This window comes from Chryseobacterium arthrosphaerae, from assembly GCF_001684965.1.
GTDB classification, from domain to species: Bacteria; Bacteroidota; Bacteroidia; order Flavobacteriales; family Weeksellaceae; genus Chryseobacterium; species Chryseobacterium arthrosphaerae.
This window is the reverse complement of record NZ_MAYG01000012.1, coordinates 632,006-689,676: the sequence shown is the minus strand read 5'-3', so window position 1 is coordinate 689,676 and position 57,671 is coordinate 632,006. Positions and strand designations below refer to the sequence as shown.

The following is a 57,671-nucleotide window of genomic DNA, read 5'->3' as shown; positions in this document are numbered from 1 at the left end:
CTTTTGGGGTGGTTTTTGTATATAGGGAAAACCATCCCGTCAAATCATAGATTTACCAACACTCTGACGGAGGGGAATGCTACTACCAATTGCAGAGACTTGTTCTAATAAAAGTTTGGTATTACATTTAGAAATCACCGGGATTTTACGGTTTAAGGTTTGGGTAAATATTTTTAATTTTGAAAAAAAAAATTCATGAAAAAGATTTTCAGTTTACTTATTCTTTGCATCAGTATTTTATCTTTTGCACAATCGCAGGTACCCTTCACAGGAAAAAGAGATTTTAATATAGAAACCGGAGAGGAAGGTTCGGGAGCCCCCGCTTATTATCTGGACGTTAAAAAGAACGGGGACGTACAGTTTGGATTCATCCAGGTAGATCCGGAAACCGGGAAGGAGAAAAAAGAGGTCATCAATGCCGGAAAGTACAATCCAAAGGTGATGAAGGTTCATTTCAAAACCTACAATGAAACATTTTACGTAAAATTTGACAAAAAGAATATTTACCTTACCGATGCGCAGGGAAATATAAAAAAAACGGATGGCTGCTGCCCGGATATGAACCAGAAGAACTGTGACTGCAAGAGTATTTTATATCAATGAAAATACTAAGATTTCTATTCATCCTGCTCCTCATTGCTTCATGCAGCAGTAAAGAGAAACATCCTTATACATTTTATTACTGGAAAACCAATCTGAAACTTGACCCGGAAGAAAAAAGGGTTCTTGACAAAGCACCGGTGCCCTTTCTCTATACAAGATTTTTCGATGTTGATAAGATCGATGGAAAATTTCAACCTGTAGCTGTGATTACGAAAGATGCCAGTTTTCAGACCAGCAAACAAATCGTACCGACTGTTTTCATTACCAACCCTGCTCTTTTGGGGATTAGCCCGGATGAGATTACATTTCTCGCAGAAAGTATTCATCATTTAGTGCAAAAGAAAGCGGAAGAATATCATTTAAAGATCAATAATGAAATTCAGATCGACTGTGACTGGACGGCAGGTACCCGCGAGGATTATTTTAAATTTCTAAAGGAGCTGAAAAGGGTTTCCGGAAAAGAGATCACCTGTACCCTGCGCCTTCATCAGGTAAAGGATAAAAAAAACACAGGGATTCCTCCTGTAGAAAAAGTATACCTTATGTGCTATTCTACTTCCTCACCGCTGGAAAAATCAGATAAGAATTCTATTCTGGACGTCAGCACCCTCAGGAGCTATCTTTCAAAGCTGGAAGATTATCCTGTAAAAAAGATTGAAGTTGCACTTCCTGTTTATTCATGGGGAATTGTCACCAATCATCTGGAAAAGCACAGACTTATCAATGCCTTGTCTGAAAAGGACCTTGACAATCCCAATTTTAAAAGGATTTCACCTTCCGAAGTTGAAATTCTGAAGGACGGGTTTTATTTCGGAAATTATATGAACAAAGGATTTACAATTAAGGTGGAGGAAATTTCAGAAGAACAGCTTGAAGAGGTTATCAGCTTCCTGCAGAAAAAAATCCCACACTTTAATATTATTTATTATCAATTAGATAGTAAATTTGTGTCAGATCGAAAATTTTAAATCTCCTGCAGATGAAGACAGACCTTTCATTCTTATTTACGGAAATGTCTGCCCGATATTGTAATAATAAACGACTATAAAACTAAAAACACTACAAACCCTATGAAAAAGTATATTCTTTCACTTGCGGTTGTATCCCTTTTCTATACACAGTCAGATGCCTGTGCCTGGTCAGATCCTGATTATGAATATTTCAACCTTTTTACCCAGAGTATTATCCGGGATAAGTCTTATCTCCCTTTCCTGCACAATTATTCTTCAAGGTTCTACAGCGGATATAATGCATCCCTGATTCCTGATGACAATATTGAGACCTGGAAGAGGTTCTTTAACAATCAGCTGAGCTATCCGGAAACGCAAAATCTGGTGTACAAACTGAGCATGAATGATCTCAATGCGTTAAAGAACGGCACTCCCACCCACCCGCTTTTACAAAAGCTCGGTACCGGGTTTTATCAGAAATACAAGGAAGGAGTTGATTATCTGATTGAGGCCAAATATCTGGAACCTTATATGAGCATCAATTATGTGGAAAGTGAAAATTCATTTTACTATGACAGAAGCAATAACAGTAAGAATGCTACTGCTCTGGATTACAATAAAACTATTGCAGCTTTAACCTCCTTATATCATGCAGCCAGAAATCCTGAGATCAAGCAGCGTTACGGATATCAGCTGGTACGTCTGAACCACTATACAAGAAATTACGATGCTGCCCTCCAGGCGTTCAAAACCTATATAGAACCTATCAAACTGAAAGGTGCGGTTTACTTCATGGCACTGGATCAGCTGGCCGGAGCCCAGAGAGGGCTGGAAAAGAACAGTGATGCCAACTGGAACTTCTTCCAGGTATTCATGAACAGCAAAGACCGTAAGGAATCTGCTTTTATTTCCATGAAGCTCTCTGATACTGCTTCCTTCAGCAATATTATGAAAAGAGCAGGCACGAATGAGGAGAAAAATATGGCTTACTTCCTTTTAGGCTATGAGGATTTCAATAATCCTATTCCTATTATGGAAAAGATGTATGACATCAATCCGGATTCCGAAATTCTGAAGGTATTGGCGGTAAGAAGCATCAACGAACTGGAAAGAAGTTACCTTCCGACCTATTATTATACTGATGCCGCTTCCGGAAAAATATCTGTCCAGAGAGGAAAAGCAGACACCAAGGATTCAGCAGATCCGCAAAAAGACAAAGCCGGCCAGGAGGTGAAGGAAGAAAAGGTTTCTTTCTGGCAGAAAATCGTAAGGTTCTTCAAAAATCTTTTCGGAGGCTCCAAGTCTGATCAATCCGGCAGTAAAGCAAAGGCTGACCAGAGTGATGATGAATTATTCAGCAATCCGGACCGGATTCCTTTCTATACAAGAACGGGATATTATTATGATGAAAAGACAAAGGACTATCTGGATGACCTTGAAAAATTCACAGAGAAGACAAAGGAAAAATCCAAAGATGAATACTGGCAGATTGCAGACGCCTATCTCAAGTTCCTGAAAAAAGACTATAAAGGAAGTTCTGAAATCCTGAATGACATTAAAACCACCAACCCGGAATACCAGGAAGAGATCAAAAGGATGAAAGTGCTGAACGACATTGTTTCCCAGCCCAAAATAGATGCTGCCTACGAAGATCACTTAATGAAAGATTATGCTGAATATTTTGTGGAGAAAAAGGTAGAAAAAGACACCGCCAATGTCAATGAGTATGATTATTATGGTGATGCTCCTTCTACTGCCGACTTCCTTAAAGATGTTCTTGCCAACCGATACTTCCTTCAGGGAGAAGACGGAAAGTCATTCCTGATGAATAATAAGCTTTCTGACCTTCAGTATAACCCTAACTCCAGCTTGGTAAAGAGTGTGGAAGACTTCTACAGAAAAACCAACAAAACCCAGTTTGAACAGCAGATCATTGCTAAAAACATGGACAGTGTTGGAAATATTGATGCCTTCTTTAACACGATCTATGGTGACAGGGCCATGAGACTTGCCAACTTCGAAAAGGCTAAATCCTATTACGAAAAAGCACAGCAGTTCGCAGGAATTCCGAGAGTGAATTACGACTGGTCTGAAAAAGAGGGTCAGACCATTACTCCAAAGCAATATGCACCTGCCGAATATGACGGCTATGATAATATTTCCAGCCTTGTTTTCGGACATAATGTATGGGAAAGCTTCGGAAGTCCGGAAACGGAAAGTATGAAAGCCGAAAGCTATACAGATTTCCCTTTCATCAAAGACAATATGAATAAACTGACATTGTGTGATGCATTGATTCAGCTTAAAAAGATCGGAAACGGAAATGATGAAAAAGCAGCGAAAGCCAATCAACTGATCGGAAATCTGCTTTATAATACATCTATTCTGGGATATTACCGCCAGCTGTTTGTAATGGATATCGATAACAGCAACGGAGGAAAATACAATTTCTGGAATACGGACCGTACTAATCCTTATAAGTATTATTATAAAAACTTCCTGGATACTTCTTATATTGAACCTGATAATTTTGATCTGGCCATAGGCTATTATCAAAAAGCGCTTAAACTTTCCAACAATAAGGAAGAAAAGGCAAGAATCCTGTTTCAGATGGCAAGTGCCGAGCAAGGTAAATATTACCAGTATGAAGCGAAGGCTCCGAAAGATTTTGATTATTCTGATCCGAAGTGGTCTGAAAAAGAAGATGCCCGCCAGAAAGAAATGGATAATCTTAAAAATCAGAAATACAGAACGTATTTTGCACAGCTGAAAGCCCAGTATTCAGATACTGAGACTACAAAAGACCTGATGGGAAGCTGTTCTTATTTCAGTTATTTTATGAAAAAATATTGATCCATAAGGTTTGTATCGCAACTACAGAAAACTTTTCTCAAAAAGGAAGGTTTTTTTACGAAAAAGGTTGAATTTTGAACCAAAAAATTCAAAATACTAATCCATGAAATCAATAAACACTGTAGAAAAAGGTAACAAACCCCATCAGCAAGCGAAAAAGCAGACTGCTCATCATTCGGATCTTAGTAAAGAAGCATGGTATAAAAAACTCAAAGAAAGCTTATTAAGAACCGGCAATATCAATCATCCTGAGACTAAAAAGATTGAAAAAGACAATATAAGGATATTAAGTATTGATCAGATGCGCCAATATAACGATCTGAAATCGAGAACATTTCTCCCAAATGGTTCACTTAAAAAAAGAACATGTGGTACGTGTGGAAGAAAAGAATCCGATGACCAAAAGAGTTATAGACTTAAATATCAAGGAATCGCTTCAGCAGCTGATATACTTTCTCAAGGGAGACTTTCTCGTGAACAATCAGATAAAGAAGTTGATCCATATTCGCTATTTTATCAATGGGTATATGGAAAAGGTAAAGCCGTTAGAAATTTTGATGAAAATTCTAAAATGGGAAAACAATTCTTACGAATTGATGAAATACACGATGGAATCGAAAAGCTTGTGGACAGTTATATAGATAAAGGTACCAGAACCAGGGATGTCAGCCGAAATAATCCTGAAAAATTTAATACAGGATATCAGTGGCTAGATCATAAAACATATATGGCTGATGCTTTAAGCACCATTGTTTCTAATCCAACAAGTACCTTTCATGGAAGTTTTAATGCAACGGCAAGCATTACAAAAGTGGATCTTGGCAATCTTGTAGATACTTATACCGTGAAAGTAATTTGTACAGATATGATGGGTGCAACATCAGGCACCAGAAATCCTCCGGTTAAAGGTAAATATTCCGGTAAAGCTACTATTCCAAACAACTATTACGGTCCCAATGGATATATGAGAACAATACAAGTCAATTATAATTTGAAAATCAAGATACGTAGGGCTGCTATCTCAAGACAAGTATCTAATTTATTCAACTAAAATATAATAACAATAAATAATATGAAAAATAATACGTTTGTAAAGTTTGTATTAATACTACTATTTTCTATCGGTTTATTCAGCTGTAACTATTATAGTGAAAAAGATGCAAAAAAATATTTACCCGGTAAATACTTATATACATTTCCATCGGGAGAGGCTTCAATACTAAAAATTAATTCAGACTTTACATTCAACAATAAAGTTTATTCTACAGATAAAAAACAGGTGTTATATGAAACGAATGGAACCATTGAAGTAGATGGAAGACATATTACATTTAATAATTTTTTGTTGTTTACTGATCACGATGAATCGGAGATGATATTCTCAAAACCTCTTGTAGGTGATTCACCAAACGGTTACTGGGAAAAACCCAAAAATGATAAAGATGTTTTAGAAATTGTATATAACGTATATAATTTCATATTCAAAAAAATAGAATAATGAGCAACACCTTTTTGCTGCACAAAGTTTCTAAGATTGAACAGATAAAATAACCACCCGATCCGGATTTTTTTGATCGTTCCAAAAATATCAATACATTTACAAATACAGTAAAAGGTATTCTCAACTCTGGAAAAACACTTTATTGCAACTACAGGAATCATCCCCTCAAAAACGAGGAATTCTCCTAAAAAAAGGCGAATTTTGAATCTTAAAAACTAATAAAATATGAAATCAATAAATCCTGTAGAAAACAGTAAACCTCACCAGCAAACGCAGCGGCCAACGGCTCATCATTCAAACTCAAGTACGGAACTAATGCTTAAAAAGCTTCAGGAAAGCCTGGCAAGAACCGGCAATATTAATCATCCTGAGACCAGAGAAGTTGAAAAAAGCTTTATGTCGACTTTGAACATTGATCAGATGCGTACCTATCTGGATATGAAATCGGGAAGGTATATGGCGCAGGCTATTACAAATGATAACTGGCCATATCCAATTTACATAAGAGCATTTGCCCCGTTTAAAGATTTTGGAATGGGCTTTGCCGGAGATGGAGAAAAAAGAGGCTATACAACTTCATTGAGCGCTACTTCCAGATTAAGTCAGAGCTATATAATGGATCCTTCCACTCATAAATATTCCAATTTAGTAACAAAATCAGATCCGTCACATCATCCTTGGTTTGGAACAAAAACAGCTGATGATGATAAAGGCAGTATTTCTGATTTCGTCTATAAGGTTAATAAAGATGGCAGTAACACAATATCGTGGACTTCAACAATGGCAGGTCATAATCCGCTGATACCAAAATCACCCAATATAGATGTCAAAACTAAATTTTCATTAACGGAAAATACGAAAACGGGAACTTTGGATATTATGGCACAGCAATTCGGAGACAGATTTCCAGCAGCTGAAACATTCATCCAGGATACCAAAGGAAACGCACTGTTTATTGGGGTGAGTCCATATGATGGTAACCCTTATACAAGTTTACCGGGAAATAATGACAGACCTATGATGACGGCTAATTTTACTGTCACTATTGATAAAAATGGAGTATTCACCGGTATAAAAATGGGTAACACTATATTCAGTATACAAGAATGGAATAAAATGATGCAAAGCACTCCTCTGAATTATGATGATAGGGATAAGTCAGAAAAAGGAGGCTCATTTGGCGGAAGAGGAGCAGGAAGACGTTGGTAATAACAATTTAATTTTATGAAAAATATAAAAACCTTAGTATTATTAATTGTATATATGTTAATAATAAGCTCATGTACAAAGCAAAAACCTGAGCCTGAAATATACCTGATCCCTCATGGCTATAGAGGAAAAGTTAATATAATTTTTAATCAGTTAAAAGGGCAGGAAATGATTTATGAAGGAAATAAAATAGTATATAAAGTCCCTGAAAATGGGATACTTTTAGTAAAAGCCAAACCTCAATACGGCTTTATAAAACATGAATATTATTTTGTTGACGCATCAGGTAAGAGAACCCCAATTAATATACTCTTTGATAATCATACAAACACCAAAGAGACAGGGATATATAGAGATGGTACCGTTGGAAGCTATGGCAATAGTGAACAAAACTTAAAGTTCCAGGAATTCTACGTAACTGATAAACAATCTTTAGATAAATATTTTTCCGTTCAATATAATAACGATTTTTCTAAAGCTATTAAACAAATTACAGGAACTCAGTTTTAAATTTTTCACATTTGCCCGAAATTATCCCCTAGCCGTACTGACAGGGAAAAACTCCCTTGTAGGATTACAGAAAAACTTTTCTTCGTCTAGCAATATTTTCTGGAGCAGATACAAAAGTTGGGAAAACTATTGTTTGTAATGATGGAATTGAATTAACGCAAAGTTTTATCACCTTATCTTATATTCCTGAGGGTGCAAAGAATGTAATCAGTGAAATTGATTTTTATGAAGTGCATATAGCCATGCTCTTCCTTCAACGGCGAAGCCGTTCATTCTTTGCTCCCATAAAGATCAAACATTCAAATGATCTTTCTTTGCGTTTTTTTAATAGCTTATTTATTCAACAAAAAATAGTGTACATTTTGTAAAGATCCTCAGTTTTTGAACCTGGTCCTATTTCTCTTTAAATTGTTTTTTAATGCGAAAGTTGCAATAAATTGCAGAACATACAATCTGCGTTCGTTCGGGTTGCTTATATTTCCATGTGTAAAATCTCCTTTATTGCTGTTTTTTCTGCAACCATTCCTCATGCTTTCTCTTAAAAAATTCATATTTATAATCCTGGTTTCTCTGCGCAGCATCTATGGAGTGCGAGGTATGAATGTCTGAATCTTTTTTGGCAAGTTCTGACAGCCTTTCATAATAATGATGAAGCTGATCCAGCTCTTCTTCTGTAAGGTCTTCTATATCTACGATCCTGTTGCTTGCTTTCTCATGGGCTGCAATAATCTCGTTAAGCTTTATCTGTATCGCTTTTGAATCTTTATTCTGTGCTTTCTGAATAAGAAAAACCATCAGAAAGGTAATGATAGTGGTACCTGTATTGATCACCAGCTGCCAGACTTCTGAATAATCAAAAAAAGGCCCTGTTATTGCCCAGACAATAACAATAGCCATTGCTCCTAAAAAAGCCGAAGGACTACCGGTAAATTTTACGGCCCAGTTTGAAAATTTTTCAAAAAAATTATGATTCTTATGCTCCATATTATAAGTGGTTTGGAGAATAAATGTATAAAATTAACCTGAACCGGGAGTAAAGAATAGTAAAAATGAGGTATGAAAAACGGAAAACCAATCTTTTTACTTCGTTTTTCTGAACCTGTGCCACCAGATCAGAAATCCTGTAACCGGCAAAGAGCATCCGATAAGGGAGACCAGAAAGTATAGAATAATACTTGGCAGCCCCATAATTTCTCCGGTATGCAGAGGTTTTGCCAGAGAGGTGAACTGTTTATTCAAAGGTTTCGCAGAAAACAATTCTTTGGTCTTGAAGGCTCCTGTTTTATCAAAAGTAACTTCATCAGGCAACATCATGCCCAACAGATTATGCGTATTGGTCTTTATTACCACGTACCTCGGATTATCTTTATTGGGAAGCTCTATACTTGTGACAGCAGTATAAGGCAGGTGCCGGTCGGAGCTTTTCAAAATCCGGTCAATAGAAGCGGAAGCCGCATCTTTCAGATTTTTCTTCTCATCCTGTTTCTCAAGCATATCTTCAAGAAGTCCGCCGAAAGCATCATCTGCACTGTCTGTCTCTTTTGAAATATTGCTTATGGAAGATCCTCCCAGACTTACAATCAGTGCATTTTTTACCCATGGATAAGTCACGTACAGTCCTGTCACTGCAATAAAGAACAGCATCAGGAAAGTATAAAAGCCAAGTGTGTTATGAAGATCATGATTGACACGCTGGAATTTTGCTTTCCACATGACCGTCAGCCCCTGCTTTAAAAACTTCAGTTTCTTAGGCAGCCATAGAATGAGCCCGGAGATCAGGAGAACACAGAAAATCAGCACTGAAGCTCCCACAATCTGACGGCCGGCATTTCCCATCATAAGGTTTCTGTGCAGATCAAGAACCGCTTCAAAGAATCTGCCTGAACTGACTTCCGGCTGTCCCAGGATTTCTCCCGTATACTGGTTATAATAGGCACTTTTGTCCAGCTGATTTTCACGGTATCCGATGACATAGCTTTTCCCTTTGTCATCAGGAATCAGTAAGGAAGTAAGCTCTTTATTCTGCTTCAACAGTTCGGCCTGGATCAGATCCGGACTTTTTACTTTATCTGATACAGGAGTAATGTAAATTTTATCCCTGTTACTTAAATCGGTGATCTGGTTTTTAAAAGCATACAGACAACCGGTGAGACACATGATAAAAACAATAATGCTTGACAAAAGGCCCAGCCACAGATGCAAAAGCCACATCAGGTATTTGGTAACCGGTTCGTTTTTTCTTCTCTTCCTGTAAAGACTTTTAAATAATGTTTTCATCCGGGTCTTAATGACAAAAACATTAAGACCTTTGACGATCTTAATGTTCTTTAAATTAAAATTAATATGAATGTTTAAAGTTATTTTCTTCCTTTGAACTGTACATCCTTCACAATTTCTTCGAATTTTGTATAGTGCTCAGGGGTCAATGCTTTCTGAATAGCCGCTTTTCTCTGGGCATCAAATTTTTCCCAGTATTCTTTAGCAAGATCATTGTTCCCGTGGTATACATCATGGGCATCATTGAAAGCTTTTTCGAAAGCGTCATTAGCAGCGTTCACCACTTTGAATTCTTCTTCTGAAAGCTGTGCTTCTGCTTTTATTTTTTCTAAAAGGGCATTATCATATCTGGGTCTCTTTCTGGAATTTTCATCCACAAACTTGTTGAATCTTTCCATTTGAGGGCCATCCAGCACTTTTGCCATTTCAATAGCCTGCTGTGTTCTCAGCTCTTCTCCTTTAATTCCCAATGCAACACGGTCCATATTCCCACCCTGGGCTTTTGCTGCCTGGTAATTCTGTTCCTGCAGGTCCTGATACTTTTTCGTGATTTCATCGAAGCTCTTCACCTGATCCGGGGTAAGCTGTACTTCAGTTTTGAACTGATTATAATCGATTCCTTTTTTCTTTTCTCCTGAACATGACATGGCAACTGCTCCCAGAGCTAATGCAAAAAATACTGTTTTTACTCTTTTCATTATTGATGATTTGTTGATTAGAATTTATAGTTCACCTGTACGGCAAAGTTTCTTGGCTGAATCTGATCGATGTACCCACCTCTGAAATAAGAGCTGTATCCTACACTATCAAAAATATTATTAAAGAATACTCTTATTCCCATTCCGTTTTTCAGAGCATAGCCTACCTGAGCATCTACTGTAGTATATTCCGGCATGTCGAAAGGTTTATCTCCTGGCTTCACACTGTTCAGGTGACCTGCTGTAAATGTTTTTTGAGTCCATTCATCAACTGGTCTTTTTCCCACATAATAAATTCCTGCACCTACATCAAGTCCTGATAAAGTACCTTGATTGAATTTATAATTCAGCCATCCGTTTGCAGTATGCTTAGGAGCATTCATAGGTGCTGAGCCATTCATATAAGCTGGGCTGTCCTGATACTGAGCATCCAGATAAGCCCATCCTGACATCACCTGAAGATTAGGAAGGATTCTTCCGATCAATTCTACTTCCACTCCTTTTCTTCTAAGATTTCCTGCAAGACCATACATTGTTTGTTTGTTGATCACAACAGGGTTATAGTTTTCATCAAGAATCGTGAAAGAAAGGTGATCTGTTTTAATATCAAATACTGTTACATTAAATCTCAGGCGCTCATTGAACCAGTCTGATTTAATACCTGCCTCCCATTGTTTTGTCATTGACGGACCTACTCTACCTCCGTCTAAAAGGAAGTTGTTAGAAGATCTTAAAGAGGTTGTTGTTGTATATGATCCAAACACATTCACATTTGGAAGTGGAGAAACAATTAATCCGAAATTAGGATTCCATGTATCTACAGATTCGTTGGCAGAACCATTTAATCTGCTGTAACGAACTCCTAAATGTGCCTTCACATATTTCCCGATTGTCATTACATCCTGAGCCATTGCCCCGATACTTGGAGTTAAAACCGCATTTGATCTTCCAAGGTTTTTATAAATAACATTCACAGGAAGCTGATTAGGAATACTTCCGTTTACTACGTCAAAAATATCCAATGGATTAGCAGCGTAGGTTGTATTTCCAATTTTTGTAGCACGAGCAGTAATTAAATTTCCAGGGGCAATTGAATTTTTATAAGCTTCGTAAGTTGTAGAGGAAGTTTCTGTTTCTCTCCAGTCAAATCCAACCTGGAAAGTATGATTAATAAATCCTGTCTTTATCTGCTCTCCTATGAAGTCTAACTGTAGTACTTTATTGATATCTTCACCCTGCGATTTTCCTATGGTACGCTGTCTGATATTATAGTTGGTTTCCCCTGCTGGTAATGATACAGATGAAGCTTCAGAATCAGTATTGCTTACTGAATTAACGAAAGCTGCTCTTACTTTTAATTTATCGGTAAGGTTACGAACGATTGTCGTAGCAAAGTTGAAAGTTTCTGTTTTTGAATAATCAGATGTATATCCTAGAAATTTTCCTTTTGGCATGTGATATAATGCTTCAACAGTTCCCGGAGCAAGATTGATGGTTCCTCTGTCCGGTGTTCTTTTATCATGAAGATAATCCATTTCCACATTGATTAATGTCTTATTATCCGGGCGGAAAGCTACAGACGGATTTACATAAATTCTTTCTCCCTGTACATGGCTTCTGAATGAATTGTTATTTTGGTATGCTCCGTTGAATCTCACAGCTACTTTCCCCTGAGAATCTAATACTCTCTGGAAGTCTACGGTGGGTCTGTAAAAATCCCAGCTTCCATAACGGAATCCTACATTAGTCTGATCAATAAACTGTGGTCTTTTCGTTACAACATTAATAACTCCTCCTGCAGATCCCAAACCATTTCCGATTCCCTGACCGATTGCAGCAGATCCTTTGATCACCTGAATACTTTCTACACCCTGCATATCTGTAATCATCCCCGCAGTACGGAAATCTGAATCCAGTTGAACACCATTTTTCAATACGGGAACTCCACGATATCCTCTGATGGACATACTTTCGTTTCCGCCACCATAACTTGAAAATAAGGTTACCCCCGGAACATTTTTGGCAACATCAGTGACTGTAAGTGCTCCTAACTCTTCGATCGCTTTATGGGAGATTATTGAAATACTTTGAATCTGATCTCTGGTTTTCAAAGGCAATCTTGTAATGGCATCAAGCCCTTGCGGTTGTTTCTTTTTCTCACCAAATAGTTCTACTTCTTCAATTTTCTTGTGTTTTACTGAATCATTCACTTTCTGCGCATTGGCAAGAACCCCACCCAATAATAGCAGAGAAAAGGATACTACTTTATTCATCTGATAATTTTTTACAAAAATATTATTTTTATTAATTCTAAATAAATTATAAGGTCTGATATATCTCACTTTTCCCACATTTAATCACAAAAAATCCCTCTTCGGAAAAAAGAGGGATACTATCTGTACGTTGTTTGAATTCTATCTTAGATTCAAAGGATACTTTACGGCTTTATCAATTTCGATAGGATTGTTTTCTCTGAGCATCATTTTTCTTCTTTCATCAGACATTCCTTTTAACTGGTCCAGGCTTTTTATCTGTACACCCAAAACATAATAGGTGTTGTCAGGATTGGTATTTGATTTAAATGCTTCTGCAACATCATGCAGAGGGTCATTGTAGAGCTCCAGCTGTTTTTTGGCAATAGTCTTTTCATTCACAGCAAGAGGCTTCTTTCCACCAAAACTATCCAGGAATGGCGTTGCATAGGTCTTGGGAAACTTCATGCTTTTAGCCAGTTTAAAAATATAATTCTGGTGTGTATCTTCAATTTCAAAGATAAGCCCGGGAAGACCGCGGAATTTATAAGGTCCTTCGCTTAAACTGATGTCTTTACAAAACCAGGCGATCCATTGCCTGCCTCCAAAATCGGTTGTGGCTTTCTGCAGATTATACTGTCCGTCAACTTTTGTATCACTGTGCAGTTTCCAGTTCATCTTATCCGTTGATTTCAAAGAAAAAAAATCATTTATCAAAATCAATGAGGTATTTTCAAAAGAATTTCTCTTCCTTATAATAGCGGGAAGGTCATCATCCCATCTTGATCTCCTCTGACCACGGACAATATTCAAAGAATCAGTCTGAGCATAAGAGTAAGGATAAAACCTGACATCATCAGGATTGACGTCCAGGATCATATTGGCTTTGGTAAAATCCTGAGCTAATGAGTCTTTTTTGTATTGAAGAAGATATACAAAGCGATGGGTTTGTGCACTCAACAGTAAAGGAAATAATAAGAGTATGAGTTTTTTCATGGTATAAGTTTGAGCTAAAAATATCAATAATATTTGGATCCATCTAAACAGGCATCCATCATTTTGAAAATAAAAACAAAAAATCCGTCCCTGAAAAGGAACGGATTGTATAATCATTGCAAAGTATGCAGTTATCACACTTTAATTTCAACGTCTACACCTGAAGGAAGTTCTAATTTCATTAGAGCATCAACAGTCTTAGAAGAAGAAGAGTAGATATCCATCAGTCTCTTGTGAGCTGATAACTGGAACTGCTCTCTTGCTTTCTTGTTTACGTGCGGAGATCTCAACACTGTGAAGATTCTCTTATTCGTTGGTAATGGAATAGGACCGTTTACAACAGCACCAGTAGCCTTTACCGTTTTTACGATTTTCTCAGCAGACTTGTCTACCAAGTTGTAATCGTAAGATTTTAGTTTTATTCTGATTCTTTGTGACATTTCTTTAATTTAAAAATTAACCTTTTGCTTTAGCTATGATTTCTTCAGCAACGTTTTGTGGAGTAGCCTGGTACTTCTCTAATTCCATAGAAGAAGTAGCTCTTCCTGATGAAAGTGTTCTTAGAGTAGTTACATATCCAAACATTTCAGAAAGTGGAACAGAACCTTTGATTACAACAGCTCCGTTTTTCTCTTCCTGACCACTGATAGTACCTCTTCTCTTGTTAAGGTCACCAATGATGTTACCCATATATTCTTCCGGAGTTACAACTTCCAGTTTCATAATAGGCTCCATAATTACCGGCTTAGCAGCACGTCCCGCTTCTTTAAATCCTAACTTAGCAGCCATTTCGAAAGAAAGGGCATCAGAATCCACCGCGTGGAAAGATCCATCTTTAAGAACCACTTTAATACCTTCAACTTCGAAACCAGCCAATGGACCGTTCTTCATTGCAGCTTTAAATCCTTTTTCAATAGCAGGAACGAATTCTCTAGGAACGTTACCACCTTTGATCTCATTGATGAATTCTAAACCAACTTTACCTTCGTCTGCAGGTCCTAGTTCAAATACAATGTCAGCAAATTTACCTTTACCACCAGATTGTTTTTTGTAAACTTCTCTGTGCTGGGCAACTTTTGTTAAGTTTTCTTTGTACTCTACCTGAGGTTGTCCTTGGTTTACTTCAACCTTGAATTCTCTCTTCATACGGTCAACAATGATATCTAAGTGAAGCTCACCCATACCAGAGATGATCGTTTGTCCAGAAGCCTCGTCAGTTCTAACAGTAAACGTTGGATCTTCTTCAGCCAATTTAGCTAGAGCGTTACCCATTTTATCCTGGTCAGCTTTAGTTTTAGGCTCAACAGCGATACCAATTACCGGATCAGGGAAAACCATAGATTCAAGAATGATCGGGTTTTTCTCATCACACATCGTATCACCGGTTTTGATAGACTTGAATCCTACCGCTGCACCAATATCACCAGCTTCAATATATTCTACCGGGTTTTGCTTGTTAGCGTGCATCTGATAGATTCTGGAGATTCTTTCTTTATCTCCTGAACGGGTGTTCAAGATGTAAGAACCTGCATCCAGTCTTCCAGAGTAAGCTCTGAAGAATGCCAATCTTCCCACGAACGGGTCAGTAGCAATCTTAAATGCCAGAGCTGCGAAAGGCTCATCTACAGATGGCTTTCTTGTAATTTCAGCGTCTGTTCTTGGATCAGTACCTTTGATATCATCTTTATCCAATGGAGAAGGAAGGTATTTACATACTGCATCCAACATAAACTGTACTCCTTTATTCTTGAATGAAGAACCACAAGTCATTGGGATAATAGATAAATCGATAGTAGCAGCTCTCAATGCAGCATTGATTTCTTCTTCTGTAATTGAATCCGGATCTTCAAAGAATTTCTCCATCAAAGTTTCGTCATATTCAGAAACAGCTTCTACTAATTTTTCTCTATATTCAAGAACTTCATCTTTCATGTCTTCAGGAATTGGAACTACCTCGAAAGTAGCACCCTGTCCAGCTTCATCCCAGATGATCGCTCTGTTTTTAATTAAGTCTACAACACCTTTGAAATCTTCTTCAGCACCGATTGGTAAAACGATTGGAACTGCGTTAGATCCTAACATTTCTTTAACCTGGTTTACCACGTTAAGGAAGTCAGCACCCTGTCTGTCCATTTTGTTTACGAATCCCATTCTAGCAACTTTGTAGTTGTCAGCAAGTCTCCAGTTTGTTTCAGACTGAGGCTCTACTCCATCTACTGCTGAGAATAAGAATACCAATCCATCCAATACTCTTAAAGATCTGTTTACCTCTACAGTGAAGTCAACGTGTCCCGGTGTATCGATGATGTTGAAGTGGTAAGGTTTAGTATCTGCAACAGGTTTTCCTTGATCCGTTGGGAAGTTCCAAGAACAAGTAGTTGCAGCGGAAGTAATAGTAATACCTCTTTCTGCTTCCTGCTCCATCCAGTCCATTGTAGAAGCACCATCGTGAACCTCTCCAATTTTGTGGTTTACCCCTGTATAGAATAAAATCCTTTCTGTAGTGGTAGTCTTACCCGCATCAATGTGAGCAGCAATACCAATATTTCTTGTAAATTTAAGATCTCTACCCATTTCAGATTAGAATTTAAAGTGTGAAAACGCTTTGTTAGCTTCCGCCATTTTGTGAGTATCAGTTTTCTTTTTGAAAGCTGCACCTTCTTCTCTTGAAGCAGCTACAACTTCATTAGCTAATTTCAAAGCCATAGACTTATCATTTCTCTTTTTAGAGTAGCTAATTAACCATTTCATTGCCATAGAAATTTTTCTGTCAGCTCTGATTGGCATAGGGATCTGGAAGTTAGCTCCACCTACTCTTCTAGAACGTACTTCTACGTGAGGCATAACGTTTGTTAGTGCATCTTTCCAGATTTCAAGGGCTGTCTTTTCAGTTTCTCCTTTTTTAGTTTCTACGATATCTAATGCATCATAGAAAATTTTGAATGCGATAGACTTCTTACCGTCTAGCATTAAGTTGTTTACGAATCTCGTTACCAATTGATCATTAAACTTCGGATCTGGTAACAACGGTCTTTTTTTCGCTTTTGTCTTTCTCATTGCTTCTGTACCTTATTTAATGATTATTTTTTCTTTCCTTTTGCAGGAGCTGCAGCAGCTTGTCCTGGTTTAGGTCTCTTAGCTCCGTACTTAGATCTTCTCTGAGTTCTTCCATTTACACCAGCGGTGTCTAATGCACCTCTTACGATGTGGTAACGTACTCCCGGTAGGTCTTTCACCCTTCCGCCTCTAACCAATACTATCGAGTGCTCTTGAAGATTATGTCCTTCGCCCGGGATATAGGCGTTAACTTCTTTACCGTTAGAAAGTCTTACCCTTGCTACTTTTCTAAGTGCAGAGTTAGGTTTCTTAGGTGTAGTAGTATATACTCTCGTACATACTCCACGTCTTTGTGGACAAGAATCAAGGGCAGCCGATTTGCTCTTCTTGGCAAGCGTGGCTCTTCCTTTTCTTACTAATTGTTGAATAGTAGGCATTTAATTGCTTTTTATTTTAGGCTGCAAAAATAGTAATATTTTTTTAATTGACAAGCAGTTATGAAATTTTATTTTATAAGAATATTTCTTCATTTATTTCCAAAACAACCGAAAACCTGCATCACTTTTATGTTGTTGAATCATTTTAAGCAAGGGATCAGAATCAAAAATTTAAAGTTCAATGAAAAGACATCCTATATTATCTTCTTTCATATATTGGCAGGAATTCCTGAAAGTTCAGCTATTGGACCTGCAATATCAATTTGTTTATACCTTACGGGCAAAGCTAAAAAAAGACAACCAGGGATTGATTAACAAATTGTTATCTATCCCTTAAGAATTCAATAAGATGGAATAAGCTATTTTTTATAAAAGTTCTTTTACAGTCATTTAATCTATAACAGTCACCATTACATTTTTATTCCATTTGAAATTTTTCACGTTTTGTTTTAAAGAATTACAGATCCCGGGATCTATAGCATAAATAAACAGATGTTTCTTTCCCAATACAGCACTGCGTCCTTTAATCTTCAATTCGGCAACTTTTTTCCAGTTTTCCGGAACATGGCCGTCCAGCCATTCTTCATAAGCAATCGCCAGCTGGTATCCATTTTCGGGCAAATAACCGGTTAAAAAAGTTTCAATTTCATCGTCTGTTTCATTTTTCCGCATTCTGAAAGGAACTATTTCCTGTGAACCCAGTCCCACAAAGTCAAACAGATGGATCTTTGTAAAGTAACAGATCGCACCAATATCATTCGCAACCACTTTAGACTGTTGATAATATTTTTTCAGAAACCTCGCCGACTGTATCTGCTGTTCGTAGATATTCCTGCTCCCGATCACGATTAAAAAGCTGACAATTCCAATCTTTAAAGCTAATGCAGCGAATGAAGAAAGAGTAAGCCCGGCCAATAACCTGTTTTGTTTCAACCCCAGGTCAATATTTTTAAATCCCGGAACCAGCACCATTGCAAAACCCGTCAGGATATAAGCCTCATACCTGTAAAAATTGGTAAGCTGACTAAAAATACTGTGCATCAATAAAGTGATGATCCATGCAATAAGAAGAAAGTTTCTGGTAATCAACTCCTGAAAACCTAATTTCCGTCTGATATCCTTCGCAATCATATACACTGAAATCAACAGCGGAAATAAAGCTGCATTATAAAAATAAGGGTTGTATACAATTTTAAACAAAAAGATATCCAGGATCTGTTGAAAGTAATTCCCTGAAAAATCAAACCTCAACCCTTTTATCAATACAGAATTAGGAAACAAATAACCGGTATGCTGATAGGTAAAATAACCAAATACTAAAATCGGAACAAATCCGAAAACCAGGATCTGAACAGCAAGTTTTACTTTTTTGAGCAATAACGCAACGACACTCAGTCCCAGAAAATAAAACATACTTTCAAACCTTATCAGACCGAGTATGGCAAGGGATAAACAAAACCATCCGGCATGATAAGAATTTTTCCACTCTGATTTCAGCCATTTTTCAAATGAAAAAATATTAATCACAATCATCATTACCTGCAGCACATGTTCCACTCCTGAGAAAAGCAGAAGATGAACCGATGTAAAAAGCAGTGTAAAAATACTTGCAGCTATTCTTTTGTTCTTATGATAGTACTGACCATAATATGCATTCAGAAAATAAATAATGAATAGTACACACAAAATTAAAAATCAGGGGAATGAGCTCATTATTTCCGGATATATAGATAAGACCACTCAGAAGAAAAGTAAAAGCAGGCGATGAAGATGATGATGAAAACATATATTCTGTTACTCCCCACACCCCATGCTGTGCAAAATTCCTGGCGATAGCGAGATGAATATAGGCATCATCCAGTATGTAGGTAAAATAGTTTTCGGTTTCTGAAAGCATAAGAAGCATATAGACCAGACACATCCCGAAAAATATGGCCGCCGTTGTTATAAAGCTCTTGATCATCTGCAATATTAAACAAATTTATCTAAATTATTTTCAAAAAATTCCCCATAGTTAGCATCTATTGATATTCGTGGCAGTTCGGCACGATATTTCGTAAATTTGAGATAGAAAAAAAATAAACTAAAAAATAAATATATACATATGAAAAACGCTAGTATTATCGGTCTTAAAGATGCCGACTGCAAAAAGATTTCTGAAAAACTAAATGTCCTGTTAGCCAACTATTCTATATTCTATCAGAACACCCGCGGTTCCCACTGGAACATCAAGGGGGATCAGTTTTTCACTCTTCACCCGAAGTTTGAAGAATTATACAATAGCCTTGTATTAAAGATTGATGAGATTGCAGAAAGAATTCTGACATTGGGAGCTACCCCTGCCCATAACTATTCTGATTATCTGAAAGTAGCTACTATTAAAGAAAGTAAAGAAGTAACTGACGGAACCAAAAGTGTTGAACAGATCCTAAGCTCGTTTAAAGTGGTGATAGATCTGCAGAGAGAGCTTCTTGACATTACAGACCAGGCAGGAGACGAAGGTACAAATTCTCAGATGAGCGATTATATTACCGAACAGGAGAAAGAAGTCTGGATGTACAATTCTTATCTTGGAAAGTAAGCTTATCAACAGCTTTAAGATATTTCAAAAAAATCGCCTTACATTTAGGCGATTTTATTTTTTATTTTTATATTTGCGTTAAAATTACACATATTATGAACGACGTAAGACTGAACTCCATACTAGATAACGATTTTTATAAAATAACCATGCAGAATGCAGTGGTGAAATTATTCCCAAGTTCTATTGTAAAATATGAATTTATCAACAGGGGAAAACACCACTTTCCGGAAGGATTTGATGCAGCATTAAGAGAAGCTGTCAATAAAATGGCAGAACTCAAACTTACCAAGGATGAGAAAAAGTTCATGGCTAAAACCTGCCCTTATATAGACCTGCCTTATCTTGATTTTCTGGAAGGCTATCATTATGATCCTTCTGAAGTAAAGATCCATCAGGAAGGAGGTGATCTGTCTGTAGTGGTTGAAGGGCTCTGGTACAGAACCATTCTTTGGGAAGTTCCGTTGCTGGCCCTGATCAGTGAACTCCATTATGAAATGAATCATATGGAAAGGGATTCCAATGAGGTTGTCATGAACAAGACCATCGAAAAGGCAGATTCATTAGGAAGACTTGGAGTAACCTTTGCAGAGTTCGGAACCAGAAGAAGACATTCCTATAAAGTACAGAATCTGGTGATGGAAGCTCTGACACAGAAAAAAGATTCTACTTTCATCGGAAGTTCAAACGTTCATTTTGCTATGAAATACGGAGTAAAACCTATCGGAACACATGCCCACGAATGGTTTATGTTCCACGCTGCCGAATATGGATTCAAGATGGCGAACGAACTGGCTTTAGAGCATTGGGTAGATGTGTACAGAGGAGATCTTGGAGTAGCGCTTTCAGATACTTATACTACGGATGTTTTCTTCCAGCAGTTCGACAAAAAATTTGCCAAGCTTTTTGACGGTGTACGTCACGATAGCGGAGATGCACTGGAATTTGCCGACAAAACAATTGCTCACTATCAGAAGAACGGCATCAATCCGATGTTTAAATATATTATTTTCTCCGATGCGCTGAATCTTGAAAAAGTAGAAGAGATCACCAACTACTGCAGAGGCAAAATAGGCATATCTTTCGGAATAGGAACCAATCTTACAAATGATGTAGGTTTAAAACCAATGAATATTGTGATGAAACTTATTGGTGTACAGGCTCCCAATAAAGAATGGATCCCTACTGTAAAACTTTCTGACGAACATGGTAAATATACCGGTGATCCTAAGATGATTGAACTGGCTAAAGAGTTTTTAAGAATAAAAGATTAATCTCATGAAAGCAAAAATAGTATTGGCAATTCCCTGCCTGATGGCAAGCTTGTCTTTCGCACAGCAGAAAACGGAGAAACCGAAATTCAATCAGGAGCTGGCTACTTCCCTGGGAGCAGATCAATATGGAATGAAAGCCTATACTATTGTCATGCTTACCACAGGCTCTGCCAAAATTGAGGATAACGCAAAAAAGGCAGAAGTAATGAAAGGACACATGGCCAATATCGGCAAACTGGCAGATGAAGGAAAGATCGTTGTAGCCGGACCGTTCTTAGAAAAGAATAAAGAAAACTACCGGGGTATGTTTATTTTCAATACCCGGTCTAAAGAGGAGGCTGAGCAGTGGGTAAAAACAGATCCTGCAGTTCAGGCCGGAATTTTCAGCTATGAAATTTTCCCATGGTATGGTTCCGCAGCTTTGCCTTTGTACCTTAAGCATCATGATGAAGTGGCCAAAGAAAATCATTAAACATAATAAGAAATCCCTCATTTGAGGGATTTTTTTATTAATCAATACAGATGTACGGTTTTCTTGGCGGATAACAGCAATAAGGGTTGCTGCAGAATGTGTATCCTGCCGGGCAGAGTCCATCTACCGGTGCTTCACAGGCTAATGCCGCCCCTCCTAAAACAGTTTTTAACTCTTTTCTGTTTAAGTTTTTTAAATTCTTCATGATTAATTTAGTTTAATTTGACTCCTACTCTTGAAGATTTTCGGATTCCTCTTTACTATATCTCTTTATATGGAAATAAATATACAATTTATTTTTCAATCAGCTAAATTTCAATATATTACTTATTAAAAAATTTAAATTTAAAATTATATTTCTTTTTATAATGAATTAAATTAGTTACTTTAGCATATAAGTAATTCAACTTACCTTATTCATTGTAAGCAAGTTAACTAATACCATAATTAAAAATTAATCTCATGAAAAAAATGAATTTTACAAAACTTTCAAGAACTGAAATGAAAGATGTATTTGGAGGAACTCTCTATCCGGCAGAATGTCCCGGGGGATGCCATGGTGAAGGCATGATCAGATGTCCTGACGGCACCACTACCATGACTAATTTTATATGCATGGGAGGAACCTGTCAACCTGCAGCAATGTGCAAACCCCTGATTCTTGAGCCTATTGGCCCTATTGACCTGGAACCGCTGATTCCATAAACTCATTCTTTTAAGAAAAAAGATACTAAAGCCTTCTCCTGCGAGACGGCTTTTTTATCTTCATGACCGTCAAGGTACTCAAAGGAATTCAACAGAAAAAAAGGCCGGGATCTTCCTCACGGATCCCGGCCAGATAATGAACAAAATAAAAGAAACTATAGGGTTTCCTTATGCTTTTTACGATAGGCATAATGGAAAATAATTGGTAATACCGTAAAAGATAACAACATACAAATAATCAGTCCCCCTACGATCATAATGGCTAAAGGTTTCTGAATTTCCGATCCCATTCCGTTTGACATTGCTGCAGGAAGAAGCCCCATAGATCCCATCAGCGCAATCATGACAACCGGACGGATCCTGCTTTGAACTCCCTGGGCAATAGATTCTTTAAGAGACATTCTGTTCTGGAGATTTTCTTTCATTACTCCTATCAGAACAATACCGTCAATGGTTGCCACCCCGAAAAGGATAATAAATCCTATCCCGGCTGAGATTCCGAAAATGGTTCCCGTAAACCAAAGGGATAAAAATCCTCCGATGAATGCAAAAGCCAGTGTAATGGATGAAATCAGTGTGTCTTTCATATTTCCGAAGTTGAAATACAGCAGCATCAGAATTAAAACTAAGGAGATTGGTACTACCATTGCCAGCTGTTTTGCGGCCCTTTCCTTACTTTCAAATTCTCCGGCCCAGGTCATCTTATGATTTTTCGGAAGCTTTACTTCTTTATCTACTTTTGCTTTTGCCTCCTGAATAGTGCTTCCCAGGTCACGGCCTTCAATATTAAATCCTACACCAATATATCTGCTGTTTCCTTCACGGTAAATAAATGACGGCCCCGTGTGGTAATCTATGGTGGCGATTTCTTTCAGTGGCACCTTTTTATTATCCTGAGTCGGGATGAGAATATTTCCCATCTTTTCCGGGGTGTCACGGTATTGTTTTTCGAATCTGAGCATCACATCAAACATTCTTTCCTCTTCGTAAAATTTGGTAGCAGCCTGCCCGCCGATTGTCATTTCAATAACAGCCTGTGCATCAGCAGTTGAAACCCCATACTTGGCCATTTTAGAATCATGAAGCTGGATTCTCAATTCCGGAAGTCCAATATTTTTGAATACATTCACGTCTGCAATTCCCGGGACGGTTCTGATAGAATTCGCAACCTGATTGGCATAGTTTTCAAGCTCAAACAAATCATTTCCGAAGATCTTAATAACTAACGGAGCCTTTACACCGGCAACATATTCTTCCACATTATCCTGTATCGGCTGGCTGAATCCAAAATTGATTCCCGGATATTTTTCAAGGGAGATCCTCATTTCTTCGAGAAGTTCTTCTTTGGATATTTTTTTCTTCCATTCTTTTTCCGGCTTCAGCTGGATATTGAATTCTATATTAAAAAATCCGGTGGGATCTGTTCCGTCATTGGGGCGACCGGTCTGCGTCATTACAAACTTCACTTCATCATATTTCATTAAGATCTCCTTCATTTCCCTGGTAAGCCTCACCGACTCGTCAAGATTTACACTGTTCGGAAGTGTAGCCCTTACATAGATCGCCCCTTCATTCAGCTTAGGCAAAAACTCTGATCCGTAATTGGAAAATCTCCATCCACAAACAGCCAGCAGCGCAACAAAACCAATGATAAATCCTTTTTTATGACGGTCACTGAATTCATAAATCCTATAGATATTCACCCTGAAGAATCTTGAAATAAAGTTTTCTTTCTCTTCTATATTTTTAGTCAGTAAAAGCTTACACATTGCCGGAACATAGGTGAGACTCAAAATCAATGATCCCAGTAATGCATATCCTAATGTAAATGCCAGCGGAGAGAACATCTTCCCTTCAACTTTCTGGAATGAGAAGATCGGCATCAAGGCAACAATAAGGATCAATAATGCGAAGAAAATGTAGCCCGCCACACTTCCGGCACTTTTTTTAATGATTCCCAGTTTGGATATTTTGTTAAATCTCCGCAATCCGATCTTTTTGGCTTTATGTTCAAGGGCGACAAATACATGTTCTACAATTACGAGTGTTCCTTCCAGCAATAAGCCGAAATCAAGGGCACCCATAGAGATCAGATTGGCCGGAAGCCCCTGAATTTTAAGCATAATAATTGCAAAAAGGAAAGCCAGAGGAATCACCGATGCTACAATGAAAGTCGTTCTCCAGTTATAGAGAAAGATAAATACAATAACAGAAACCAGGATCACCCCTTCTATCAGGTTCTTGGAAACTGTATTAACGGTTGTATTCACCAATTCCGTACGGTCTATGATCGGAACAATCTGAACATCGCCCGGCAGTTCTCCTCCGTTCAGCTGCTCAATCCTGTCTTTCAGCCTTGCAATCACTTCACTCGGGTTTTCACCACGAAGCATGATCACAATGCCTTCCACCACATCATTTTCCTTATTGTATCCAACCTGTCCCAATCTTGGTTTGGCAGAGACTTTTACTTCAGCCACATGTTTTACCAGAATAGGAGTAGAACCTTTTACCTCAATCTGAATATTCTCAATATCTTCTTTTTTCTCTAAAAGACCAATCCCCCGCACTACATAAGCCTGATCACCTTTTGCCACTACATCACCACCTACATTGATATTACTCTTCGAAACCGCTTCATACACATCCAGGGGAGAAAGGTCATAATTGTGTAATTCCGTCGGGTTAATTTTTATTTCATATGTTTTTTCTTCACCTCCGAAGCTTACCACATCTGCTACTCCGGGAACCGCCAGAAGTTCTCTTTCAACAACCCAATCCTGTATGGCAGTTACTTCTTTTATCGGTAATTTGCTTTTAATAATGTACCGGTAGATCTCACCGGTAGCCCCGGACGGAGGTTCTATACTGTATTCTGCCCCATTCGGAAGATTCACATTTCCGAGTTTATTGGAGGCGTACTGCTGTGCATAAAAATCATCAACATGATCATCAAAAATCACCGTAACCACAGATAACCCGAATAAGGAAATGGATCGTACCGATGTTTTGTTCGGAATGGCATTCATTTCTTTGGAAATCGGCAGGGTCACAAATTTTTCAATTTCCTCAGCACTTCTCCCGGGCCATTGGGTAATGACCCTTACCCTGGTATTGGTAACATCCGGAAAGGCTTCAATGGGGGTATGGATATAGGAATAGATTCCTCCCGCCAGCAAAAGGAAGGTTCCCAAAAGAACGATCAATGAGTTTTTCAGAGAGAAGGAAACTATATTCTGTACAAATTTTCGCATTACTTCCTGGAGTTATTTAATTGATTTTTCAGGTTTTCATAGATCAGCAGTCCGTTAGAAGCAATTACATTTTCACCTTGTCTCAGGTTTCCTTCCACATAAATATACTGGCTGTTGGATGCGATCTCCGTTACCGGTCTTATCTCCAGCTCACAGTCTTTTTTATACACCACTACATAACTCTGATTATTGTCAAAGATCAAAGCTTTGGCAGGAATAGCCAGTGCACTTTTATTCTGGGAATTAACCGGTAAGACAACATCTGCTGACATTCCGGGTCTAAGTTTCATCCCATTATTATCCATAATAATTTTAGCTTTAAGCACTCTTTCATTCTCATTAAATACCTGTGATATGGTATTGATCTTTCCTGCAAAACTATCATCGGGATACGCCAGGGTCTTCACCACCACGGGCTGGTCTACATAAACGTGTCTCATATTGGTAGCATACACATTGGCCATCACCCATACTTTGTCCAGATTGGAAATGGTAAAAAGCTGATCCCCGCCTGCAGTAACAGGCATTCCTTTGGAAATATTCTTTGAAATAACATACCCGTCCGCTGGTGCCTTGATCTGGATGGTGCTGCCTCCCGCCGAATACAGCTGCATATTTTTCTGTGTTTTGGAAATATTCGACTGTAAAATGGACACTTCTGCTCTTGCTTCCTGAAGATCTTTCTGAGAAGCAATATCATCTTTATACATTGCTTCTACAGAGGACAGCTTTCTTTTGGCTACCGCCAGCTGGGCCTGCAAAGTCTGGGTATCATCCTGCATTTCGTTCACAGCAGTACTTTTTACACTGGCCAGCGTCTGCCCTTTTTTCACATAATCTCCTAAAGAGAAATAAGTATCTGTAACCACCCCATCCACAAGACTTACAAAGGGTACGGTTTTATCTGAATTACTTTCCACTTCACCGGTAAGTGTAATGCTCTCCTCTATGGGAAGCATCTCTGCTGCTACCAGTTTGATATCTTTCTTAAGTTCTTTGCTGATGCAATAACCTTTATCTGCCTCTTCATTTTCTTTTTTTCCGGCACAACCTGTAAAGGCTACCAGAGCAGACAGATAAATTGCTGCAATGTATCGGGTCGTATTTTTGTTCATATCTTATAAGTCTTGTCCTACAACATACTGCAGGTTTTCATAGTATTGATTAAGTTCTTTTTTGGTATCCAGAATGATCATTTTATTGCCTATATAGGTATCGAGGAAATCCATATATTCAAGCATGCTGATATTTCTTAACCTGAAATTTTTCTCATGGCTGATCAACAGTCCGTCTAATGTAGATTCGTAGTTTTCATCTATTTCTGCCGAGACCTCCTGCGTTCTGATATAGTTTCTGAAAACCGAAACAATTTCATTTTCAGATTTCAGCATATTTTTGCGGGTTTCAATCTTAGTTTTTTCGATCTCAAGTTTAGCTTCCTGGATATTGCCTTTATTGCGGTCGAAAATGGGAAGATCGAATGACACTCCAAGGCCAATGAAATCCTTCATGATATTTCCACCCCGGTCGTATCCCAGGGAAACAGCCAGATCGGGAGTTTTCATTGCATTCTGGATCTCAAGATTTTTAGCGGCATGCTTTTCTTTATTTTTTAAGATCAGGATATCCGGACGGTTTTCTTTCGCTTTTTCCATCCATTGTGTCAATTCCACTTCTGACAGCTGTTTTTCAGGCATCGTGAATGAGTCTGAAATAACGAGATAAGATTGGGACGGAATCATCATTAGAGCTTTGAGTTCTACCTGCTGCTCTTCAATTTCCTGTTGTAATGAAACCAGCTTTTTCTTAAATTCAATTTCCTGAGCTTTTAATCGGACATATTCTGCTTTGCTGATATTACCCAGGTTTAACTGATTGTTGTAGGATTTAGTCAGTTTCTCAATAGAAGAAATCTGTCCCTGATAGATTTTCTGCTGTTCCTGATTGTACAGGATCTCCGTCATTGTATTTCGTAAAGTTTTTTTGAGTTCTCTAAGTACTTCCTGCAATTCATATTTTTCTCCTTCTACTTCTATTTTTTGCAGCTCAATGTTCTTCCTTCTTTTACCCGCAGTCTGAATCACCTGTTCTATCTCTGCCGAAATCTGGGTATTCTTCCCCCAGTTTCCTATAAGTGCAGGCTGCTCTTCAATATCATAGGTTCTCCACAGATTGACTTCGCTGATACTTAACTTGGGATTGGGCCAGTATTTTGCCTGAACAGCACGGGCCTCTGCCTGTGAAATCTCAAGTTTCTGGGCAATCATATCCAGGTTCCTGGTAAGAAAAACTGCTTCAGCCTCCTGTCTGCTGATTTTCAACGTATCGGAAATCTGTGCAGAAAAGAAGCTAAAGCAATGAATATAAAATAGTGTAAAAAAAATCTTCTTCAAGGTCTCTTATTTAAGACCACAAAGCTATTTGTCTAATATTAGAGGGAATTGTAAAGAAAATTAAAATTCGGTTAGTCCAACATTAGAGTTTGATTAGAACTTTTTTTATTTCTTGAAATTATGTTTTAACTGCTATGTTTGGGCTAAAGCCTAAGGATTTTGATTGTACTTTGTAAGCGGGTTAAAACCCGCTTTTATTGAATATTTTTATTCTCCCGCAGATTTTGCAGGTGACTCAGATTTCGTTATTATGAATATGCTTTTAATAAGATTTTAAATTAATCTAAGATCATGAATCTGCTCAATCAGCAAAACCTGCGGGAGAAAAATCAGGAATGGGCCGGAAATATAAGAGTAACTGTTGTTCCTTTGTTCACAACAGAATCAATATTCATGGCAATATGATGATGATCAAAGATACTTTTTGAAAGTGACAAACCGATACCACTCCCTTTAATGGAATCCACATTTTTTCCTCTGTAGAATGTTTCAGCTATTTTGACAAGGTCATCTGAAGGAATCCCTCTTCCCTGATCACTGATCTCAATACACAGCTGATCTCCCTTTTCTGATAATCTAAGCACTACCGGCTGATCATAGGAATATTTAATGGCATTTTCAACAATATTGTATAATGCTAAATACAGCAGGGTTTCGTTGCCGGGAATTTCCAGTAAAGAAGGTTTTGTAACCTGAAGCAGTATTTTAATAGAAGAGTTCTTTTCTTTTGCCCTGGCTTCCAGTTTTTCATAAATTTTCCAGACCAGCTCGTCTATCCTTACCTGTTTATGGGAAGTTTCAAGCTTGGTCATTCCTGACATCAGTAAAAGATTATTAAGGATATTTTCAATCTCATAGACGTTATCCAGAGATTCTTTTGCCACCTTCCGGTACTCTTCAGGAGTTCTGTCTTTTTGGGCAAAAACTTCAAGGTTTCCGGAAATAGCAGCCAATGGTGTTTTAAATTCGTGGGAAACATAATTGATGAAATTCTGCTGCAGGAGCACATTTTCAGAAATCCTTCCCAGCAATTTGTTGTAAGATTTGATCAGCTCATCAATTTCATCATTGGTATTGGTTGACGTAATGGCAGTTGAGATATTATTGTATTCCGCCTTATTAATTCTTTCCACCACATTGGAGACAGGCTTGTATACAACTTTTGAAAGGTATCTGCTCAGAAAATAAATCGCCAGCAATCCCATCACAAGTACCGAAAGCATAATAATGGCCAGTCTCAGGATCTGCGACTGAAAAGAATCATTCGGAGATTTTACAAAAACAACAAAGTCACCCTGATTGTCGGGATAAAAAATCCCATAATAAAACTGGTTATCAGACATAAACTGTACGCCCTTATTATTTCTTACAGCCTGTAAGTGAGCTGGTTTTATATTTTTATCCTGCAGATTATGCCCGAAGGTCACCTCATTGTTCTGATTATAAACCGCCACCCTGTTATTTTGAATAAGGTGATTATATTCTTTTTTGATCTGTGCGTGTCTGTCTTTCGGGAGCTCATCTTTCTCAAGGTAATAAATGGCAGAGATAAGGGCCGTATTTCTCAGTTTTTCAAAATAAAAGATTTTGGTACTGTCATAATAGGCAAAGAATATCACCGCTGATGTGATGATAGAGACAATGCCGAATGAGAGGCTCGAAATAAGGGTAAACCTGTTTCTGAGAGTCATGGTCAGTCTTTAATTAAATACCCTGTTCCTTTTACCGTATGGATAAACTTATGTTCAGTTTCATCTATTTTGTTGCGGACATAGGAAATATAAACATCTACCACATTGGTGCTGTTATCAAAATCAATTCCCCAGACCTTATGTAAGATCTGTGTCCTGCTCAATACCTTATTCTTATTCTCCATCAGGAATGTGAATAGCTTGTATTCTGTAGGTGAGAACTCAATCTCTCTGTCATTTTGAGTCACTTTATGAAGATCGGTATCAACAGTAATATTTCCGCAAGACAGGTAATGATCTTCTTTTTGGTAGCTCAGCTTATTTCTTCTGGTCAACGCCTTGATCCTTGAGATCAGCTCTTCAAAGTGAAAGGGTTTTGATAAATAATCATCGGCTCCCAGATCCAGCATTTTAATTTTATCATCGGGGCTGTTTAAGGCACTTAAGACCAGTATCGGCGTATAATTCCCTTTGAAACGGATGATCTGGGTAAGCTGCATTCCATCCAGTCCCGGAAGCATAATATCCATCAGAATAATATCAAAATCATAGGTATGAATAAGTTCCCGTGCTTTTTCTCCTGAATCAGCCAGCGTCATATTGTATCCGGCTTCGGAAAGCCCTTTTATCAGGAAGTTGCTGATTCTCTGATCATCTTCTACCAACAAAATATTCATATACTTCGGAAATTTCCTATAAATATAGCGATTCTAATTAAGAAAGGATACCTCAGGCAATAAGCACGGCCTTTTAAAAAAAGACATCTATCATTTAACCATGTTCATTGTGACACTTTTTCATTGATCACCCTTATTTTATGTTTCCAGGCATTGTAAGTATATTTTTTCACCCAGCTTTTTTTCATAATTTTGAAAGATGGAGATGATATATTTAATTATTGGATTTATTGCCGGCGGGATATTGGGCGCAATTATTTTATATTTTGCACTGAAATCCTCAATGGTTTCAAGAAGTTCTTTTGATGAGCTCAATACGCTGTTTATCAAAAACAAATCTGATCTTGAAAATTCCAATCTGAAAATTCAGGAACTCCATCAGCAGATCAGCCAGGAGAAAGAACAGAATATGCTACAGCAGGACTTGCTGAACGATCTGAAAAGCGAATTCTCAAAAATCTCTGCCGAACATTCTTCTCTTACCCTCCAGTTTCAGGAATTAAAACAGATCAATCTGAAGCAGACTTCCCAAATAGACACCCATATCATTGAGAAACAGGATCTTTTTGCCAAAAATTCAGAACTGTCGGCAAAGAACGAGAGCCTTCAGCAGTCTTTAAACAACCAGAAAGAGGAGATCGTTAAAATACAGGAGGAGTCAAAACTTCAGTTTGAAAATCTGGCCAATAAAATTCTGGAGGAAAAAACAGAAAAGTTTACCGCTTTAAATCAAAATAATTTAAAAACCATCCTCGACCCGTTCCAGGAAAAAATAGCGGACTTAAAAAATAAAGTCAATGAAGCCTATGAAAAGGAAAATAAAGAACGTTTTTCCCTAGCTGAAAAAGTAAAAGAACTTGCCGAGCTCAACCAGCAGATCTCCGATGATGCTAAAAAACTCACCCGGGCATTAAAAGGCGAAAGCAAAACCCAGGGAAACTGGGGAGAAATGATCCTGGAAAGCATCCTGGAAAAATCCGGACTGGTAAAAGGAAGAGAATATTTTCTGGAACATGAGCTGCGTGATGAAGACAACAATGCCCTGTTTTCTGAATTTTCCGGTAAAAAAATGCGTCCCGATGCGGTGGTAAAATATCCGGATGAAAGAAATGTCATCATCGATTCCAAAGTATCGCTGACAGCCTTCACAGAGCTTGTTGACGAAAATGATCCGGACCTCTATGCCATAAAACTGAACCAGCACCTTGGATCCATCAAAAACCACATCACCCAGCTGAGCCAGAAAGCTTACGATGATTATGGTAAATCATTGGATTTTGTCATGATGTTCATTCCGAGCGAACCGGCTTATATTGCCGCCATGCAGGCAGACCAGAATCTCTGGAACTACGCTTATGAGAGAAGAATTCTATTGCTGAATCCCAGCAACCTGATCACTTCACTTAAACTGATTGCCGACCTGTGGAAGAGGGAGTACCAAAACCGAAATTCCATGGAAATAGCAGAGCGGGGCGCCAAACTTTATGATAAATTTGTAGGCTTTGTTGAAAATCTTGAAAAAGTAGGGAGAAATCTTGATCAGGCTAAAAATGTATTTAATGACGCATACAAGCAGCTCCATACCGGAAATGACAACCTGGTGATCCAGACCCAGAAATTAAGATCCCTGGGGATAAAAAACAAAAAAGACCTTCCACCAAGCCTAATAGACAACAGTAATTTAATTGAACCATCAGAAAATCAGGCCCTATGAAAAAAACATACACCATCGTTATCATAAGCATTCTTATCTTTTTTATCTCCTTGCCTTTTGATGCTGTTTATACCAAAGACCATAATGTAACCGGATTATTCTGTTTTCTTTTAGGATGGGCAGAAATGCAGGGCGGAGGTATCGCATGGATGGCCAATCCTCTTCTTGTTATAAGTGCTTTTCTTCTTTTGATGAAAAAACCGAAAGTTTCAGCAGTAATCAGTTTTCTGGCACTGGCGCTCACTTTCTGTTTTTTATCTGTAGGAGAAATAACGGTGGATGAAGCAGGACACCAATACCCTATCACAGGCTATGGCCCGGCTTATTATCTATGGATAACAAGCTGCGTTTCCCTCTTCACCGGAAGTATTATTCTTGTAAAATCCCCGGAACAGTCTCCTGTTTCCCGGTAAACTGAGAGCCGGATCCTATAAAAAAGAGCCTATGTTTTCTTTTGCATTATACCCTTATCCGAAGTCCGAATCTTTCAGAGAAATTTTCATCTCTTCACTGGGGGCAGGAATTTCCGTCTATTTGTTTCTGATCATTTTCCAGCCCTTTGGGACGGAAAACTTTCAACATCCCTATAAGTTTTTATTACTTTTTCCCTATTGCATTATTTTCGGAACTGCATTTTTCATTACCAGTCTTATGACTTTCCGTTTCAGCAACTGGAATATGGGTTCAGAGCTTTTAAAAATAATTTTCATCCTATTCCTGAGCTCTGTTGTGTCTTATTTTTACAATTCATTATTCTTAAGTCATATAGCCCTGGATCTCGGTAATTATTTCTATATGTTCCTGTATTGTCTTGCAGTAGGGGTTCCAGTTTCTGTCATATACATTTTATCACGGTATATCTATTTAAAGAATATCAATGAAAAAACGGCGCAGAATATTTCCCAGCATCTCACGGCTTCCATTCCCAGGCTACAGCAGAACCTGTTAAAAATAACGGCACAGAATACAGAGCTTACCATCCAAGAGCATGATTTTTTATGTGTCCGCTCCATGGAAAATTATTGTACATTCTATTTTTTAGAGAATAGCAGCTTAAAAAAAGTACTGATAAGGATAAGTTTATCCAATGCTTTACATCAGATTGAAACAGGTTCTGTCAAAAAATGTCACCGCTCTTATATTGTGAATCTTGGGAGAGTAACAAATCTCAAGGGAAATGCCCAGGGATACAGATTGATTCTTCCGGAAATTGACTTTGAAATTCCTGTTTCCAGAAGTTTTATTCCTTCAATTATCCCCCAGCTACAACAGCAGAATTGATATTTTTTGTCATTCGTCACTATTCTTTGTCATTCATCACATTCATTTGAAAGCATCGGTTTAAAGCTACATTTTTGCTCAAAATTAACAGACATGAGTAAAAACATCCGCTTCTTTTTCATCTTTATCTTAGGTTTTACAATCTATTATTTCCTCGATTTCTTTTATTTTAAAACGATCCAGAATTTTTCAAAAAGCATATTTCACAGCAAGGCCATAGCCCATGTGACTGCTTATACAATAACATTGATCCCATTGATCGTTACTTTAAAAATTCTATTCCCCAAAAGAAATATTCCGGATCTGTTTTCATTAAACAAACCCATGATCCAGGGATTCACTTTGGCCCTTACCGGTACTCTTCCTATGCTTATCGGCTATCTGATCCATTTTAAAATAATTCCTACAATACATTGGGAGCCCCTCTTTATCAACACCCTTTCATCAGCTTTTTTTGAAGAGATCATTTTCCGGGCTTTTCTTATCGGAATATTATACAGATTTACCAGGCTGGGCTTTTTATCATCCGTATTATCAGGATCTTTACTTTTTGCACAGGTACATCTATATCAAAGCCAGGATCTTGTAGAGCTTACTGAAATATTCGCCATTACATTTCTCGGATCCATATTTTTTGCATGGGCCTATATTGAATCAAAATATAATTTATGGACTGCCATATTCCTTCATTTCTTTATGAACCTGTACTGGGAAATCTTTAATGTATCAGAAAATGTTTCCGGAAATTTCTATGGAAATCTCTATAAATTTCTGTCGATCGCCGTTCTGACTGTAGTTATCATCTATTGTAAAAGAAAAAATAAAACCCCGTTTGAGATCACGGGTAAAAGCCTTTTTATCAAAATCAAAGAAATTCAATCATAAATTTTGCATAATTTTGCGGAATGTTGATAGAAAGTTTTCAAAACGATAAGATAAAAAATGTCACTAAGCTTCTTACTGACAACCGTTTCCGTAAAAAATCAAAAGTTTTTGTAGTTGAAGGACAGCAGGAAAATGAAAGGGCCATTCAGTACAATTTCGAGCCTGTGGAGTTCTTTGTCTGTGAAAACATCTTTAAAGGAACGCTTCCTGAAGGAAAAATCCATTATGTAAGTGAAAAAGTATATGAAAAGATTGCTTACAGAGGAAGTTCTGAAGGAATCATTGGAGTATACACGGCAAAAGAAACACCCCTTTCTTCATTTATTCCGAAAGATAACTCTACGGTCATCATTGTTGAAGGCGTTGAAAAACCCGGAAATCTTGGAGCTATTTTAAGAAGCTGCGAAGCATTCGGGGTGGATGCTCTTATTGTGGCAGACGGAAAAACAGACTTTTACAATCCTAATGTCATCAGATCCAGTGTAGGCTGTCTTTTCGGAATGGAAGTCTATCAGGCTGAAAATGCGGAAACCCTGGAGTTTCTTCAGAAAAACCGTTTCAATATCTATACAACCCTGATGGATGAAAGTGCTGAAGACCTTTATAAAAGAGATTTTACACAACGTTCAGCAGTATTATTCGGGACCGAACATTCAGGTTTAAGTGATTTCTGGATCGGAAAAGGGAAAAACACACTGATTCCGATGGCCGGAAGTATTGATTCCCTGAACCTGAGCAATGCTGTGGCTATTACCTGCTATGAATCGTTGAGGCAGAAGAAAGGATAAAGGATGGTAGCTGGAAGAATAAGACTGAAAGTAACAATCAGTCATAATTACTGAAAGCCAACAACAGCATAATACATTTACCTTAGATAAATACGAGATCAATAATTGCTTTTTTAAGCTTCAGTAATCTCCCGGCAGCTTATAGCCATGTATGTTGTGAAACAAAAAACTTTGTCTCATTATTTGCAGATTGCTTCACTTCGGTTTATCATAACATGAGAAGAGTTGATGATAAAGCACAAAAAAACCGTTTCACTGGGTGAAACGGTTCTTTTATTGTTAAGCTTATGCTAGAATTATTTCTTAGCAGCGTCTTTTGCAGCATCTTTAGCAGCATCAGCAGCTCCTTTAGCAGCATCAGCAGCACCTTTAGCAGCGTCAGCAGCACCTTTAGCAGCATCTTTAGCAACTTCAGCACCAGCAGCAGTTGTAGCAGCAGCAGCATCTTTAGTAGCACCTACAGCAGCAGTTGCAGCAGAGTCAACAACTTTAGCAGCAGAATCAGTAACTACAGCAGCAGAATCAGCTACTTGAGCAGCAGCAGAATCAGTTGCTCCTTCAGTAGAAGTAGCTTCAGTTTTTTTACAAGCAACTAAAGAGATTGCAGCGATAGCAGCTACGAATAATGACTTTTTCATAATAAATTAAATTTAATTTTGTTAATATTGTTTTATAAAATTTTCTTCTGTTCTGTTATTTGAACAAGACAAAGGTAGAGCAGTTAGAAAATTTGTTTATGAAAAATAATTGTAATACCTTTGTAAAATAGTTTTACAAAAAAACATAACTGATAATCAACAATTTAATTATTTTTTGAAAAATTGACAGATTTAGATCTATTACACTTTGAACAGCTAAAAAAGGATGTCCAGAGTCAATACTTAAAAGAATATACCCCTTCACAGGATGATATTTCCAAGTGGAAGGGTATAGATATCATATATTTCCAGGAAGACCTTCGCAAAAAAGCGAAAGGAAACATCAGTGAAAAATCTTTTTACACCTATTTTAAAAATTCACCGGTCACCAAATTACCAAGAATAGACATGCTCAATTTATTGAGTATTTATGCAGGTTATGACTCATGGTACGAGTTTAAGAAACAGCATCTTTTTGCCGGAGAATTGCTGCAGGAAAATGAAGATCTTGAGGAAGAAGAAATCAGTGAACTGGAAAAAACCGTTTCTTCAGCACCTGATCTTCTAAAAACTGAAATTCAGGCTTCAAAAGTTGACATTCAGCCAGTCGAAAATACTGATTTACAAAAAACAAATACTGACAACCAACAAGTTAAATCAAATCAGAATATCCAAAGAGATGTTGAGATTTTAGCTACGCAACCCAGAAAAAATTTCTTTAAAAAGAATGCATGGGCACTGGTCACTTCAGTTTTGATTGCCATTACCGGAATTTTAGGATTTAAGGATGTACTTTTTTCAAAAACTTATAAATATTGTTTTATAGACAAAGACAGAGGTGTTTCTGTGATCAACACGTTAGAAATAATGGTGATCAAGGAAAACGAATCTCCTTTGATGTATAAAATAAAGCCCGGAGAGTGTTTTTATTATTCCACAAAAGATAAAAACCTGAAAATGCGGATCAACGCTCCTTTCTACGAGCCTCTGGAAGTCAACAGGAATCTGGAAAACGCCCCTGAAGAAGAGAAAATAGAGCTCAAACCGGATGATTATAAAATGGCGGCTTATTATTTCTCTATCAAAGATATCAAAGGCGGCAACAATGAAGAACAGGTAGCCCTCATCAAACAGAAAAGAAATCAGCTGGAAAATCTGATCAGTAATAATGCGGTCATCTATCAGGTGTACGACAATAACACCTATGGTATTGAAAGCCTCAATAAACAAAAATACATTACGCTTGTAACCACTCCTACTACATCATTAAAAAATCTGAATGTAATAGAAATGAAAAAGGACACGAAAGGCAAAATCATTTCCATTAAATTTAAAATTACCTCCACAGATGAAAAGAATAAATAACTTTTTAATTTTCACCATTCTTCTGGTTTTATTAGCTGCCTGTAATAAAAAAACAGAAGTAAGCGATCTTGACAAGCTGCGAAACAGCAATAATGAGAAAAGCTATCCTGCCGTACAAATGGACAGTATGCAGGCCATCAATTCGATTACCAAACAGAAGGTTCAGGAACTTCTTGATCTTTCTACACTATACCTTTCCGGAAACAGAAATACGGAAATAGACACTGTCATTTATTCACAAATGGAAAGCTACTTCCATAAGCCTGACTCTTTGACATTTAAACGACTTATCAAGGAACTTGACAGTATGAAGGTAAAATCTGTAAAGGTAAACAACCTGAACGTCTATAAAGAATTCTACAAAAAGGATACGCTGGACTACGCCAAATTCAATGTGGAATATTTTGACAGCAAGAATAAGTCTTTGGGAAGCTTCGAAAAGAATGCACAGTATATCCTGCTGTCAACATCAAAGCTTAAAAAAGAATTTAAGTTTTACTTCCTGGATTTTTATTCCAAGCCGCTTAAAAAAGACAGTACTTCAGTAGGCGTAACCAAATAGTCTAAAGGAATGTCATTTTCCCAGACATCATCAATATATTCATCGGGGTCAAAGTAATTGACTCCGATTTTTTTTGTATCGGGTGAGATGCTTTGAAAAAGACCGTCATAAAAACCTTTTCCATAGCCTACTCTATTTCCTTTTCTGTCACAATACAATAAAGGAGTAATGACATAATGAAAATATGTTTCACCGGAATCTTCATTGGAAACCGGTTCTGAAATCCCCCAGCTGTTGGTTTCAAACACGGTATCATGAAAAATTTCAATGTTGATAAGTTTGTCCGCCACGATCTTAGGCACATATACTCGGATATTCTGTGCTAAAAAATATTGGATGAAGATTTGGGTATCAATCTCATTAAACTTTTCAATCGGGATAAAAATATGCACCTTCTGCCCTGTCTTAGGTTTAAAATAAGTAATGAAATGTTGAAAGATCTTTTCAGATAACAAGAAAGCCTCATCACGAGACAAGGCTTTTCTTTTTTGCATATATTTTTTTCTAAGCTCAGCTTTTAGCATAATGACTAAATTATTTAAAGGCAGCTTTATTATTTTAAAACTTCCTTACAGCTTATACAATTTTATATAATCTGTCAGACAAACGAACTCTGAACGGCAGTTCAAAAGTGATCTGATCTCCTGCTTTTGCAGTTTCACATGGACCTCCGTTTGCATAGATTTCGGTAATGGTCACTTCCTGCTCACCGGTTGTAGGTCCTGAAATCAAAACTTTATCTCCTACCGAAAGTTCACCATTCTCAACCAGGAACTGTGCAATTTTTGATTTTGAATAATAATGCTCGGCCTTTCCAAGCAATACTTTCTTAACTGCTATTTTCTGGCGGATGTTTTTGGTTTCAGCTTTTGCCAAAGGTGCTTTAGGAAGATCCCCTGAATTTTTAAACTTCAGCGCATCAGATTTTCCTTTTCTGAATACTTTATTTCCTACCTGAAGGCCTTTTCTCAGTTTCACCTGTTCATCCCAAGGTAAATGAATTGTTTCAAGACATTCTGTAGAACATGTATTCTCCATGGCAGCTTTACACTCATCACACTGGATAAATAAAAGATGACAGGCATCATTGGCACAATTGGTATGATTATCACACGGTTTTCCACACTGGTGGCATTGTGCGATAATGTCATCCGTAATCCTTTCCCCTAATCTGTGGTCAAATACGAAATTTTTACCGATGAATTTACTTTCAATTCCTTCTTCTTTGATCTGACGGGTATATTCAATGATTCCGCCTTCCAGTTGGAATACATTTTTAAATCCCTGATGTTTAAAATACGCACTGGCTTTCTCACAACGGATTCCGCCTGTACAATACATCAAAAGGTTTTTATCTTCTTTAAAATCCTGCAGCTGTTCGTTGATGATCGGTAAGCTTTCTCTGAAGTTTTCCACATCAGGAGTAATAGCTCCTTCAAAATGTCCTACTTCACTTTCGTAGTGATTTCTGAAGTCAACAACGATGGTATTCGGATCTTCAAGCATATTGTTGAATTCCTTTGCTCCCAAATGAACTCCTTTGTTGGTTACATCAAAAGTTTCATCGTTCAGGCCGTCAGCCACAATTTTGTTTCTGACTTTAATGGTCAGTTTTAGAAAGGAATGATTGTCCTGCTCCACCGCTACATTCAAACGGATCCCTTTCATAAAGTCATATACTTCAAGCGTATCCCGGAAGGCCTCAAACTGATCTGCAGGAACACTCATCTGAGCATTGATTCCTTCATGGGCCACATAGATACGGCCAAGAGCATCAAGGGCATTCCAGGCTATAAATAAGTCGTCACGAAATTTTTTGGGATCTTCAATTTTGGCATACGCATAGAAAGACAATGTAAGGCGTTCCTTACCAGCTTCATCAATAAGTAGAGCTCTTTCTTCTGCGCTTAAGGTGTTATACAGTTGCATGCTATAAACGTTTTAAGTGAGAAAAATAATTTTTGCAAAGATAGGAATTTTTAATTAAGTATATTTATAGGCGGTAATGATAAGGACAAACAAGCGGTAGTGAAGGATTCAGAAATAGGAAAGTAATGATAAAAATGAACAATTGTTACAGATTTAACAGGCTGCAGTATCTACCGTAGATTCTTTAATATTTTTTTAAGTTTTGTTAACTATGACATCAACATTATGACATAATGTATAAAATGACATAATAGCAGTTAAATTTTAGTTAAAATTGAAACATAGCATACTAATTGCTTACTTATTTAACATTAAATTTGTTTACTCAAAAACATAAAAAAGAAATTAATTAATAAACAAGAAAGATATACAATGAAGAGTACTTTAAAAAAACTATTACCATTTGCAGTAGTTGGAGTTATCTCAGGAGCTACTACCGTTGGAGCTATACAATATTTCGGACACGGTTCCAACAATGGAGATCAGTCTTATTTCACAACAGCAGCACCTACAGCTTCATTTGTAGGAATGAATACAGGAGCAGTAGGCGATGATTTTGTAAAAGCAGCCAAAACGACTGTTCCGGCTGTAGTGACCATTAAAAATTATCAAAGCAGAACATCCAGCAGAGCTTCAGAGCAGGATCTGTTTGACTTTTTCTTCGGAGATCCTTTCGGAGGAAGAGGCCAGCAGAGACAAAAGCAACAGCAGGCTCCTGATAATATGCCATCAGGAATGGGTTCAGGGGTAATCATCTCTCCGGACGGTTATATTATCTCTAACAATCACGTTGTGGCAGGTGCCAATAAGCTGGAGGTTGTGTTGAGCAATAAAAAATCATATATCGCTACTTTGGTAGGAACCGACCCTAACACAGATATTTCGTTACTGAAAATTGAAGAAAAAGGTCTTCCTTACCTGAATTTTGCGAACTCAGACAATATTGAAGTAGGACAATGGGTGCTTGCCGTAGGAAACCCGCTTGGGCTTAATTCTACCGTAACGGCAGGTATTGTCTCTGCTAAAGGAAGAGGAATCGGAATCCTGGGAAGCCAGGGTAAAGCAGCCAATCCTATTGAAAGCTTTATTCAGACCGATGCTGCGATCAACCCTGGGAACTCCGGAGGAGCATTGGTGAATACCAACGGAGACCTTATCGGGATCAACTCTGCGATTCAGTCTACTACAGGATACTATCAGGGATACGGATTTGCTGTTCCTGCTAACCTGGCAAGAAAAATTGTTGAAGACATCAAGAAATTCGGAATTGTACAGAGAGGCTTCCTGGGTGTTCAGTCATTAGATCTATCCAATGATCAGTTGGTGGCAGGATACAACAGACAGTTTAAAACCAACCTTAAAGTAGGTTCCGGAATCTATATCACAGGATTCGGTGAGAAAAGCGGTGCCGAGGATGCAGGACTGAAAAAAGGAGATATCATTACCAAAGTTGACAGCTATGCAGTGACAGACTTCGCTGACCTGTCTATGTCTATCGGAAGCAAGCGTCCGGGAGACAAAGTTGTTGTCACCTATTTAAGAGATGGTAAAGAAAATACAACTACCGTAACGCTGAAGGACCAGAAAGGAGGAACATCTACAAAAACCAAAGCTGATCTTTCCGTAACCGAAAAAATCGGATCGGAGTTTGAACCTCTTACCGAGCGATTCAAAACAGAATACGGGCTGAACAGCGGTGTAGTTGCCAAAAACGTTTCTGAAGGCAGCGAAATGGCTAAAATCGGGATTGTAGACAATTATATCATTATTGAGATTAACGGAAAACCGGTCAACTCACAAAAAGATGTAGAAAAGATCCTGGATAAATATCAGGGGAATGTACAGGTGAAGTTTGTAGATGACTACGGAAGAATTTATACAAAAGGATTTAAAATGCCTTAATCAGGCACTGAACAACAGTTGACCTGTCAATAAAAAAACGCTGCAGATATCTGCAGCGTTTTTTTATTATTTTATTTTTTTATTTAGGTTTATTCATTTTTTCAGCGATCATTTTCTTCTTGTTTCTTTCGTAGATCACTTCTACGATCTTACCCCCGATCCATGAAAACGGGAAGAAAGTAAGGAAGATGGAAATCTTATAAAATGTAGGATGATAAGGGAAAATAATAACATCCAACATCGCAATGAAAAGCATGATAAAGCCAATCAGAATAGCATAGGCTACTTTGGCATATTTAACGATAATAGCTGTTGCCACCCCTCCTATTGTTGTTCCCAGTCCGGAAATAAACAGCAGGAAACCGAAAAATGCCTTATCATCTTTCATACTGAAAAGAAACCTTTGCCAATGCTCGAAAGGAGCAAACGCTTCAAAAGTTACCCATTGCGGAAAAGCCCTTATACCAAGAGTAATAATAAGCCCGGCTATCCCAAGGCCTACAAGCACCGCAATTGTATTTCTTATAAAATTCATTAATCCTGATGTGCGATCATAGAGATTTCGATATCCACATTTTTAGGTAAGCAGGACACCTGTACCGTTTCACGTGCAGGATAGCTTTCCGCATCTAAATAAGACGCATAAATATCATTCATTACAGCAAAATCATCCATACTCTTAAGGAAAATTGTAGCCTTTACAACGTTTTTAAAAGTCATTCCGGCTTCTGTAAGAATTGCTTCAAGGTTTTTCATTACCTGGTGCGTTTCTTTTTCAATTCCTTCTACCAGTTTACCAGTTGCAGGATCTACAGGAATCTGTCCGGAGATATACAATACTCCGTTTGCCATATTAGCTTGTGAATAAGGCCCGATTGCTGCAGGAGCGTTCACTGTGTTGATTACTTGTTTCATAGCGGATATTTAATTTTTTTGATCTTATACAATCACCATCTACTTTCTAAACGGTAATTTAGTTAGAATTTATTTTGGTTGCAAATATAAAATTTATATTCTCAAATGCCAATCTGATATTAGAAAGGTGCATTCGGCTGTGTAAAGCTTCTGTCTTTATATTTCAATGCATCACTTAAGATATTGGCTTTGATCCCGATAAAGAAATCATATACCTTATACTGACCGAAAGGAACCCAGTTGAAATTGATGGTAAAACTTCGCTGATCCCTGGCAAAACCGATTCTTGTATAAGCCAGCTGCTTGGTCACGAGGTCATAGTGTGTACTACCGTTGATATTCCAGAAAGGGGTAAGCTTGATACTTCCGTCAAGACCTACGGATGCAATTTTGCTTCCAAATCTGTTCAGTCCTTTTGAGTAGGCATAGTTGGCATTGATATTCAAAGTCCAGGCCTGATCAAAATGGGCATAATTATCATCATCAAAATAGTAATTCTCATTCCGGACTTCTCCTTTTTTAGAATACTTTTTAGCATATTCCGTTTTCTCTCCAAAAATTTCGCTGCTCAGAGGATAAGACATCTGTACGTTGAATCCCTGTACACTGAAGGCCCCGAATTTTTCTGTTCTGATTCCTGTGTCCTGTCCCGGAATAAATTCAATTTTATACGGATCAAGGGAAAGACTCGTATTAACCGTCAGTTTACCGTTAAGGAATGAAGATTGCCCGTTGATGGTAATAATTGACCATGGGTGATCTTTGGCCGCAAAGTTATAATTCCCTGAAAGGTTCAAAGATTCGAAGATCTTAACCTTCTTTACTCCCGTAGAATCACTTTTAGATCTGACTTTCATTTCTACGTTGTTTCCGATATTGAAACCCAGAGCTCCCACCATTCCGCTTTGAGGACTTCCCACAATACCTTTCTCAAAAATAGAATATGGGGTAAGGGCTCCGTTCGCATTATAATAGTTTTTATAGTATCCGAAATTAGGACTGGAGAAGTCGGGAGAATAGGTAAACCCGATACTTGGAGTCACCATATGTCTGATTGCTTCAATAGCAGATCCTTTTTTAAAATCCATCTGCCCGTAAAGGGTCGTCTGGATACTTGCCGTAGTAGAGAAAGTAGAATATCCGGCAAACTTTTTATTGATTTCATCTACTGTAACTGCTTTTACAGGATCATAATACCTGTTCAGCGTTTTGGTCGTTAAGGCATTGTCAATATTGGCACTTAAACTGAATGTGAAATATTTCGCCAGTGTGGTATTGGTTGCAATGGCAATATTATTTTTAAGCCCGGTCTGCATTTTATCCCACATTTCTTTTTTAAAGAGCTCATTTTCCTGAGTATTCACAAAATTGGTCAGGTTGAATCCTGTATTGACGGTAATATTTTCAAGAAGCCCTGATCTTACTCCTGTTTTTGATTTGAACAGGTAGAACTGATTCACTGCTACGTTCATCTGCGGAAGACGAAGGTCTGCCAATCCGGTGGCAAAGTTCTGGGAATAAGAGGCTGTTCCCGTAATTGTTACCGGAAGTTTCAGAAATCTTTTGGTAAGCGTTACCGTAGAGTTCTGCTGGGTATTCAATACATTCTGATTGAAAATATAATTGTTGTTCAGTGGATTGTTGTAGAATTTCGTACTTACAATGTCTACGGAAGCACTGAATGTAAGGAATGGATTGGCTTTTGCATCCTGTGAATGCGTCCAGTTGATCCTGTATGTACTGTTTCTGGTATAATCTTCCAATCCTTTGATCCCTCTCACCATGGTTCCGATATCTGCATTGAAGGTTCCGGAATAGCGGTATTTCTTCTGATAATTCATCTGCGGACGCAGGTTCCAGCTTCCTTTCGTATAAATATCAGCAAGGACTTTAAGGTCAAAATGTTCCCCGATCGGCTGATAATAACCTATCCCGTTCAGGAAGAAACCTACATCTTCCCTTTCCCCGAAACTGGGAATAAGAATACCTGCTGCTCTTTTATCTGAAAACGGTAAGATGGCAAATGGAAGGTAAAGAGGCGTAGGTACCTGCTCTATAAACATCTGAATAGGGCCGGTAACGATCTGGGATTTCGTTTTGGTTTTAAGAAGCTTGATGTTGTAAGCTCTCATAAAGTAATCCGCAGCCGTATCTTTTTTCTTGATAAAATAATCGTCTGTGGTATAATCTGCTTTTACCATTGCGAAAACAGAATCGTTATATTTTTTTGTTTTCTTGGCAATGATCACTCCTTCACTTTCTTCAGTTCTTGCATTGAAGGCGATGGCCTGCTTAGTCTTCGTATTATAACTGAATTCGTTGGTTTCGTATTTCTTTCCTGCCTGGGTCGTAATTACAGGTTCGATGATCTTTCCTAAAGAATCCTGCTTTCCTCTGGCGTAGATCAGGTTTTTATTATCATCAATGGAGATATAATCTGCATCAATCTGCATATCCTGATATTTTACCTGTGCATTCTTATTCAGGAATGTCATCTTTTTAGGGATGTCTCTGCGCTGGTCGTCCGCTTTTGTACGGAGAACATCATCCAACGTTTCTTTTTTTACAACTATGGTATCCTTTTTGGAAATAGTATCATTAACCGCATTTTTAGGCAATTTTTCAGGAGTTTTCTGTGCTAAAAAATTGTTAAAAATTAGGATAATTAAAATTTGTAATATATTTTTGAGGACGGTTTTGGCCAATTTTATTCTATATAATTAAGGCCCAAAATTAATATAATTTTTATAACTGTAAGATGCACAAACAAAATTTTAAAATAATTTTATCATTTCTCCTTATCCTTATCAGCAACTTTATTTTCTCTCAGAAGAAGTTTACCCTTGTTTTGGATGCAGGACACGGAGGAAGTGATCACGGGGCCAACAGGACCTATTCAGACATAGGAAGAATCGCAGAAAAAGATATTACGCTTGCCATTACCTTAAAGGTGGGAGCCATGCTTGAAAAAAACAGAGACTTCAAGGTAATATACACCCGTAAAATTGATGAATACCCTTCCCTGTCTGACAGAACCAACCTGGCCAACAGAAGTAAAGCAGACCTGTTCATATCTATTCACTGTAATTCTTCAGCAAGACCTACAGCCTACGGAACGGAAACTTATGTACAGGGGCCAAACCAGAATAACGAGAACCTTGAGGTAGCCAAAAGAGAAAATGACGTGATCTTTCTGGATGAAAAAGATAAGCAGATCTTCGGATCTTACAACCCGGATTCCCCGGAATCTTTAATAGCACTGAAACTTCAGCAGAGCAAATATCTGGAATCAAGTCTTCTTTTGGGAGGATTGGTAGAAGATAACTTTGTGAATAAAGATAAGAGATTTTCCAGAGGAGTTTTCCAGAAGAATCTTCACGTTCTCCGTATGAATGCCATGCCTTCTGTGCTTATAGAAACCGGATTCATCAATCACCCGGAAGAAAGCCACTATATTGCTTCGGAAAAAGGACAGAGCGAAATTGCAGAGAGTATCTACAATGCCATTATTGATTATAAGAAAGCCATTGACAGAAAAACCGGAGGATCTATTGCCATCAAAAAGCAGGAACCTGAAAAGCCGGCAGAAGTTCCGCTGAAAAATGATTTCAGAATCCTACTGATGAGCTCTCCTACGAAATACAACGAAAATGATCCTGCCCTTAAAGGATTGAGCTATATTCTTACCATTAAAGAAAACGGACAGTACAAATATTACTATGCAGTCACCAATATGGCTTCTGTAAAAGACATCAATCTTAAAACAGCCAAAGATGCCGGATTCAGAAATGCCTTTGCCGTAGGTTTCATGCCTAACCAGCGAATCAGCATGGGATATTATACCATAGAAGTTTATGCAGGGGATAAGCTGAACGGAAATTCTTACATCGTTCAGAACCTGAAAGATGTGGAAAGAAATAAAGACAACGGCGTATTTTACTATACCTATGGAAAAGTATATACTTTGGAGGATGCTGTAAAACTTCAAAAAGAACTTGAGGCTAAAGGCATCAAAAACACCGTAATACAGAAAATATATAAATAATTTAAAAAAATAATTTTGAAGTTTAAAAGTTAATTTTTACTTTTGCAACCTCAAAATTTGGCCTATTCGTCTAGTGGTCAGGACTCAAGATTTTCATTCTTGCAACAGGGGTTCGATTCCCCTATAGGCTACCTTTACAAAACCTTTAACGGATTCGTTAAAGGTTTTTTTATGTCTGTTTCCTTCTCTTCTTTACGATCAGAATCATAGATCAGGTTCCCAAAACCGGGGAACAGTATAAGACGTACACTATTTTTTTTGTATCCACGAATCATTGATTCCATTCTTTGCACCTTCAGGAATAGAAATAAGGTCATAGAAACTTTTGCGTTAATTCAATTTTCATCAATATAAATAATAGTATCCCGCAACTTTTACAACTGGTCCAGAATTATTCAGGATACTCTTACAGTAATATAAAGAATATACATTAAATATCTGATGACAGCCCTGATAAAATGACAAACAGCGCTGCATTATAGCATTCTGAAAATATGGTAATTACTCCCTGCTGTGATAGAAATCCACTTATTTTTACTGTAAAAATTGATTCGTATTCCATTATATATGACAAAAGCATTATATTTGCAAAAAAATTTTAGCCATAATCGGTCACCCGGATATGGCAACACAGATGAAAAATATTATTGATAAATCATTGTTTGTAGTTGACTACAGGCTACCAAATTTTATATCATGCCGGATTTAAAGATACAAGAAGCGAAATTGCTTTTTAAGAAAATCCACTCTAACCCAAAAAGTTATGATTTACAAATCAATGAAGACGGGATTACAGGCAGAGATGATAAAATCAGTTTCCGACTTTACAGGACTGGAGAAAGGGTTGCTTTTGAAGTAACAATTGACGGACTTACTTTCACCAATACCACTGGAGAATGGAACAATGCACTGATCATGCTGGGAAATACGATCAAAAAATTAGAAAAAGAACAAGAAAATTTAAAAATAGAACAGGCAATAAATAAACTCAGAAAGTATCTATCAGAAGAAAATTAAATTTTTTAAAAATAAATTTGGTAGTTTAAAAAAAAGTTTATAGTTTTGCACTCACATTTGAACGATATGGCAAATCATAAATCAGCACTAAAGAGAATCAGACAAAACGAAACTAGAAGACTTCGTAACAGATATTATCACAAGACTGCTAGAACAGCATTGAAAGCTCTAAGAAATGAAGAGAACAAAGCTGCTGCTACAGAACAACTGCCGAAGGTTATCGCTTTATTGGATAAATTAGCTAAGAAAAACATTATCCACAAGAACAAAGCTGCTAACTTGAAAAGCAAATTGACAAAACACGTTAATAAATTAGCGTAAAAGCATAGCTGGCCCGTTCGTCTATCGGTTAGGACCTCAGATTTTCATTCTGGTAAGAGGGGTTCGATTCCCCTACGGGCTACTGATATCTTGAAAAGCCACTGTATACAATCAGTGGTTTTTTAAAGATAAAGTAGAAAAGCTATTCTTTTAAAACAATCTAACCGGCCCGTTCGTCTATCGGTTAGGACCTCAGATTTTCATTCTGGTAAGAGGGGTTCGATTCCCCTACGGGCTACAAACTAAGAGTTGACACTTATAAAAACAAAGCTAACACATTACTTCGGTAATGGAAGATAGAGGGCCCGTTCGTCTATCGGTTAGGACCTCAGATTTTCATTCTGGTAAGAGGGGTTCGATTCCCCTACGGGCTACCAAAAAGGACTTTTTCGAAAGTCCTTTTTTCGTTTATATATTCTTTTATTCCCAACTGTTTTACTTTCCTATTACATATTTTTTTTGGTCAGTCTCAAAAAGTTGGTAAAATATTCAGTGCTGTTTCTTTACATTATGGTAAGCGATTACGAACGCTTTAAATTATTATTTTCTTATTTTTCAGATAGCCAGGTTCAAAAATTGGGGATCGCTACAAGATTCTGTTGAGTGAAAATACCTGAAAATGATTTCAATATTGTATTCCGGGAGCAAAAGATTCTTATGAACTGAAGAAACTTCGGATCAGGTTCAAAAGCTGGGGAGCAGCACAAAACGTACACTATTTTTGCTAAGTAAAATAAAGATTAAAAAACGCAAGAAAGGTCATTTGAATGTTTGTTTTTTAAGGATGATAGAAACTTTGCGTTAATTTCAATTCCGTCAATATAAACAATAGCATCCTCCAACTCTTGTACCTGTCTAAACTACCTCGTTTTTATTTGTAATAAAAAAATTCACATTACCAGTTATTTAATAATAATTTTTACACAAAATCATTTTATATTTTATTAAAATAGAAATAAAATTAAAATAATCACCAAAAATGGAAATATTATTTTTTACTATTCCTTTTAATCCTTAAATTTGACTAAAACTATTCATCCAAATTATAAATAACATGAAATTTAATTTACTTTTGAGAAAGCAACGCTCATTTAAAGCAGCATTCATTGCTTTGTTTCTGATCTCAACCGGCACTTTATCATTTGCTCAAAACAGAATTTATTCCCACGCCCAAAGCTCCGGGGTATTCGGAGTAGCATGTTTAGGCTGCCGTGTAGAAAACCCACTCAATGCAATCGGGAACAATGAGGATGATTACTCAACGATGGTATTGGGAACTGCATTATTAGGCGGTATCCAGCAAACCTTAATCTTCCCTGATCTGAGATCAGATACGAGACTGGTAGTAGGCATCGGGACAGACAACATTCCTTTATCTGTACAATTATTAAGTGGGGTAACTCTTGAAACCATGAATGGCGGAACTTCCAATGAAGACCGCAGAACAATTGATGTAAGCCTTCTTAAGCTGGGAGCAACTCCTAACAGAGGTACAGTGGAATTCAAACCTGAAAAACCCTATGACGGAATCAGGATAGGCTTAACGGGAGGAGTGCTGAGCCTTGGAGGAGGATTCAGAATTTATTACGCTTACCAGGATCCATTAGTCAATATCATGGCTCACAGCCAGGCGGGACAGATTACCCTTGACGCCAATATTCCGCTGGAAGGTGCTGAAGTAGCTCTTACCAATCTTTCCGGAAAAGAAGTATACCGCACAAAGCTGGGAGCAAAAACATTTGACACCAGGCAGCAGGAAGGAATTTACTTTATGACTGTTCAGACGAAAGATGGTAAAACCTATTCGCGTAAAATTATTGTTAAATAAATGATATCCACAGCCGGCAGATTGAAAGTCTGCCGGTTTTTTTTAGGGTATTTAAGAGTCAATAAAGCAAAAATTAAATAAAAAACAATAAATATATTTTATATAATACAAATATTTAAATATCACCAAAAATTGAAATAAAGTAACTAACATAATCAATTTATGTGTAATTTTACAAAAAACTAAATCTTAAAATTTTACCCCTATGAAAAACAATTTATTAGTGAGACAGCATGCAATTAAAGCAGCTCTGTCTGCATCTTTCCTGTTCCTGATGAGTGCTGTGTCTTCGGCACAGATTACCAAAATTTATGCAAACAACCAAACCAGCCAGGTATACGGCATCTGTATCGGCTGTGGAGTATTGAATCCTCTGAATGCCATAGGAAGTAACGAAAACGATTATTCTACGCTACAGGTTTCCATAGGATTACTGGCAAGAACGGAACAGACACTGATCTTTCCTGCCAGCAATATCAATAATAACACCAATAAGCTTGTGATCGGGATCGGTTCAAATGGTACTCCCCTTACTGCCCAGGTTCTGGGAGGGGTATCTATTGAAACATTCAATGGAGATGTTTCGAATAATGACTATACCAACCTCAACAATAATATCCTGAAGCTTAACGCCGGTGATCCGAGCAAAGGGGAGATTGAGCTTACCATGAATATTCCGTTTGACCGTATTAAGATCAATGCCAACGCAGGACTATTGAGCCTTGGTGGTGAGCTTAGGGTGTATTATGGATATCAGTACAAAGATCCGTATATCAACTTTACGGCACATCATGAAGGCGGGCAGATCACTCTTGACAAAAATATTCCTGCAGAAGGTTCTGAAGTTACTCTGACCAATACTTCAGGAAAAGAGGTATTCCGCACCCAACTCAAATCCAATACATTTGAGACCAGACAGCCGGATGGTGTTTACATTATGAATCTTAAGACGAAAGAAGGCAAAACCTACTCCAGAAAAATTATTATTAAATAAACGAGAGACCTGAACCGGCAGACTTAAAAGTCTGCCGGTTTCATTTAGAATATGTACCTACCCATTTTTACAATAAAACGCCCCGGCCAATGTATTGGCCGGGGCTATATAAAATAAGATAAGTGGTGTTTATAATTATTTTTTAATCAGTTTCTGCTGATATACCGCTTTATCAGTTACCGCTTTCAGGATATACATTCCTTTTGGCAGCATACTCATATTGACCTGGCCGTTGTTCAGCGGTGCATTAACTGTTCTGCCTGAAGCATCATAAATGGAAACGTTCTGGATTTTCTCCTGTGTTTTGATATAAAGTATATCGATAACCGGATTCGGATAGATACTGAATTCAAGTTTTTTAACTTCAGCAGTAGCTAAAGTAGATGTCGTACTGTTCACGGTAAGCGTTTTCTCCACAATCTTACCATTTGAATTAAAGCTAAGCACAATATCAGATGTTCCTGAAGCAAGTGGCGACAGAACCAGTTCATCATCAGTATTAATCACAGCAGAAACTACCGCAGGATTGCTGTTTGATCTGATCGATTTTACAACTGATATTTCCATATTATCTGCATCTGAAACTATGGATTTCAAATCAATGCTTGTAGTACTTCCGGCTGTAACCTGCGAAGGCAGAGTATTGCTTACAACAGGAACCGAATTATTGGTAAAAACTGCTATGGAAGGGAACCAATAGTAATCATTCAAAACTTTGGTGTTGGTAAGAGTGCCTGACATATTGTAGGTATGAATCCAGTTTTTCTGAAAGTGAGCCCCATATCCGCTTTCCGTTGTATTCAAAACAAGTTCTCCGGTAGCAGGATTTACACGAAGTGCCGCACCATAAGGAATTTGCTTATACTGACCTGTCTGTCCCGGAATAGCGGCAAAGTTTTCATTAAATGTTTTAGCCGTAACATCAAATCTTACAATCTGTGATCCTGAAGCCCATGCGCTTACTGAATTGATCCAGTATAAAGCATTTTCTTTATTACTTGCTGTAAACCTGCCTGCATTCCATGCACCCCAATCTCCGAAATATTTGGTGGTAGGAATATTATACTCCTGTGTGGCAAAAGTAGTGGGATTGATATTGACAAGCTTCTGTTCCTGAATTCCCCAGACACTTCCATCTTTAGCCTGAACAACGGAGTAGAAACCTCCGGCAATAGTACTTACTACAGTATCCGTATTGGGGTTAATCACCAAAATTCCCACATTTTGTTTTACTGCAAATACATATTGTGAGGTACGGATCATATTTCCTATCTGACCGCTGCCTCCTGTTCCGGCAATCAGAGTACCTACCTGCATATTGTCGATATTAAAGAGTACGATTCCGGTAGAAGTACCGATATATCCTTTATGTTCGTTCACTCCTACAAATGATCTTCCGTCACCACCTCCAATATTGTTGAAACCAGCAATTTTCTGCATGGTCTGAGCATTGGCAACTACCAATCTCCCACCAGGGGTATATTGGGTATCTCCTCCGTCAGCAGCCTGTTTGGATACAAAATAGAATTTGTCTCCGTAGATCGTTCCATATTGCGTGGTTGCTCCGAAAGCCTGGTTATTGTTTACATTGCTGTATACACGGTAATTGATCTGCCCATTATTGTCGATGAAGTTTACAGAACCGTTGGTATGGCCAAACCATTCTTCATTCACCAAAAAATATCCGTTGGTAAAGTTGGTGGCAGTTACATATGGGGAAACCGGAGTAATTGTTGATGAAACCGGAGTTTCATTGAATCCGACGTTAAAATTCCAGACATCCCATGAGCCATTTTCCAATGTACGTGAAGAAGCCCCTACATTAGAATATCCAAAATCTGCATCGGCAGGATTTTTTACCCAGTAAGACCAGTATCCGTTGACAGTCCATCCGGATTGCCAGTGATCATTTGCGGCATCCATAATTGTGTAGCTGTCAAAATCATATGCCGTTGTATTTACAAAACCATTCACCGGATACAGGGGATAAGTGGTATTCCCGCTTTTGATCAGTGCATTGGTATTCTGCCCGTTCAGGTCAAAACCTATTCCTCCGACCGCTGATCCGAATTGCGTTCCCTGATAAAGCAGTGTAAATAATCTGTGATCTGCTTTGGCAATAGCTTTCAGCATATCTTCTCCTGTGGCATTTCCATCCCATTTAAATCCCCATACCAGAGCATCAGGATTCTTACTGTCATTCCACTGTACCACAAAAGCAGCCTGGTTCGATCCTGAACCTACCCAATACTGAATATCAGAAAAACTGATCGTAGTGGTATTCAGCTTACTGATCCCTGAAATATCATTTCGGGGCACACCCTGAACTTTTATCTGTGCATTTGATAAACATGCAAACAGAAAAAGTATGATAAAAACATAAAACTTTTTCATTTTCTATTAAATTAAATAAATTGTATTGTTGAATTATTATTTGAGATGTAAATCATACGCTCCCGCAACTTCTGTGGAAACTTCACCCAGCCAGCCGGCTTCCTGGTTGACTCCGGTATATATTTTCATAAAATCGATACCCGGAAGTTTCACATACCTTCCACTGCTGTCTACAGCCCAGGAAATATCGATATTGGAGGCCTCATCGTTATTCGGTGCATTATCTGCATATCCGAATTCATATGATTTTCCTACCCAATAGGATCCGTCACCGTTCTGATCATAAAAATTGTTGGCCAGCCTGGTCCCCGAAAAGCTGTAAGAAGGATCTGCGAACCATAAAGGATAATAGCTCTGTGCGTGAAATGTATTTTTTGTTTTAAAGCCCTTATTCCCGAGGTTATCGGTCCATTTGATATATTCCACATCGGTCTGCCAGAATTCGCTTCCGGGGACCGGAGGTTTGTTTTCATCGGGCTTATAATAGGTAATGCTGTAATTTTTTACGGTTGTGTTTTTGAAATATTCACTACCGGCAATTTCGTACCATTCATCATTATCGGGTTTACCGTTTTTGTTTCTGTCGTAGGCCACCATAATGATTCCCGGTTCACAGGATCCTGAACGCGGCTCACTGGCATCATTTCCAAAGAATGCATTGCCAAGAACCTTAAAGTCTCTTCCATTAAGATTCGGAACAGTATGATCAAAACCGAAAACAACGTATCCGCCATAGCCTCCCAGACTGATCATGGTAGAGTTCCCTCCCACCAGAGATTCGTTCGCTTTCTGAAGCATATTGGCAGCAGTATTCCCGGGAGTATATTCGGGGATTTCATTCATAAACTGTCCTACAGCAGGCCGAAAATCCAATACTTTGGCAATATATTTACTGTAAGGTACTTTTTCTTTGGTAACGACTATTTTAGAATGGTAAACCTGTTCGTTTCCTTTATTATTGATTTTTAAAGTCAGAGGATAGGCATTTGCCTTCGGGCTGATAAACTCAAGCGCTGAACTCTGGGAGATAACAGAATCATTGATGCTCCATGTAACGGATCCTGAAGCATTGGTAGGAATGGTCAGAACTTTTAACCGCTCAATAGAATAGGAATCATCGAGTCCGCTAAATGTAAACTCGTCCTCATCATTATGCTTACAGGCTGTCACTCCTGCAAGAAGGCATGATAAAACCCCGATTTTTAAATAAGTAAAGGTATTTCTTCTCATTTCTTAAAATTTGATTATTTGTATAAAAAAGCGAAGTGGGCAGGAATATTCCCTCCTTCTGTCTTCCATCTGAAATGCCCGTTTTTATCAAAGCAATACACAAAACCCATGGATACGTAATTTCTGGCATCCGTTATATAGATATCTTCTGTGATTGGGTTAACTGCGATTCCGTAAGGTGTTTTAATCGCATTCTCGTATTCCTGATCAAAAATGTGGTTGGCAATAATCTCTTCGGTTTTCACGTCTATGATCCCGAAGGTTTTTTTATAGCTGTGGGTATTGTAATTGAATTCATTTCCGTAGAAATAAAGTTTATCATTCACAATCGTCATTTCGCTTACTGCGAGATGGAAGTCCTTTTTCACCATTCCTGTTGCGGCGTCTACCAGATATAAACTGGAAGGAACTGTATAATAATCTCCTCTTGAACTCACATACAGATCCCCATAATTGTCTTTCTTAATGTGATGAAGATTGATGGCAACATCTATTTTCCGGATTTCCGTAAAACTGTTTAAATCTATTACAGAAATGGTATTATCATAATCGGGAGCTTTATAGCCTCCGGAATTGGCAACAAATAATTGATTCCCTACGATTTCCATATCTTCGGGCTGATATCCTACGACAACTTCACGCTGAATAGCAAGAGAAGCGGTATCAATTTCCACTACTTTTCCCTTAGGGGCTTTGGGATTGATCGCTACAGGTCCTGCATAGCTGCTGGCATAGGCTTTTCCGTCTTTGAAGGCTAAATACCTGCAGTTCTGCAACGGAATGGAAGTAATTCGTTTAGCCGTTCTGGCATCCAGTACTTCAATTTTGTTGGAAACATTGACGACAATATACAGTTTGCTGCCGTAGACTTTGATATCATTTCCTACATCCCCCAGCTCTTTCACTACATTCGGGTTGATTTCCGCATAGATATTCCTGTAATAGGTTCCTTTGGTATAATCGAAAAAGTCAAGGGTACATTTATTACTTCCCATATTCCCTTCATTCAACATGTAGAATCCTTTTATTGCGGTATTTTCTGAAGGTAATCCTTCTACCACTTCCTGACGTACGATGATATCATCGGTACGGCATGAAGTAAGAAAAGCCAATACAAGAAATAAAAAATAAAAGTTTAGTTTTCTCATAGGGTGAAGTTTAGAATAAGTTTAAAATTTCTTCCGGGCATCGGATAGTTGATCACTACATCATAGTATTGATTGAAGATATTATTCATCTCCAGGCTCACTTTAAACTGATGATTTGCCCAGTTGAATTTCTTCTGAACAGACAGATCATGGGTATACCAGGGCTGCACATAATTGTACTGAATATTATCCTGGTTCACATCATACCGTTTCCCCACATAGATGGCACTGTAATTGAAACTCCAGTCTTTATAGTCTGCCATAAGGCTGAATGATCCGTTATGCCATGGCGTATAAGGAATCTGATTACGGTAGAACGTATCTTCCGGATCGCTCATATCTCTCGCACTTTGATACGTGTAGGAAAGTAACGGTCTCAATCTTACTTTTCCAAGCTGCATTTCAGTCTGGACGTTCACATCTGCTCCCATGATCTCCACCAGCCCAAGATTCATCATCAGCCAGCGGAACATACTTCCATTGGGAGCCGCTACAATTTTATCCTGTACTTTATTGTAGTAGCCGTCAACTTTAGCATAAAAGAATTTGAAGAAACTGTTGATGTTATAGTTCTTTCTATAGGTAAACCCTACATCATACTGACTGGTAAATTCCGGTCTCAGGTACGTATTTCCGATATTGGTATAATAAAGATCATTGAAGGTTGGCAGTCTGAAAATCTTTTTATAAAAAGCCCTAAGGGTAAGCTCAGGAATAATCTCAGGCTGATAGCTCATAAATACAGCAGGCGTCCATTCTCTTCTGTCTCCGGGTCTTTTGTTCTTTTCTACTTCTTCAAAAGTGAATGTTCCCAAAAGGCTTCCCAGAATTTTAAACCTGTTCCACTGGTATGTGGTTGCCAAGGCTACTAATGTTGTATAACGGGTAGGATAAGAGAAATTGTCCAGATTGGCATCCAGATTATTGTACTGGAAATCTCCGTTCAGACTGACATCCCAATTCGGAGTGATAGAATAGATATTGGAAGAAGAAAGATATACTTCCCTTTGAATATAGACATTATCCGTATAAATGATAGATTGCGAACGAACGGTATCCATGAAATGGGTATAATCGTAGGCAAATTTTGCTTTCAGCTGGGTTTCAAATTTTGGGAACAGCTTTTTTCTCAGATGGGCCTGTACGAAATAATTTTCATCCGAAAGTCTTGCTCCCCGGCCTCCAAAGCGCCCATTAACAATAGGTGCAGGCATTCCACGGTCTGAAATATACCCGTACCCTCTTACATTCCAGCTTCCGTTATTGAATATTCCATTGACAGAAGTTTCAAAACGTTTGGCTTTAATATCCGAATCCTGTCTCCTGGCAATTGTATCATAAGCCTGCTGCCCGTCAGGGTATTTTTTGGCGTAACGGAATCTGTAAATTCCGTCACTTTGCATAAATTCTCCGCTGAAACTTGAGGAAATCCTGTCTGAGATTTTCTGTTCCAGGCGGAATGAAGGGTTGAAAAGATCTATGGAAGCACTTTTTGCCCTTATGACCAGATTTGTTTTCCTGTTTCCTTTGAATACAGGTGTTTTAGGCTGCAGATAGATTGATCCTGATGAACCGAAATCTTTTGCGGGTTGAAAAATTTCACTTTTCTGCCCGTTGTACAGCGATATTTCTTCCAGGTCATCCAACGAATACCTTCCCAGGTCAACAAGGCCATTTTGTGCATTCCCCAGTTGGATCCCATCATAGAATACGCCCACATGCTGGCTTCCCATGCTGCGGATGTTGATGGTTTTTAAGCCTCCGATACCTCCATAGTCTTTGATCTGGACTCCTGAAAAATACCGCAGCGCATCCGCTACAGAATGACTGTTAAGCCTTTCAAGTTCTTCTCCCTGTAGGATTTGAGCAGGAATAATTTCTTTAAAATTCTTTTTGTAGAGACTGATAACCTTAATGGTCTCTGCATCCAGAGTGTCTTTTTTCTTTGTTTGGGAAAACAAAAAGTGAGAGGTTAACACCGAAGCGGTGAAAACAATTTTATGAAATTGAGATGTAATCAGTTTTGCCACCATTAGCTCATTCAGGGATAATGATGACGCTAATGGATATAAGAACGCAACGACAAAGCACAGCAGTCACTGCACAGAATCATTGGTGTCCTAAGCTTTATTCCACGAAAGCGTCAAACGTTTAATTTTTCTGGCAGGTCTTCTGACTTACTCCATTTTTGAAATCCTTCCCATTAAAAAACAGTGGATATATTCTTCAAAAACTTTGGTGCGGAGCTTACAGCAGCGGGTCTGTCCCGGATTTTCACCGGATTCCCTTTTAAGAGCTTTTTACGGCTCACCAAACTCCGGCAAA

Annotated in this window: 51 protein-coding genes, 4 tRNA genes and 1 riboswitch (1 of these 56 cut by a window edge); of the genes, 28 read left to right on the top strand and 27 right to left on the bottom strand. The window is 38.0% G+C overall.

From position 1 onward, the window contains the following. Positions 1 to 195 precede the first annotated feature (195 nt). The 7 genes from BBI00_RS18460 to BBI00_RS18430 all read left to right on the top strand — a co-directional run bounded on the left by BBI00_RS18460 (position 196) and on the right by BBI00_RS18430 (position 7,626). Complete coding sequence (locus BBI00_RS18460) at positions 196 to 603, top strand: hypothetical protein (protein ID WP_065400312.1); 408 nt, start codon at positions 196 to 198, stop codon at positions 601 to 603. Then, positions 600 to 1,571 carry a hypothetical protein gene (locus tag BBI00_RS18455; protein WP_083988575.1) on the top strand — a complete coding sequence of 324 codons (972 nt, stop codon included), beginning with the start codon at positions 600 to 602 and terminating at the stop codon, positions 1,569 to 1,571. Before BBI00_RS18460 ends, BBI00_RS18455 begins: the two co-directional genes overlap by 4 nt. Positions 1,572 to 1,673: 102 nt before the next feature. Further along, a complete protein-coding gene (locus tag BBI00_RS18450; RefSeq protein ID WP_065400310.1) occupies positions 1,674 to 4,406 on the top strand; it encodes a hypothetical protein in 2,733 nt (910 codons plus the stop codon). Between the two features lie 103 nt (positions 4,407 to 4,509). Beyond that, positions 4,510 to 5,457 carry a hypothetical protein gene (locus BBI00_RS18445; protein WP_065400309.1) on the top strand — a complete coding sequence of 316 codons (948 nt, stop codon included), beginning with the start codon at positions 4,510 to 4,512 and terminating at the stop codon, positions 5,455 to 5,457. A 21-nt stretch (positions 5,458 to 5,478) separates the two neighbouring features. Next, positions 5,479 to 5,904 (top strand): hypothetical protein, encoded by a 426-nt coding sequence (locus BBI00_RS18440; protein ID WP_065400308.1) that lies wholly within the window; start codon positions 5,479 to 5,481, stop codon positions 5,902 to 5,904. A gap of 228 nt (positions 5,905 to 6,132) precedes the next feature. After that, complete coding sequence (locus BBI00_RS18435; RefSeq protein ID WP_065400307.1) at positions 6,133 to 7,116, top strand: hypothetical protein; 984 nt, start codon at positions 6,133 to 6,135, stop codon at positions 7,114 to 7,116. Positions 7,117 to 7,131: 15 nt separating this feature from the next. Further along, positions 7,132 to 7,626, top strand: a complete 495-nt coding sequence (locus tag BBI00_RS18430; protein WP_123902316.1) for a DUF6843 domain-containing protein — start codon at positions 7,132 to 7,134, stop codon at positions 7,624 to 7,626. Positions 7,627 to 8,124: 498 nt separating this feature from the next. Here the strand turns inward: BBI00_RS18430 and BBI00_RS18425 are convergent, their stop codons facing one another. The 11 genes from BBI00_RS18425 to BBI00_RS18370 form a co-directional block, all read right to left on the bottom strand. Next, entirely contained in the window at positions 8,125 to 8,610 is a 486-nt protein-coding gene (locus BBI00_RS18425; RefSeq protein WP_065400305.1) for a low affinity iron permease family protein, read from the bottom strand. A 96-nt stretch (positions 8,611 to 8,706) separates the two neighbouring features. Further along, entirely contained in the window at positions 8,707 to 9,903 is a 1,197-nt protein-coding gene (locus BBI00_RS18420; RefSeq protein ID WP_065400304.1) for a PepSY-associated TM helix domain-containing protein, read from the bottom strand. Positions 9,904 to 9,983: 80 nt separating this feature from the next. Continuing rightward, complete coding sequence (locus BBI00_RS18415; protein ID WP_065400303.1) at positions 9,984 to 10,601, bottom strand: hypothetical protein; 618 nt, start codon at positions 10,599 to 10,601, stop codon at positions 9,984 to 9,986. Positions 10,602 to 10,618: 17 nt separating this feature from the next. Further along, entirely contained in the window at positions 10,619 to 12,874 is a 2,256-nt protein-coding gene (locus tag BBI00_RS18410) for a TonB-dependent siderophore receptor (protein ID WP_065400434.1), read from the bottom strand. Positions 12,875 to 13,015: 141 nt separating this feature from the next. Continuing rightward, a complete protein-coding gene (locus BBI00_RS18405; RefSeq protein WP_065400302.1) occupies positions 13,016 to 13,849 on the bottom strand; it encodes a GLPGLI family protein in 834 nt (277 codons plus the stop codon). A 134-nt stretch (positions 13,850 to 13,983) separates the two neighbouring features. Beyond that, positions 13,984 to 14,289 carry a 30S ribosomal protein S10 gene (gene rpsJ, locus BBI00_RS18400; RefSeq protein ID WP_002661363.1) on the bottom strand — a complete coding sequence of 102 codons (306 nt, stop codon included), beginning with the start codon at positions 14,287 to 14,289 and terminating at the stop codon, positions 13,984 to 13,986. 16 nt (positions 14,290 to 14,305) lie between these two features. After that, on the bottom strand, positions 14,306 to 16,423 hold the full coding sequence (fusA, locus tag BBI00_RS18395; RefSeq protein WP_065400301.1) for an elongation factor G: 2,118 nt from the start codon (positions 16,421 to 16,423) through the stop codon (positions 14,306 to 14,308). Between the two features lie 6 nt (positions 16,424 to 16,429). After that, positions 16,430 to 16,906, bottom strand: coding sequence for a 30S ribosomal protein S7 (rpsG, locus tag BBI00_RS18390; RefSeq protein WP_027371737.1), 477 nt, complete (start codon positions 16,904 to 16,906; stop codon positions 16,430 to 16,432). A gap of 23 nt (positions 16,907 to 16,929) precedes the next feature. After that, positions 16,930 to 17,343 (bottom strand): 30S ribosomal protein S12, encoded by a 414-nt coding sequence (rpsL, locus tag BBI00_RS18385; RefSeq protein WP_002983146.1) that lies wholly within the window; start codon positions 17,341 to 17,343, stop codon positions 16,930 to 16,932. A gap of 390 nt (positions 17,344 to 17,733) precedes the next feature. Beyond that, on the bottom strand, positions 17,734 to 19,029 hold the full coding sequence (locus BBI00_RS18375) for a hypothetical protein (protein ID WP_065400299.1): 1,296 nt from the start codon (positions 19,027 to 19,029) through the stop codon (positions 17,734 to 17,736). Continuing rightward, positions 18,971 to 19,306 (bottom strand): hypothetical protein, encoded by a 336-nt coding sequence (locus BBI00_RS18370; RefSeq protein ID WP_065400298.1) that lies wholly within the window; start codon positions 19,304 to 19,306, stop codon positions 18,971 to 18,973. Before BBI00_RS18370 ends, BBI00_RS18375 begins: the two co-directional genes overlap by 59 nt. A 141-nt stretch (positions 19,307 to 19,447) precedes the next feature. Here BBI00_RS18370 and BBI00_RS18365 point away from each other — a divergent pair, with 141 nt between their 5' ends. The 3 genes from BBI00_RS18365 (at position 19,448) to BBI00_RS18355 (ending at position 21,670) form a co-directional block, all read left to right on the top strand. After that, positions 19,448 to 19,924, top strand: coding sequence for a Dps family protein (locus BBI00_RS18365; RefSeq protein WP_065400297.1), 477 nt, complete (start codon positions 19,448 to 19,450; stop codon positions 19,922 to 19,924). A 95-nt stretch (positions 19,925 to 20,019) separates the two neighbouring features. Continuing rightward, positions 20,020 to 21,198, top strand: a complete 1,179-nt coding sequence (gene pncB, locus BBI00_RS18360) for a nicotinate phosphoribosyltransferase (protein WP_065400296.1) — start codon at positions 20,020 to 20,022, stop codon at positions 21,196 to 21,198. Between the two features lie 4 nt (positions 21,199 to 21,202). Continuing rightward, on the top strand, positions 21,203 to 21,670 hold the full coding sequence (locus BBI00_RS18355) for a YciI family protein (protein WP_065400295.1): 468 nt from the start codon (positions 21,203 to 21,205) through the stop codon (positions 21,668 to 21,670). Positions 21,671 to 21,707: 37 nt separating this feature from the next. Here the strand turns inward: BBI00_RS18355 and BBI00_RS23415 are convergent, their stop codons facing one another. Next, positions 21,708 to 21,875 (bottom strand): bacteriocin-like protein, encoded by a 168-nt coding sequence (locus BBI00_RS23415; protein ID WP_165602557.1) that lies wholly within the window; start codon positions 21,873 to 21,875, stop codon positions 21,708 to 21,710. Positions 21,876 to 22,132: 257 nt separating this feature from the next. Between BBI00_RS23415 and BBI00_RS18350 the strand changes: the two genes are divergently transcribed. Beyond that, a complete protein-coding gene (locus tag BBI00_RS18350; RefSeq protein WP_065400294.1) occupies positions 22,133 to 22,375 on the top strand; it encodes a TIGR04149 family rSAM-modified RiPP in 243 nt (80 codons plus the stop codon). A 155-nt stretch (positions 22,376 to 22,530) separates the two neighbouring features. Here the strand turns inward: BBI00_RS18350 and BBI00_RS18345 are convergent, their stop codons facing one another. From BBI00_RS18345 to BBI00_RS18325, 5 genes are all read right to left on the bottom strand, one after another. After that, the gene (locus BBI00_RS18345; protein ID WP_065400293.1) at positions 22,531 to 25,629 is read right to left on the bottom strand and encodes an efflux RND transporter permease subunit; all 3,099 of its coding nucleotides are present in this window, start codon (positions 25,627 to 25,629) and stop codon (positions 22,531 to 22,533) included. After that, the gene (locus tag BBI00_RS18340; protein ID WP_065400292.1) at positions 25,629 to 26,744 is read right to left on the bottom strand and encodes an efflux RND transporter periplasmic adaptor subunit; all 1,116 of its coding nucleotides are present in this window, start codon (positions 26,742 to 26,744) and stop codon (positions 25,629 to 25,631) included. The genes BBI00_RS18345 and BBI00_RS18340 overlap by 1 nt, the downstream gene beginning before the upstream one ends. Positions 26,745 to 26,747: 3 nt before the next feature. Beyond that, positions 26,748 to 28,022 (bottom strand): TolC family protein, encoded by a 1,275-nt coding sequence (locus tag BBI00_RS18335; protein WP_065400291.1) that lies wholly within the window; start codon positions 28,020 to 28,022, stop codon positions 26,748 to 26,750. Between the two features lie 329 nt (positions 28,023 to 28,351). Continuing rightward, positions 28,352 to 29,713, bottom strand: coding sequence for a sensor histidine kinase (locus BBI00_RS18330; protein ID WP_065400290.1), 1,362 nt, complete (start codon positions 29,711 to 29,713; stop codon positions 28,352 to 28,354). 2 nt (positions 29,714 to 29,715) lie between these two features. Next, entirely contained in the window at positions 29,716 to 30,390 is a 675-nt protein-coding gene (locus BBI00_RS18325) for a response regulator transcription factor (RefSeq protein ID WP_065400289.1), read from the bottom strand. Between the two features lie 199 nt (positions 30,391 to 30,589). Here BBI00_RS18325 and rmuC point away from each other — a divergent pair, with 199 nt between their 5' ends. From rmuC to BBI00_RS18300, 5 genes are all read left to right on the top strand, one after another. Continuing rightward, complete coding sequence (rmuC, locus tag BBI00_RS18320; protein WP_065400288.1) at positions 30,590 to 32,104, top strand: DNA recombination protein RmuC; 1,515 nt, start codon at positions 30,590 to 30,592, stop codon at positions 32,102 to 32,104. Then, positions 32,101 to 32,517, top strand: coding sequence for a hypothetical protein (locus BBI00_RS18315; protein WP_065400287.1), 417 nt, complete (start codon positions 32,101 to 32,103; stop codon positions 32,515 to 32,517). The genes rmuC and BBI00_RS18315 overlap by 4 nt, the downstream gene beginning before the upstream one ends. 31 nt (positions 32,518 to 32,548) lie before the next feature. Further along, positions 32,549 to 33,385 carry a LytTR family DNA-binding domain-containing protein gene (locus BBI00_RS18310; RefSeq protein ID WP_065400286.1) on the top strand — a complete coding sequence of 279 codons (837 nt, stop codon included), beginning with the start codon at positions 32,549 to 32,551 and terminating at the stop codon, positions 33,383 to 33,385. Positions 33,386 to 33,478: 93 nt separating this feature from the next. Next, positions 33,479 to 34,270, top strand: coding sequence for a CPBP family intramembrane glutamic endopeptidase (locus BBI00_RS18305; protein WP_065400285.1), 792 nt, complete (start codon positions 33,479 to 33,481; stop codon positions 34,268 to 34,270). A 20-nt stretch (positions 34,271 to 34,290) separates the two neighbouring features. After that, on the top strand, positions 34,291 to 35,058 hold the full coding sequence (locus BBI00_RS18300) for a TrmH family RNA methyltransferase (protein ID WP_065400284.1): 768 nt from the start codon (positions 34,291 to 34,293) through the stop codon (positions 35,056 to 35,058). 296 nt (positions 35,059 to 35,354) lie between these two features. Here the strand turns inward: BBI00_RS18300 and BBI00_RS18295 are convergent, their stop codons facing one another. Then, the gene (locus BBI00_RS18295; protein WP_065400283.1) at positions 35,355 to 35,696 is read right to left on the bottom strand and encodes a hypothetical protein; all 342 of its coding nucleotides are present in this window, start codon (positions 35,694 to 35,696) and stop codon (positions 35,355 to 35,357) included. Between the two features lie 183 nt (positions 35,697 to 35,879). Between BBI00_RS18295 and BBI00_RS18290 the strand changes: the two genes are divergently transcribed. Both BBI00_RS18290 and BBI00_RS18285 read left to right on the top strand, forming a co-directional pair. Then, complete coding sequence (locus BBI00_RS18290) at positions 35,880 to 37,061, top strand: hypothetical protein (protein WP_065400282.1); 1,182 nt, start codon at positions 35,880 to 35,882, stop codon at positions 37,059 to 37,061. Beyond that, the gene (locus BBI00_RS18285; protein WP_065400281.1) at positions 37,045 to 37,623 is read left to right on the top strand and encodes a hypothetical protein; all 579 of its coding nucleotides are present in this window, start codon (positions 37,045 to 37,047) and stop codon (positions 37,621 to 37,623) included. The genes BBI00_RS18290 and BBI00_RS18285 overlap by 17 nt, the downstream gene beginning before the upstream one ends. Here BBI00_RS18285 and BBI00_RS18280 read toward each other — a convergent pair. Together BBI00_RS18280 and trhO are read right to left on the bottom strand one after the other, a co-directional pair. Continuing rightward, the gene (locus BBI00_RS18280) at positions 37,572 to 38,147 is read right to left on the bottom strand and encodes a 5-formyltetrahydrofolate cyclo-ligase (RefSeq protein WP_065400280.1); all 576 of its coding nucleotides are present in this window, start codon (positions 38,145 to 38,147) and stop codon (positions 37,572 to 37,574) included. The genes BBI00_RS18285 and BBI00_RS18280 overlap by 52 nt on opposite strands. Positions 38,148 to 38,199: 52 nt before the next feature. Then, positions 38,200 to 39,552 (bottom strand): oxygen-dependent tRNA uridine(34) hydroxylase TrhO, encoded by a 1,353-nt coding sequence (gene trhO, locus BBI00_RS18275; protein ID WP_065400279.1) that lies wholly within the window; start codon positions 39,550 to 39,552, stop codon positions 38,200 to 38,202. A gap of 372 nt (positions 39,553 to 39,924) precedes the next feature. On the opposite strand from trhO, the gene BBI00_RS18270 reads away from it, so the two are divergent. Further along, positions 39,925 to 41,454 carry a trypsin-like peptidase domain-containing protein gene (locus BBI00_RS18270; RefSeq protein WP_065400278.1) on the top strand — a complete coding sequence of 510 codons (1,530 nt, stop codon included), beginning with the start codon at positions 39,925 to 39,927 and terminating at the stop codon, positions 41,452 to 41,454. Positions 41,455 to 41,533: 79 nt separating this feature from the next. On the opposite strand, the gene BBI00_RS18265 is transcribed toward BBI00_RS18270, so the two are convergent. The 3 genes from BBI00_RS18265 to BBI00_RS18255 form a co-directional block, all read right to left on the bottom strand. Then, positions 41,534 to 41,989 (bottom strand): hypothetical protein, encoded by a 456-nt coding sequence (locus BBI00_RS18265; RefSeq protein WP_065400277.1) that lies wholly within the window; start codon positions 41,987 to 41,989, stop codon positions 41,534 to 41,536. After that, positions 41,989 to 42,369, bottom strand: a complete 381-nt coding sequence (locus BBI00_RS18260; RefSeq protein ID WP_065400276.1) for a RidA family protein — start codon at positions 42,367 to 42,369, stop codon at positions 41,989 to 41,991. The genes BBI00_RS18265 and BBI00_RS18260 overlap by 1 nt, the downstream gene beginning before the upstream one ends. Positions 42,370 to 42,488: 119 nt before the next feature. Continuing rightward, the gene (locus BBI00_RS18255) at positions 42,489 to 45,074 is read right to left on the bottom strand and encodes a putative LPS assembly protein LptD (protein ID WP_065400275.1); all 2,586 of its coding nucleotides are present in this window, start codon (positions 45,072 to 45,074) and stop codon (positions 42,489 to 42,491) included. Positions 45,075 to 45,127: 53 nt separating this feature from the next. On the opposite strand from BBI00_RS18255, the gene BBI00_RS18250 reads away from it, so the two are divergent. The 9 genes from BBI00_RS18250 to BBI00_RS18205 all read left to right on the top strand — a co-directional run bounded on the left by BBI00_RS18250 (position 45,128) and on the right by BBI00_RS18205 (position 50,574). Then, entirely contained in the window at positions 45,128 to 46,414 is a 1,287-nt protein-coding gene (locus tag BBI00_RS18250; protein WP_065400274.1) for an N-acetylmuramoyl-L-alanine amidase family protein, read from the top strand. A gap of 59 nt (positions 46,415 to 46,473) precedes the next feature. After that, positions 46,474 to 46,545 (top strand) — tRNA-Glu (locus BBI00_RS18245). 565 nt (positions 46,546 to 47,110) lie between these two features. Then, the gene (locus BBI00_RS18235) at positions 47,111 to 47,431 is read left to right on the top strand and encodes a hypothetical protein (protein ID WP_047380487.1); all 321 of its coding nucleotides are present in this window, start codon (positions 47,111 to 47,113) and stop codon (positions 47,429 to 47,431) included. A gap of 66 nt (positions 47,432 to 47,497) precedes the next feature. After that, the gene (gene rpsT, locus BBI00_RS18230; RefSeq protein WP_002983073.1) at positions 47,498 to 47,752 is read left to right on the top strand and encodes a 30S ribosomal protein S20; all 255 of its coding nucleotides are present in this window, start codon (positions 47,498 to 47,500) and stop codon (positions 47,750 to 47,752) included. Between the two features lie 10 nt (positions 47,753 to 47,762). Continuing rightward, positions 47,763 to 47,834, top strand: a tRNA-Glu gene (locus BBI00_RS18225). Positions 47,835 to 47,918: 84 nt separating this feature from the next. Next, positions 47,919 to 47,990 (top strand) — tRNA-Glu (locus tag BBI00_RS18220). Between the two features lie 64 nt (positions 47,991 to 48,054). After that, a tRNA-Glu gene (locus BBI00_RS18215) sits at positions 48,055 to 48,129 on the top strand. 677 nt (positions 48,130 to 48,806) lie between these two features. Further along, on the top strand, positions 48,807 to 49,580 hold the full coding sequence (locus tag BBI00_RS18210) for a T9SS type A sorting domain-containing protein (RefSeq protein WP_065400272.1): 774 nt from the start codon (positions 48,807 to 48,809) through the stop codon (positions 49,578 to 49,580). A gap of 205 nt (positions 49,581 to 49,785) precedes the next feature. Next, the gene (locus BBI00_RS18205; RefSeq protein ID WP_065400271.1) at positions 49,786 to 50,574 is read left to right on the top strand and encodes a T9SS type A sorting domain-containing protein; all 789 of its coding nucleotides are present in this window, start codon (positions 49,786 to 49,788) and stop codon (positions 50,572 to 50,574) included. A 135-nt stretch (positions 50,575 to 50,709) separates the two neighbouring features. On the opposite strand, the gene BBI00_RS18200 is transcribed toward BBI00_RS18205, so the two are convergent. Genes BBI00_RS18200 through BBI00_RS18185 form a run of 4 tightly spaced genes read right to left on the bottom strand, consistent with a single transcriptional unit; the run spans position 50,710 to position 57,307 of the window. After that, on the bottom strand, positions 50,710 to 52,968 hold the full coding sequence (locus tag BBI00_RS18200; protein ID WP_065400270.1) for a DUF5074 domain-containing protein: 2,259 nt from the start codon (positions 52,966 to 52,968) through the stop codon (positions 50,710 to 50,712). 36 nt (positions 52,969 to 53,004) lie between these two features. After that, positions 53,005 to 54,198 (bottom strand): cell surface protein, encoded by a 1,194-nt coding sequence (locus tag BBI00_RS18195; RefSeq protein WP_065400269.1) that lies wholly within the window; start codon positions 54,196 to 54,198, stop codon positions 53,005 to 53,007. 14 nt (positions 54,199 to 54,212) lie between these two features. Continuing rightward, positions 54,213 to 55,346, bottom strand: a complete 1,134-nt coding sequence (locus tag BBI00_RS18190) for a YncE family protein (protein ID WP_065400268.1) — start codon at positions 55,344 to 55,346, stop codon at positions 54,213 to 54,215. Continuing rightward, positions 55,343 to 57,307, bottom strand: a complete 1,965-nt coding sequence (locus BBI00_RS18185; protein ID WP_317040183.1) for a TonB-dependent receptor plug domain-containing protein — start codon at positions 57,305 to 57,307, stop codon at positions 55,343 to 55,345. Before BBI00_RS18185 ends, BBI00_RS18190 begins: the two co-directional genes overlap by 4 nt. 184 nt (positions 57,308 to 57,491) lie before the next feature. Then, positions 57,492 to 57,671: riboswitch (cobalamin riboswitch) on the bottom strand (it continues 5 nt past the right edge of the window).

Coding starts and splice junctions, on each gene's coding strand:
- rpsT (WP_002983073.1), top strand. CDS start 47,498: ATGGCAAATCATAAATCAGCACTAAAGAGAATCAGACAAAACGAAACT.
- BBI00_RS18325 (WP_065400289.1), bottom strand. CDS start 30,390: ATGAATATTTTGTTGGTAGAAGATGATCAGAGAATCAGCAACTTCCTG.
- BBI00_RS18270 (WP_065400278.1), top strand. CDS start 39,925: ATGAAGAGTACTTTAAAAAAACTATTACCATTTGCAGTAGTTGGAGTT.
- BBI00_RS18315 (WP_065400287.1), top strand. CDS start 32,101: ATGAAAAAAACATACACCATCGTTATCATAAGCATTCTTATCTTTTTT.
- BBI00_RS23415 (WP_165602557.1), bottom strand. CDS start 21,875: ATGAAGAATTTAAAAAACTTAAACAGAAAAGAGTTAAAAACTGTTTTA.
- BBI00_RS18200 (WP_065400270.1), bottom strand. CDS start 52,968: ATGAAAAAGTTTTATGTTTTTATCATACTTTTTCTGTTTGCATGTTTA.
- BBI00_RS18450 (WP_065400310.1), top strand. CDS start 1,674: ATGAAAAAGTATATTCTTTCACTTGCGGTTGTATCCCTTTTCTATACA.
- rpsG (WP_027371737.1), bottom strand. CDS start 16,906: ATGAGAAAGACAAAAGCGAAAAAAAGACCGTTGTTACCAGATCCGAAG.
- BBI00_RS18415 (WP_065400303.1), bottom strand. CDS start 10,601: ATGAAAAGAGTAAAAACAGTATTTTTTGCATTAGCTCTGGGAGCAGTT.
- BBI00_RS18370 (WP_065400298.1), bottom strand. CDS start 19,306: ATGATCAAGAGCTTTATAACAACGGCGGCCATATTTTTCGGGATGTGT.
- BBI00_RS18300 (WP_065400284.1), top strand. CDS start 34,291: ATGTTGATAGAAAGTTTTCAAAACGATAAGATAAAAAATGTCACTAAG.
- BBI00_RS18210 (WP_065400272.1), top strand. CDS start 48,807: ATGAAATTTAATTTACTTTTGAGAAAGCAACGCTCATTTAAAGCAGCA.
- BBI00_RS18340 (WP_065400292.1), bottom strand. CDS start 26,744: ATGAACAAAAATACGACCCGATACATTGCAGCAATTTATCTGTCTGCT.
- BBI00_RS18420 (WP_065400304.1), bottom strand. CDS start 9,903: ATGAAAACATTATTTAAAAGTCTTTACAGGAAGAGAAGAAAAAACGAA.
- BBI00_RS18410 (WP_065400434.1), bottom strand. CDS start 12,874: ATGAATAAAGTAGTATCCTTTTCTCTGCTATTATTGGGTGGGGTTCTT.
- BBI00_RS18250 (WP_065400274.1), top strand. CDS start 45,128: ATGCACAAACAAAATTTTAAAATAATTTTATCATTTCTCCTTATCCTT.
- BBI00_RS18435 (WP_065400307.1), top strand. CDS start 6,133: ATGAAATCAATAAATCCTGTAGAAAACAGTAAACCTCACCAGCAAACG.
- BBI00_RS18195 (WP_065400269.1), bottom strand. CDS start 54,198: ATGAGAAGAAATACCTTTACTTATTTAAAAATCGGGGTTTTATCATGC.
- BBI00_RS18285 (WP_065400281.1), top strand. CDS start 37,045: ATGAAAAGAATAAATAACTTTTTAATTTTCACCATTCTTCTGGTTTTA.
- BBI00_RS18445 (WP_065400309.1), top strand. CDS start 4,510: ATGAAATCAATAAACACTGTAGAAAAAGGTAACAAACCCCATCAGCAA.
- BBI00_RS18280 (WP_065400280.1), bottom strand. CDS start 38,147: ATGCTAAAAGCTGAGCTTAGAAAAAAATATATGCAAAAAAGAAAAGCC.
- rmuC (WP_065400288.1), top strand. CDS start 30,590: ATGGAGATGATATATTTAATTATTGGATTTATTGCCGGCGGGATATTG.
- BBI00_RS18350 (WP_065400294.1), top strand. CDS start 22,133: ATGAAAAAAATGAATTTTACAAAACTTTCAAGAACTGAAATGAAAGAT.
- BBI00_RS18440 (WP_065400308.1), top strand. CDS start 5,479: ATGAAAAATAATACGTTTGTAAAGTTTGTATTAATACTACTATTTTCT.
- BBI00_RS18305 (WP_065400285.1), top strand. CDS start 33,479: ATGAGTAAAAACATCCGCTTCTTTTTCATCTTTATCTTAGGTTTTACA.
- BBI00_RS18235 (WP_047380487.1), top strand. CDS start 47,111: ATGCCGGATTTAAAGATACAAGAAGCGAAATTGCTTTTTAAGAAAATC.
- BBI00_RS18425 (WP_065400305.1), bottom strand. CDS start 8,610: ATGGAGCATAAGAATCATAATTTTTTTGAAAAATTTTCAAACTGGGCC.
- fusA (WP_065400301.1), bottom strand. CDS start 16,423: ATGGGTAGAGATCTTAAATTTACAAGAAATATTGGTATTGCTGCTCAC.
- BBI00_RS18190 (WP_065400268.1), bottom strand. CDS start 55,346: ATGAGAAAACTAAACTTTTATTTTTTATTTCTTGTATTGGCTTTTCTT.
- BBI00_RS18265 (WP_065400277.1), bottom strand. CDS start 41,989: ATGAATTTTATAAGAAATACAATTGCGGTGCTTGTAGGCCTTGGGATA.
- BBI00_RS18460 (WP_065400312.1), top strand. CDS start 196: ATGAAAAAGATTTTCAGTTTACTTATTCTTTGCATCAGTATTTTATCT.
- BBI00_RS18455 (WP_083988575.1), top strand. CDS start 600: ATGAAAATACTAAGATTTCTATTCATCCTGCTCCTCATTGCTTCATGC.
- BBI00_RS18295 (WP_065400283.1), bottom strand. CDS start 35,696: ATGAAAAAGTCATTATTCGTAGCTGCTATCGCTGCAATCTCTTTAGTT.
- rpsL (WP_002983146.1), bottom strand. CDS start 17,343: ATGCCTACTATTCAACAATTAGTAAGAAAAGGAAGAGCCACGCTTGCC.
- BBI00_RS18355 (WP_065400295.1), top strand. CDS start 21,203: ATGAAAGCAAAAATAGTATTGGCAATTCCCTGCCTGATGGCAAGCTTG.
- pncB (WP_065400296.1), top strand. CDS start 20,020: ATGAACGACGTAAGACTGAACTCCATACTAGATAACGATTTTTATAAA.
- BBI00_RS18205 (WP_065400271.1), top strand. CDS start 49,786: ATGAAAAACAATTTATTAGTGAGACAGCATGCAATTAAAGCAGCTCTG.
- BBI00_RS18330 (WP_065400290.1), bottom strand. CDS start 29,713: ATGACTCTCAGAAACAGGTTTACCCTTATTTCGAGCCTCTCATTCGGC.
- BBI00_RS18260 (WP_065400276.1), bottom strand. CDS start 42,369: ATGAAACAAGTAATCAACACAGTGAACGCTCCTGCAGCAATCGGGCCT.
- BBI00_RS18310 (WP_065400286.1), top strand. CDS start 32,549: ATGTTTTCTTTTGCATTATACCCTTATCCGAAGTCCGAATCTTTCAGA.
- BBI00_RS18405 (WP_065400302.1), bottom strand. CDS start 13,849: ATGAAAAAACTCATACTCTTATTATTTCCTTTACTGTTGAGTGCACAA.
- BBI00_RS18345 (WP_065400293.1), bottom strand. CDS start 25,629: ATGCGAAAATTTGTACAGAATATAGTTTCCTTCTCTCTGAAAAACTCA.
- rpsJ (WP_002661363.1), bottom strand. CDS start 14,289: ATGTCACAAAGAATCAGAATAAAACTAAAATCTTACGATTACAACTTG.
- BBI00_RS18430 (WP_123902316.1), top strand. CDS start 7,132: ATGAAAAATATAAAAACCTTAGTATTATTAATTGTATATATGTTAATA.
- trhO (WP_065400279.1), bottom strand. CDS start 39,552: ATGCAACTGTATAACACCTTAAGCGCAGAAGAAAGAGCTCTACTTATT.
- BBI00_RS18365 (WP_065400297.1), top strand. CDS start 19,448: ATGAAAAACGCTAGTATTATCGGTCTTAAAGATGCCGACTGCAAAAAG.